The organism is Agathobaculum sp. TL06, assembly GCF_054658635.1.
The window spans coordinates 56,826-114,496 of record NZ_BAAGGY010000009.1 but is presented as its reverse complement, the minus strand read 5'-3'; the positions used below and the strand labels follow the sequence as shown (position 1 = coordinate 114,496).

Annotated in this window: 53 protein-coding genes (1 of these 53 only partly in view); 47 read left to right on the top strand and 6 right to left on the bottom strand. The window is 60.4% G+C overall.

Features of this window, described 5'->3' with window-relative positions; genetic code table 11:
• Both ACYQ3S_RS07175 and ACYQ3S_RS07170 read left to right on the top strand, forming a co-directional pair.
• Positions 1 to 866, top strand: the 3' portion of a protein-coding gene (locus ACYQ3S_RS07175; protein WP_459688149.1) for an alcohol dehydrogenase catalytic domain-containing protein. The gene continues 184 nt to the left of window position 1, outside the view; 866 of the gene's 1,050 nt are visible here — the last part of the coding sequence; its start codon lies beyond the left edge, outside the window; it ends in the stop codon at positions 864 to 866.
• A gap of 2 nt (positions 867 to 868) precedes the next feature.
• On the top strand, positions 869 to 1,636 hold the full coding sequence (locus ACYQ3S_RS07170; RefSeq protein ID WP_459688148.1) for an SDR family NAD(P)-dependent oxidoreductase: 768 nt from the start codon (positions 869 to 871) through the stop codon (positions 1,634 to 1,636).
• 82 nt (positions 1,637 to 1,718) lie between these two features.
• On the opposite strand, the gene ACYQ3S_RS07165 is transcribed toward ACYQ3S_RS07170, so the two are convergent.
• Entirely contained in the window at positions 1,719 to 2,654 is a 936-nt protein-coding gene (locus tag ACYQ3S_RS07165; protein ID WP_459688147.1) for a hypothetical protein, read from the bottom strand.
• 281 nt (positions 2,655 to 2,935) lie between these two features.
• On the opposite strand from ACYQ3S_RS07165, the gene rlmB reads away from it, so the two are divergent.
• The 21 genes from rlmB to rnc all read left to right on the top strand — a co-directional run bounded on the left by rlmB (position 2,936) and on the right by rnc (position 28,907).
• On the top strand, positions 2,936 to 3,712 hold the full coding sequence (rlmB, locus tag ACYQ3S_RS07160) for a 23S rRNA (guanosine(2251)-2'-O)-methyltransferase RlmB (protein ID WP_459688145.1): 777 nt from the start codon (positions 2,936 to 2,938) through the stop codon (positions 3,710 to 3,712).
• Positions 3,713 to 3,733: 21 nt separating this feature from the next.
• A complete protein-coding gene (locus tag ACYQ3S_RS07155; RefSeq protein ID WP_459688144.1) occupies positions 3,734 to 5,938 on the top strand; it encodes a hypothetical protein in 2,205 nt (734 codons plus the stop codon).
• Positions 5,939 to 6,446: 508 nt separating this feature from the next.
• On the top strand, positions 6,447 to 8,531 hold the full coding sequence (locus ACYQ3S_RS07150) for an elongation factor G (protein WP_459688143.1): 2,085 nt from the start codon (positions 6,447 to 6,449) through the stop codon (positions 8,529 to 8,531).
• 217 nt (positions 8,532 to 8,748) lie between these two features.
• Positions 8,749 to 9,951, top strand: coding sequence for an FprA family A-type flavoprotein (locus tag ACYQ3S_RS07145; protein WP_459688141.1), 1,203 nt, complete (start codon positions 8,749 to 8,751; stop codon positions 9,949 to 9,951).
• 122 nt (positions 9,952 to 10,073) lie between these two features.
• Positions 10,074 to 10,562: a DUF4830 domain-containing protein gene (locus tag ACYQ3S_RS07140; RefSeq protein WP_459688140.1), complete on the top strand. Its 489-nt coding sequence runs from the start codon at positions 10,074 to 10,076 to the stop codon at positions 10,560 to 10,562.
• Between the two features lie 186 nt (positions 10,563 to 10,748).
• Positions 10,749 to 11,486: a pseudouridine synthase gene (locus ACYQ3S_RS07135; RefSeq protein WP_459688138.1), complete on the top strand. Its 738-nt coding sequence runs from the start codon at positions 10,749 to 10,751 to the stop codon at positions 11,484 to 11,486.
• A 197-nt stretch (positions 11,487 to 11,683) separates the two neighbouring features.
• Positions 11,684 to 12,775, top strand: coding sequence for a PucR family transcriptional regulator (locus tag ACYQ3S_RS07130; protein WP_459688136.1), 1,092 nt, complete (start codon positions 11,684 to 11,686; stop codon positions 12,773 to 12,775).
• A 168-nt stretch (positions 12,776 to 12,943) separates the two neighbouring features.
• Positions 12,944 to 13,624: a cell division ATP-binding protein FtsE gene (gene ftsE / locus ACYQ3S_RS07125; RefSeq protein ID WP_054326105.1), complete on the top strand. Its 681-nt coding sequence runs from the start codon at positions 12,944 to 12,946 to the stop codon at positions 13,622 to 13,624.
• Positions 13,621 to 14,505: a permease-like cell division protein FtsX gene (gene ftsX, locus ACYQ3S_RS07120; protein WP_459688134.1), complete on the top strand. Its 885-nt coding sequence runs from the start codon at positions 13,621 to 13,623 to the stop codon at positions 14,503 to 14,505. Before ftsE ends, ftsX begins: the two co-directional genes overlap by 4 nt.
• Before the next feature lie 33 nt (positions 14,506 to 14,538).
• Positions 14,539 to 15,717, top strand: a complete 1,179-nt coding sequence (locus tag ACYQ3S_RS07115; protein WP_459688133.1) for a murein hydrolase activator EnvC family protein — start codon at positions 14,539 to 14,541, stop codon at positions 15,715 to 15,717.
• 63 nt (positions 15,718 to 15,780) lie between these two features.
• Positions 15,781 to 16,947: a S41 family peptidase gene (locus tag ACYQ3S_RS07110; protein ID WP_459688131.1), complete on the top strand. Its 1,167-nt coding sequence runs from the start codon at positions 15,781 to 15,783 to the stop codon at positions 16,945 to 16,947.
• 132 nt (positions 16,948 to 17,079) lie between these two features.
• Positions 17,080 to 17,553, top strand: a complete 474-nt coding sequence (greA, locus tag ACYQ3S_RS07105) for a transcription elongation factor GreA (protein ID WP_054326109.1) — start codon at positions 17,080 to 17,082, stop codon at positions 17,551 to 17,553.
• Between the two features lie 40 nt (positions 17,554 to 17,593).
• On the top strand, positions 17,594 to 19,105 hold the full coding sequence (gene lysS, locus ACYQ3S_RS07100; protein WP_459688130.1) for a lysine--tRNA ligase: 1,512 nt from the start codon (positions 17,594 to 17,596) through the stop codon (positions 19,103 to 19,105).
• Positions 19,106 to 19,177: 72 nt separating this feature from the next.
• On the top strand, positions 19,178 to 20,545 hold the full coding sequence (locus ACYQ3S_RS07095; RefSeq protein ID WP_459688128.1) for a TrkH family potassium uptake protein: 1,368 nt from the start codon (positions 19,178 to 19,180) through the stop codon (positions 20,543 to 20,545).
• A gap of 71 nt (positions 20,546 to 20,616) precedes the next feature.
• Positions 20,617 to 21,273 (top strand): potassium channel family protein, encoded by a 657-nt coding sequence (locus ACYQ3S_RS07090; RefSeq protein WP_459688126.1) that lies wholly within the window; start codon positions 20,617 to 20,619, stop codon positions 21,271 to 21,273.
• 2 nt (positions 21,274 to 21,275) lie between these two features.
• Positions 21,276 to 22,037 carry a TrmH family RNA methyltransferase gene (locus ACYQ3S_RS07085; protein ID WP_459688156.1) on the top strand — a complete coding sequence of 254 codons (762 nt, stop codon included), beginning with the start codon at positions 21,276 to 21,278 and terminating at the stop codon, positions 22,035 to 22,037.
• Between the two features lie 13 nt (positions 22,038 to 22,050).
• Positions 22,051 to 23,268: a DNA-processing protein DprA gene (dprA, locus tag ACYQ3S_RS07080; RefSeq protein ID WP_459688125.1), complete on the top strand. Its 1,218-nt coding sequence runs from the start codon at positions 22,051 to 22,053 to the stop codon at positions 23,266 to 23,268.
• A gap of 126 nt (positions 23,269 to 23,394) precedes the next feature.
• Positions 23,395 to 25,860, top strand: a complete 2,466-nt coding sequence (gene topA, locus ACYQ3S_RS07075; RefSeq protein WP_459688124.1) for a type I DNA topoisomerase — start codon at positions 23,395 to 23,397, stop codon at positions 25,858 to 25,860.
• Positions 25,853 to 27,157, top strand: a complete 1,305-nt coding sequence (gene trmFO, locus ACYQ3S_RS07070) for a methylenetetrahydrofolate--tRNA-(uracil(54)-C(5))-methyltransferase (FADH(2)-oxidizing) TrmFO (RefSeq protein ID WP_107630715.1) — start codon at positions 25,853 to 25,855, stop codon at positions 27,155 to 27,157. The genes topA and trmFO overlap by 8 nt, the downstream gene beginning before the upstream one ends.
• A gap of 1 nt (position 27,158) precedes the next feature.
• Complete coding sequence (gene plsX, locus ACYQ3S_RS07065) at positions 27,159 to 28,172, top strand: phosphate acyltransferase PlsX (RefSeq protein ID WP_459688122.1); 1,014 nt, start codon at positions 27,159 to 27,161, stop codon at positions 28,170 to 28,172.
• Positions 28,173 to 28,238: 66 nt separating this feature from the next.
• Positions 28,239 to 28,907 (top strand): ribonuclease III, encoded by a 669-nt coding sequence (rnc, locus tag ACYQ3S_RS07060; protein ID WP_054326115.1) that lies wholly within the window; start codon positions 28,239 to 28,241, stop codon positions 28,905 to 28,907.
• A gap of 64 nt (positions 28,908 to 28,971) precedes the next feature.
• On the opposite strand, the gene ACYQ3S_RS07055 is transcribed toward rnc, so the two are convergent.
• Positions 28,972 to 29,094: a hypothetical protein gene (locus ACYQ3S_RS07055; RefSeq protein WP_459688121.1), complete on the bottom strand. Its 123-nt coding sequence runs from the start codon at positions 29,092 to 29,094 to the stop codon at positions 28,972 to 28,974.
• Positions 29,095 to 29,217: 123 nt separating this feature from the next.
• On the opposite strand from ACYQ3S_RS07055, the gene ACYQ3S_RS07050 reads away from it, so the two are divergent.
• Positions 29,218 to 29,544 (top strand): helix-turn-helix domain-containing protein, encoded by a 327-nt coding sequence (locus ACYQ3S_RS07050; protein WP_186949810.1) that lies wholly within the window; start codon positions 29,218 to 29,220, stop codon positions 29,542 to 29,544.
• Positions 29,545 to 29,601: 57 nt separating this feature from the next.
• Here the strand turns inward: ACYQ3S_RS07050 and ACYQ3S_RS07045 are convergent, their stop codons facing one another.
• Positions 29,602 to 30,021: a nuclear transport factor 2 family protein gene (locus tag ACYQ3S_RS07045; protein ID WP_459688120.1), complete on the bottom strand. Its 420-nt coding sequence runs from the start codon at positions 30,019 to 30,021 to the stop codon at positions 29,602 to 29,604.
• Between the two features lie 151 nt (positions 30,022 to 30,172).
• On the opposite strand from ACYQ3S_RS07045, the gene smc reads away from it, so the two are divergent.
• From smc to ACYQ3S_RS06960, 17 genes are all read left to right on the top strand, one after another.
• Positions 30,173 to 33,748: a chromosome segregation protein SMC gene (gene smc / locus ACYQ3S_RS07040; RefSeq protein ID WP_459688119.1), complete on the top strand. Its 3,576-nt coding sequence runs from the start codon at positions 30,173 to 30,175 to the stop codon at positions 33,746 to 33,748.
• A gap of 15 nt (positions 33,749 to 33,763) precedes the next feature.
• Positions 33,764 to 34,003 carry a hypothetical protein gene (locus tag ACYQ3S_RS07035; protein WP_459688117.1) on the top strand — a complete coding sequence of 80 codons (240 nt, stop codon included), beginning with the start codon at positions 33,764 to 33,766 and terminating at the stop codon, positions 34,001 to 34,003.
• Between the two features lie 11 nt (positions 34,004 to 34,014).
• Positions 34,015 to 34,941 carry a signal recognition particle-docking protein FtsY gene (gene ftsY, locus ACYQ3S_RS07030; RefSeq protein ID WP_459688115.1) on the top strand — a complete coding sequence of 309 codons (927 nt, stop codon included), beginning with the start codon at positions 34,015 to 34,017 and terminating at the stop codon, positions 34,939 to 34,941.
• Complete coding sequence (gene rph / locus ACYQ3S_RS07025; protein WP_459688113.1) at positions 34,941 to 35,666, top strand: ribonuclease PH; 726 nt, start codon at positions 34,941 to 34,943, stop codon at positions 35,664 to 35,666. Before ftsY ends, rph begins: the two co-directional genes overlap by 1 nt.
• Entirely contained in the window at positions 35,666 to 36,238 is a 573-nt protein-coding gene (rdgB, locus tag ACYQ3S_RS07020; protein WP_459688111.1) for an RdgB/HAM1 family non-canonical purine NTP pyrophosphatase, read from the top strand. The genes rph and rdgB overlap by 1 nt, the downstream gene beginning before the upstream one ends.
• A 24-nt stretch (positions 36,239 to 36,262) precedes the next feature.
• Positions 36,263 to 36,562, top strand: a complete 300-nt coding sequence (locus ACYQ3S_RS07015; protein WP_054326123.1) for a YhbY family RNA-binding protein — start codon at positions 36,263 to 36,265, stop codon at positions 36,560 to 36,562.
• Complete coding sequence (nadD, locus tag ACYQ3S_RS07010) at positions 36,559 to 37,152, top strand: nicotinate (nicotinamide) nucleotide adenylyltransferase (RefSeq protein WP_459688109.1); 594 nt, start codon at positions 36,559 to 36,561, stop codon at positions 37,150 to 37,152. Before ACYQ3S_RS07015 ends, nadD begins: the two co-directional genes overlap by 4 nt.
• A gap of 44 nt (positions 37,153 to 37,196) precedes the next feature.
• Complete coding sequence (gene yqeK / locus ACYQ3S_RS07005) at positions 37,197 to 37,775, top strand: bis(5'-nucleosyl)-tetraphosphatase (symmetrical) YqeK (protein ID WP_459688107.1); 579 nt, start codon at positions 37,197 to 37,199, stop codon at positions 37,773 to 37,775.
• Between the two features lie 27 nt (positions 37,776 to 37,802).
• Positions 37,803 to 39,392: an LCP family protein gene (locus tag ACYQ3S_RS07000; protein WP_459688106.1), complete on the top strand. Its 1,590-nt coding sequence runs from the start codon at positions 37,803 to 37,805 to the stop codon at positions 39,390 to 39,392.
• A 26-nt stretch (positions 39,393 to 39,418) separates the two neighbouring features.
• Positions 39,419 to 39,784, top strand: a complete 366-nt coding sequence (gene rsfS, locus ACYQ3S_RS06995) for a ribosome silencing factor (RefSeq protein WP_459688104.1) — start codon at positions 39,419 to 39,421, stop codon at positions 39,782 to 39,784.
• Positions 39,785 to 39,866: 82 nt separating this feature from the next.
• Positions 39,867 to 42,275, top strand: a complete 2,409-nt coding sequence (gene leuS, locus ACYQ3S_RS06990; protein WP_459688103.1) for a leucine--tRNA ligase — start codon at positions 39,867 to 39,869, stop codon at positions 42,273 to 42,275.
• Between the two features lie 121 nt (positions 42,276 to 42,396).
• Positions 42,397 to 42,579: a 30S ribosomal protein S21 gene (gene rpsU / locus ACYQ3S_RS06985; RefSeq protein WP_031472056.1), complete on the top strand. Its 183-nt coding sequence runs from the start codon at positions 42,397 to 42,399 to the stop codon at positions 42,577 to 42,579.
• A 530-nt stretch (positions 42,580 to 43,109) separates the two neighbouring features.
• Complete coding sequence (locus ACYQ3S_RS06980) at positions 43,110 to 45,104, top strand: DNA gyrase/topoisomerase IV subunit B (protein ID WP_459688101.1); 1,995 nt, start codon at positions 43,110 to 43,112, stop codon at positions 45,102 to 45,104.
• Between the two features lie 185 nt (positions 45,105 to 45,289).
• Positions 45,290 to 46,165 (top strand): acyltransferase, encoded by an 876-nt coding sequence (locus ACYQ3S_RS06975; RefSeq protein WP_459688099.1) that lies wholly within the window; start codon positions 45,290 to 45,292, stop codon positions 46,163 to 46,165.
• Positions 46,149 to 48,356, top strand: coding sequence for a DNA gyrase subunit A (locus ACYQ3S_RS06970; RefSeq protein ID WP_459688097.1), 2,208 nt, complete (start codon positions 46,149 to 46,151; stop codon positions 48,354 to 48,356). Before ACYQ3S_RS06975 ends, ACYQ3S_RS06970 begins: the two co-directional genes overlap by 17 nt.
• Before the next feature lie 37 nt (positions 48,357 to 48,393).
• A complete protein-coding gene (locus ACYQ3S_RS06965; RefSeq protein WP_459688096.1) occupies positions 48,394 to 48,981 on the top strand; it encodes a sugar O-acetyltransferase in 588 nt (195 codons plus the stop codon).
• A 66-nt stretch (positions 48,982 to 49,047) separates the two neighbouring features.
• On the top strand, positions 49,048 to 50,238 hold the full coding sequence (locus tag ACYQ3S_RS06960; protein WP_459688095.1) for a pyridoxal phosphate-dependent aminotransferase: 1,191 nt from the start codon (positions 49,048 to 49,050) through the stop codon (positions 50,236 to 50,238).
• A 411-nt stretch (positions 50,239 to 50,649) separates the two neighbouring features.
• On the opposite strand, the gene ACYQ3S_RS06955 is transcribed toward ACYQ3S_RS06960, so the two are convergent.
• On the bottom strand, positions 50,650 to 50,823 hold the full coding sequence (locus ACYQ3S_RS06955; protein WP_459688093.1) for a hypothetical protein: 174 nt from the start codon (positions 50,821 to 50,823) through the stop codon (positions 50,650 to 50,652).
• A 120-nt stretch (positions 50,824 to 50,943) separates the two neighbouring features.
• Here ACYQ3S_RS06955 and ACYQ3S_RS06950 point away from each other — a divergent pair, with 120 nt between their 5' ends.
• From ACYQ3S_RS06950 to ACYQ3S_RS06930, 5 genes are all read left to right on the top strand, one after another.
• The gene (locus ACYQ3S_RS06950) at positions 50,944 to 51,876 is read left to right on the top strand and encodes a DMT family transporter (protein ID WP_459688092.1); all 933 of its coding nucleotides are present in this window, start codon (positions 50,944 to 50,946) and stop codon (positions 51,874 to 51,876) included.
• A 21-nt stretch (positions 51,877 to 51,897) separates the two neighbouring features.
• On the top strand, positions 51,898 to 53,274 hold the full coding sequence (locus ACYQ3S_RS06945) for an MBOAT family O-acyltransferase (RefSeq protein WP_459688091.1): 1,377 nt from the start codon (positions 51,898 to 51,900) through the stop codon (positions 53,272 to 53,274).
• Positions 53,275 to 53,284: 10 nt separating this feature from the next.
• Positions 53,285 to 54,364 (top strand): alginate O-acetyltransferase AlgX-related protein, encoded by a 1,080-nt coding sequence (locus tag ACYQ3S_RS06940; RefSeq protein ID WP_459688089.1) that lies wholly within the window; start codon positions 53,285 to 53,287, stop codon positions 54,362 to 54,364.
• A 28-nt stretch (positions 54,365 to 54,392) separates the two neighbouring features.
• Positions 54,393 to 54,983, top strand: a complete 591-nt coding sequence (locus ACYQ3S_RS06935) for a hypothetical protein (protein WP_459688088.1) — start codon at positions 54,393 to 54,395, stop codon at positions 54,981 to 54,983.
• Between the two features lie 128 nt (positions 54,984 to 55,111).
• On the top strand, positions 55,112 to 55,609 hold the full coding sequence (locus ACYQ3S_RS06930) for a DUF6530 family protein (RefSeq protein WP_459688087.1): 498 nt from the start codon (positions 55,112 to 55,114) through the stop codon (positions 55,607 to 55,609).
• Positions 55,610 to 55,635: 26 nt separating this feature from the next.
• On the opposite strand, the gene ACYQ3S_RS06925 is transcribed toward ACYQ3S_RS06930, so the two are convergent.
• Both ACYQ3S_RS06925 and ACYQ3S_RS06920 read right to left on the bottom strand, forming a co-directional pair.
• Positions 55,636 to 56,202, bottom strand: a complete 567-nt coding sequence (locus tag ACYQ3S_RS06925) for a sugar O-acetyltransferase (protein ID WP_459688085.1) — start codon at positions 56,200 to 56,202, stop codon at positions 55,636 to 55,638.
• A 26-nt stretch (positions 56,203 to 56,228) separates the two neighbouring features.
• Positions 56,229 to 56,402 (bottom strand): DUF6472 family protein, encoded by a 174-nt coding sequence (locus ACYQ3S_RS06920; RefSeq protein ID WP_459688084.1) that lies wholly within the window; start codon positions 56,400 to 56,402, stop codon positions 56,229 to 56,231.
• Between the two features lie 127 nt (positions 56,403 to 56,529).
• Here ACYQ3S_RS06920 and ACYQ3S_RS06915 point away from each other — a divergent pair, with 127 nt between their 5' ends.
• Positions 56,530 to 57,423: a fumarylacetoacetate hydrolase family protein gene (locus ACYQ3S_RS06915; protein WP_459688082.1), complete on the top strand. Its 894-nt coding sequence runs from the start codon at positions 56,530 to 56,532 to the stop codon at positions 57,421 to 57,423.
• The last annotated feature ends 248 nt before the right edge of the window (positions 57,424 to 57,671 follow it).

Genomic DNA, 57,671 nt, shown 5'->3' with positions numbered 1-57,671 from the left:
GACATGAGAACGCGGGCGTGGTCGAGGCGGTCGGCTCCAAGGTGACCCGCGTCAAGCCGGGCGACCATGTCGTGCTCGACCTGGTGGTTGCCTGCGGCGAGTGCTACCAGTGCAAAATCGGCCGCTATAACGTGTGCGAGCACGTCCGCGCGCGCGGTTCGAGCATCGACGGCGGCTGGCGCGAATACTTTGTCGTGCCGGAGAATCAGTGCTATGTGATCTCCCCCGAAATCCCGTGGAAGGATGCGGCGCTCGTCGAGCCGTTCGCCATCGGCGGACACTGCACGGGACGCGGCCGCGTGGTGCCGGAGGATACCGTGCTCATCCTCGGCGCGGGTACGATCGGCGCGATCATCCTGCAGACCTGCAAGGCGAAGGGCGTGAAAACCGTCATCTGCTGCGATATCAACGATTCCTCGCTCGAACGCGCGAAAACGTACGGCGCGGACTATGTGATCAACACCAAAAACGAGGATCTTGCCCTGCGTGTGCAGGATATCACGGGCGGACACGGCGTGACCTGCGCGTTTGACTCGGCATGCTTCCCGGGTTCGCTGACCAGCCTGTTCGCGCCCGGCATCATGGCGAACGCGGGCCGTGTGGTCTCGCTCGGCTTCTGTACGGCGCCGGAGCAGATCTCCTCCGCCATGCTCGACCAGCGCGAGCTTGACCTGATCGGCTCCCGCATGTCGGCGTATCAGTTCGAGCCGACCATCGAGCGCTTTGAGCAGCATGCGTTCAACCTGGAGGGTATCGCCACCCATTTTATCCCGTTCAGCCGCATCGGGGAAGTGTTCGACAAGATCGAGCATCCCGACCCGTCGGTCAAGAAAATGGTCATTTTGTTTGATGAGGAGGATATGTAATCATGGTACATCCGCTTTTTGATATCACTGGCCGCAAGGCCATCGTCACCGGCGGCACGCGCGGCCTGGGCCACGGCATGGCCGAGGGGCTGATGGAGGCGGGCTGCGAGGTCGTCATCATTGGCTCGAGCGCGCGCGTGCATACCGCTGCGGAGGAATTCCGCGCGCGCGGCTTTGCCTGCCACAGTGTGCAGGCCGACTTGGGCCGGCGCGAGGAATGCTACCGCGCGTTCGGAGAGGCGGTGGAGCAGCTGGGCGGCGATCTGGACATCATTGTGACCGCGCACGGCATCCAGCGCCGGCATCGTGCGGACCAGTTCCCGATGAGCGATTGGGACGACGTGATCCACGTCAATCTGGAGAGCCAGTTCATCCTCTGCCAGGAGGCGTCCAAGATCATGGTCAAGAAGGGCTATGGCAAGATCATCACGATTTCCTCCATGGCGTCCTTCTTCGGCGGCCAGAACGTCGTCGCGTACTCCGCGGCCAAGGGCGGCGTGGCACAGATGACCAAGTGCATGTCCAACGACCTGCTGGCGTGCGGCGTCAACGTCAATTCGATCGCGCCCGGCTATTTTGCGACCGATATGAACGAAGCCCTCCTCGATCCCTCCAATTACCGGTACAAGGAGATCTGCGACCGCATCCCAGCCCACCGCTGGGGCGAGCCGGCGGATATGAAGGGCGCGTGTCTGTTCCTGGCGTCGCATGCGAGCGACTATCTGGGCGGCGCGATCCTGCCGGTCGACGGCGGCTACCTTTGCAAGTAAGGGGCGCCTGCTCCGGCGCTTTCCGTTAACAAAAAGACCCCCGGGGCTGGCTGCCCTGGGGGTCTTTTGCCGTACCGGCGCGTCAGGCGCCGGCGACCAGTTGGTCGAGCGCCTCCCGCGCGCGCTGTTCCGCCGCGCGGCAGTCGTCCTGCATGGCGCGAAGGCGGGACAGGACATCGTCGATCTGGCTGCATGTGTCTGCAATCTGGGACTGTGCGCCGTGAATATGGTCCAGCACCATCCAGTCTGCGAAAAGGCCGTCGAAAAAGTAATCCGCAAAGCGCAGGAAGCCGTCTACCTGCGCCTGCACATCCGCCTGGATGGATACGTCGGTCAGCTCGGTCTTAAAGCGGCGGAGCTGGGTCTGCAGCGTCTCGACCTTGTCCTGCGCGTCGTCCAGATGCCCGTGCTTGACCAGGTCGGTGATCAGGCCGCCGCCGAACAGGTCGAATGTACCCCAGCCTTCCGCGCTGTCCAGGCTGGACAGGATGCTGTCCGCGGTATGGCGCGCCGCGCGGCCGGCGTCGAGCGCTTGCGCAATCTCGGTTTCCAGCGTCTGCTGCGCGGCGAGCTGCTGCTCAAGCTGCAGGATGCGCTCGGCATGCACAGAACCGCTCTGCCGCAGGAAATCCCGTTTGGCGTCCATGGCCTGCCTCCAGCGCTGCTCGCAGCCATCGAGCGTGGCGGCTTCCCACTCGTAAGAAGCGATATCCTGCCGCACCGCCTCCAGCTCGCGCCGCACGGCGTCGTGCCTGACCGCGGCGGTCCAGGCCTCCTGCTGTTCCTTGTCGAGCCGCTCCTCCCGCCTGCCGAGGAGAGCGTAAAAACAGGCGGTCAGGCTGCGGCCCTGCAGCCGGTCCACGTCCTTTTGCTCCGCAGCCCGCACTGCGGCCAGGCTTCGCTCCCGTTCCTCCAGGCGCTGCCGCTCGCGGTACAGCTCGTCCAGCATGGCCCGCAGCCGGTGAAGCCGGTCGGCCTGCTGCCTGAGGGTGCGGAGCGTTTCATCGTATGGCGTCAAATGCGATCCCTCCCGTTTGTTTTTATCATTATACCACAGCGGCCGGTACTTTTTTGCCTGAAGCGACCGCTAAGCGCCGCTGATGGTATAACAAAATATAAAATAAATGATAATAGCCGCTTTGCGGCTATTATACCATGCGGTGCGCGTTCCGGCGAGCCTTTTCGGAGGATGAGGGGCGAAAAACGTGTAAATTTTATGTTTTCCGTCGTACAGCGTTGAAAACGTGGGGGAAAGTGTGCTATACTATCCACATCTGAAAATTTTTGGAGCGTAGGAATATGGCTTATGAAAACAACAGGCGCCGCCGCCCGCCGCGGGAAGATGACGGGACCCTGATCGAAGGCAGAAACGCGGTTCTGGAAACGCTGCGCGCGGGCCGGACGGTCGATAAGGTCTTTGTGGCCGAGGGAGCCCGCATCGGGGATGTGGCTGCGGAAGCGCGGCGCTGCGGCGTGCCGGTCGTCACCTGCGACCGCCGCAAGCTCGACCATATGAGCCCGACGGGGAACCACCAGGGAGTGATCGCGCAGGCCGCCGCGCAGGAATATGTGCCGCTCGACCATATATTCCGCGTGGCGGAGGAGCGGGGCGAAGCGCCGCTGATCGTGGTCTGCGACGGTATTGAGGACCCGCACAACCTGGGCGCGATCATCCGCTCGGCAGAAACCGCGGGCGCGCACGGGGTCATTATCCCCAAGCGCCGCGCGGTCGGCCTGACTGCGGCGGTCGCGCGCGCCGCGGCGGGCGCGCTGGCCTATGTGGGCGTGCATAAGGCGAACAACCTTGCGGCGGCGCTCGACGAGCTGAAGGCGCGCGGGGTATGGCTGTTCGGCGCGGAGGCGGATGGGACGGTGGGGCTTTACCAGGCCGCGTTCGACCGCCCGTGCGCGATCGTGATTGGTTCGGAAGGGCAGGGGCTCAGCCGGCTGACGCGGGACAAGTGCGATTATATCGTCAGCATTCCGATGCGCGGGCGGGTCAACTCGCTCAACGCATCCAACGCGGCGGCCGTTCTGCTGTTCGAGGCGGTCCGCCGCCGCGCGCAGGCGGAATAAAGGAGGAAAACGGACAACGATATGGACAGAAAAGACGAAACCATGAACCTCGATGATATTCGGGCGATGCTGAACGACGTACCGGATACGGACGAGTTCGATCTGGACGCGATCATAGCCGAGGTCGAGGGACTGGCGCCGGCCACGCCCAAGGCTCAGCCGCGCCCGTCTGCCGCGCCGGCGCCGGAGGTACGGCAGCCGGAACCGCCGGCAGCCGCCCAGCCCGCCGCGCCAAAGACGCGGCCTGTCCGCGCCGCAGCGCCGACGGAACCGCGGCCGCGGGATTTGGACGATTTCCCAGAGGAGGAAGAAGAGGATCCGCGCGCGGCGCGCATCGCCGCGCGGGAGGCCAGGGCGCAGGCGAAACGGCAGAGGGAGGAGAACCGGACCGCTGCCAGGGCCGCGCGCCGTGCCGCGAAAGCGGCCGTGCAGGAGGAAGAGGAGCTGTACGAGGACATGCCGGAGCAGCCGCCCGCGCGCCGCGCCGCGCGTGGGGAGCGGATGAGCCGCAAGGAGGCGCGCGCGGCGCGTCTGGCCGCCGAACAGCAGGAGGAAGCGGAGGAGATTCGGCTGCGCGATCCGGCGCAGGCCGCCCGCTCGTTCAAGCGGCGGGCGCGGGGGCTTTCCGTGCGCTCCGTGATCGTATTGATTTTGGCGGCCGCGGCGGCTTACCTGAGCCTCGCGCCCAGCTTTGACGTGTTGCCGCTGCCGGTCGTGCTCGACGCGGTGGAGAACCCGGGCATCGGCATTGGCGTGCTTATGCTGCTGCAGTTTATCGCGCTTTTCCTGGGTGTGGATGTGTTCGGCATGGGCTTTAACAGCCTGTTCCACGGCGCGCCCGATCGGGCGTCGCTGGTTTCGTTCGCCATTGTGGCGTCGCTGCTGCACGGCGCGTCCATTATCGTTTTTGAAAACGCGCCCGGCGTGCAGGTGCCGTACCTCGCGGTCAGCATCCTGCTGCTGTACGCGGCAATGCGGGAGGAGCGCGGACGGTACGCCGCGCAGGCGCGCGCCTATCAGGCGATCTGCTCGGCGGAGCAGCCGATGGCGGTTTACAGCCATTACGACAGGGAGGATGACGCATGCAGGGCGGTCAAGGGGCCGCTGCACGATGATAAGGCCTTCCTGCTGGAGATGGAACGGCCGGATACGGTGGACCGCTTTTCCATGATCTATGTGCCGATCGCGCTGGCGGCATCCATCATCTTCGCGCTGGTGGCTTCGGTCGCGCGCGGCGAACCGGTGCGCTTTTTCTGGGCGTTTTCCGCGATTTTGTCGGTATCCGCGCCGCTCGGCCTGCTGTGCGCGTTCGGCGCGAGCTATAAGAACATCTCGCGCCGCCTGCTCGGGTCGGGCGCGGCGCTCGCAGGGGCGCGCCAGGCCAACCTTCTGCGCGGGACCGAGGAGGTCGTCCTGACCGAAAACGACCTGTTCCCCGCGGGCTCGATCAGCCTGGAGGCGCTGCAGAACGCGGGGCGGATGTCGGACGATAAGCTGCTGGGCTGCGCTGCGGCGCTCGCGGATGCGGCCGGCCTTGAGCTGGGACGTGTGCTGACCGAGGCGGTGCGGGAGCGGTACGGTGTGACGCTGGCGGCGCGCAATGTGCAGTTTGTCGAGGGCGGCCTTGCCGGAGAGATCGGCGGGAGCCGCATGGTGCTCGGCACGGCGGCGCTCATGGTCAAGCTGGGGCAGCGTATCCGGTCGGGCCAGACGGAGGATGAAACGGTCAGCGCCTATCTGGTTGTGGACAACGTGCTGGCGGGCGCGCTGCTGCTCCGTTACCAGCCGACGAAAAGCACCTACCAGGCAATGCGCCTGATGCGCCGGATGCATATGAACGCGGCGCTGGCAGTGCGGGATTTCAACATTTCGCCCGCCATGGTGGAGAGCCAGTTCGACCTGCGCCGCGGCTTTGCCGACCAGCCGGAGCCGGACAGCGTGCGCCGGCTGCTCGATCCCGCCTATGCAAAGGCGGACGCGCCCGCCGCGATCCTGGTTCGCGAGGGAGCGGGACCTTTCCTGCAGGTGCTCCGCTGCGCGGACAAGCTGGCGGGCGCGGTGCGCTCCGCCTTGACGCTGGGCGCCTTTGCCGGCATATGCGGCATGCTGATCGTATTCTATCTGGTGTTCCAGAACGCGGTGGATGCACTGCCGGTTCTGCACCTGCTGCTGTATCTGTTGATCTGGTATGTTCCGGTATTCATCATCACCCAGCAAACGCATTAAGACATGGAAATAACGAAAAGGGCCTGGAAGCATGCTTCCAGGCCCTTTTGATTTGCCCCTGCCGGGGAGCGGTCGCTTTGCAAAAGCAAAGGCGGCCGGAGCGAACCGCTCCGACCGCCCGATCGGTAAAAGAGAAGAAAAAGAGAGGTTCAGAACGGCAGGATGGACACGACGGAAAACACCGCGAGAGCCAATGCCAAAACAGCGGCGGCGGTAGCAAGATAAGCACGGGTCATGACGGAGGCTCCTTTCCATTCTGCACAGCGGGGTAAAAACCATTACACTTATATAACGTTTGAAAAGGCGATTTTGTGACAGGAAAAAAACAAAAAAATAAAAAAATTTCGGGCGGCGCGGCCCTGTCGAAAAAGGACAGAGGGGTACATTAAAATTGCACAAAAAACAGCTTGCATGAATTGGTAAAGTCGTGTATAATAACAAACAGGGAGTTTGTTCCCGCCAACTAAGCGCCCGCGTGAAGGCAAGGGCAGGGGAGTGTTTATCAAATATGGCCAATTACCCGGTTAACAAGATCCGTAACGTATGTCTGATGGGGCATGGCGGCGACGGCAAGACCTCGCTCGTCGAGAGCCTGCTCAATATCGCCGGAGTGACCGACCGTGTCGGAAAGATCACGGATGGCAACACTGTATGCGATTTCGATCCAGAGGAGATCAAACGCAAGTTTTCGATCTCAACGGCTGTGGCGCCTGTTGAATGGAACGGCTGCAAGATCAATCTGCTTGATACCCCTGGTTTCTTTGATTTTGAAAGCGAAGTAAACTGCGCGCTGCGCGTGGCCGAATCCGCTCTGATTATCGCCACCGGCAAGGCCGGCCCGGGCGTGGGGACGGAAAAGGCCTGGGAGCGCTGCGAGGCGCGTTCCATGCCGCGCATGTTCTATATCTCCAAGATCGACGAGGAGAACTCGGATTACTATACCTCGCTGCATAAGCTGCAGAAGCAGTTCGGCGTTTCGGTCTGTCCGATCGTGGTGCCGATTTTCGAGGGCAACCGCGATACGGCCGGCGTGGTCGACTGCGTCATCCGCAAAGCGTACCGCATGGAGGGCAGCAAGCGCGTCGAGATCCCGATTCCGGACGATATGAAGGACCGTATCGACCAGCATCGCGCGGCGCTGTGCGAAAATGTGGCCGAGCTGTCCGAGGAGCTGATGGAGCGCTATTTCGCGGGCGAGGAATTCTCGGACGAAGAACTGATCGCGGGCATCCGCCAGGGCGTCAAGGATCTGGTTATTGCGCCGGTGTTCTGCGGCACGGCCGTGACCGGCATCGGCTCCTACGCGCTCCTGAAGGGCATTGCGGACTACATGCCGTCGCCGGACGAAAAGCCGGTCGAGATCTGCGAGGACGAAAAGGGCGAGCTGATCGAGATCAACTGCACGCCCAACGGCTCGACCTGCGCGTTCGTGTTCAAGACGGTCGCGGACCAGTACGGACGCTTCTCGTATTTCAAGGTCATGTCTGGCGAGGTCAAGCAGGACATGGTGCTGGTCAACAAGCGCGCGGACGCAAATGAAAAAATGGGACATATTTACTCGGTCTGCGGCAAGAAGACGAGCGAGGTGCCGGTCGTCGGCTGCGGCGATATCGGCGCGGTTTCCAAGCTGGTCACCACCAAGACCAGCGACACGCTCTCCATGAGCGTGCGCAAGGTCGAGCTGGAGCCGATCGAATTCGCGCCGCCGTGCTACACGCAGGGCATCCAGCCCAAGGTCAAGGGCGCGGAGGAGAAGATATCCGCCGGCCTGGCCCGCCTGCACGACGAGGATCCGGCCTTCGAGACCGAGTTCAATCCGGAAACCAAGCAGCATACGATTTCGGGTGCGGGCGACATCCATCTGGATGTTTTGTGCTCCAAGCTCAAGGATAAATTCGGCGTGGAGGTCGTGCTGACGCCGCCGATCGTGCCGTACCGTGAAAAGATCCGCAAGACGGTCACGGTCGAGGGCAAGCATAAGAAGCAGTCCGGCGGCCACGGGCAGTACGGCCATGTCAAGATGGAGTTTGCGCCGTATCCGGAAGGCGATTATCTGTTTGAGGAGAAGATCTTCGGCGGCTCCGTGCCGAAGAACTTCCATCCTGCGGTCGACAAGGGCATCCGCGAGGCAATGGAGCATGGCGTACTGGCGGGCTATCCGCTGGTCGGCCTGCATGCCACGCTGCTGGATGGCTCCTATCATGACGTGGACTCCAACGAGCTTTCGTTCAAGATGGCGGCGCGCCTGGCCTATAAGGCGGGTATCCCGCAGGCAAGTCCGGTGCTGCTTGAGCCGGTCTGCTCGTTGCGCGTCGTCGTGCCGGATTCGTACATGGGCGATGTGATCGGCGACCTGAACAAGCGCCGCGGGCGGATCATGGGCATGAACCCGATCGAGGGCGGCAAACAGGAGATTTTGGCGGAGTGTCCGATGGCAGAGCTGTCCGACTATGCGATCACGCTGCGCTCGATGACGCAGGGCCGCGGCTCGTTCGTCTCCAAGTTTGAGCGGTATGACGATGCGCCCGCTCCGGTGCAGGAGAAGGTCATTGCGGAAAACAAGGCGAGACTGGAAGCGCTCAACAAGGAATAACACAGAAAACCGGCTGCTATGCAGCCGGTTTTTTTATCCGCCGCGCGCGGGGACATACATAGCGGTGCGGCGGGCTGGAGACGATAAAGTATGAACGACGCCAAAAGCCGCAGGTTTTTTGCCCTGTTTTTTGTGCTTTCGTTTGTTTTGGCAGGGTAGACGACTGTAAAATTATATGTTACAATTTTAACAGAAATTATTTCGGAGGTGTCGTGCGATGCACAGTACCAGAAAGATCAAGGACGATCTCATCTATGTTGGCGGCAGTGATCGCCGCCTGAGCCGGTTTGAAAATTTATTCCCGATTCCGCGCGGTGTATCCTATAACAGCTATGTGCTGCTGGACGAAAAAACCGTGCTGTTCGATACGGCGGACGATTCGATCGGCCGCCTGTTCTGTGAAAACGTGACATATGCGCTGGGCGGGCGCACGCTGGACTATCTGGTGGTTCAGCATATGGAGCCGGACCACTGCAGCCTGATCGACGAAATGCTGCGCCGCTATCCGGAGGCGAAAATCGTTTGCAGCGCGAAGGCGCTGTCCATGCTGGCGCAGTTCTACGGCCTGGATGCGAAAGACCGCGCGCTGGTCGTTGCCGAGGGGGACAAACTTTCCACCGGCCAGCATACGCTGCATTTCATCATGGCGCCCATGGTTCACTGGCCGGAGGTTATGGTCACCTATGACGAGCAGCACAAGCTCCTGTTTTCCGCGGATGCGTTCGGTACGTTCGGCGCGCTGGCGGGCAATATTTTTGACGATGAAATCAACTTCGACAGCGCGTGGATGAACGACGCGCGCCGGTATTACACCAACATTGTCGGTAAATACGGCGCGCAGGTGCAGGCGCTGCTGAAAAAGGCGGCCGCGCTGGATATCGAAACCATCTGCCCGCTGCACGGACCGGTCTGGCGCGGGAATCTGGCGCTGCTGCTGGAAAAATACCAGTTGTGGAGCACCTATCAGCCGGAGGATAAGGCGGTTTTGATCGCTTACGCCACCCTGTACGGCAATACGGAAAACGCGGCCAATGTACTGGCCGGCCTGCTGGCGGAAAAAGGCGTGCGCAACATCGCGATGTATGATGTTTCGGAAACCGATGTATCCGAGCTGGTCGCGGAGAGCTTCCGCTGCAGCCATCTGGTGCTGGCGGCGCCGACCTACAACGGGGGGCTGTATCCCCGTATGGAGGCGTATCTGGCGGACCTAAAAGCACTGAACCTGCAGAACCGCACGGTGGCGCTGCTGGAAAATGGCACATGGGCGCCGGTTTCCGCGAAGCATATGCGGACCACGCTGGAAAGCATGAAGAACATGACCGTGCTGGAAGGCGCGGTTGCGCTCAAGTCCGCTTTGGCGGAGGGTCAGCTCGCCGCACTGGAGGCGCTGGCGGAGGAGATCGCGGCGCAGGTGCAATAAACAAATTCGACAGGCTGCCGCCGGCATGCGGCAGCCTGTTTTTTTGTGCGAGACGGAGAAAAGCCTGTTCTGCTTTGCGCTCGGGATGCATAGGATAGAGCAAAAGCAGGAGGGACAATGCCATGATCGTTTATGCAACCAAGGTGTCAGTAAAGAAAGCGATAGCGGGCGTGCTGGTGATCGGCGCGGTGGTGCTGGGCGTGACCGCACTTATGCCGAAGGCGGCGGAAACGGTCGATGCGCAGGCGGCTGCCGGCGAGGTGGACCTGGACACAAAGCTGAAAAACAACGAGCAGCGTGTCGCGCTGCTGGAAAGCTACGGCTGGAAAGTGGAGCCGGAGCCGCGTAGTGAGCGCGAGGTGCAGATCCCCAAAACCTTTGACGACACATACCAGGCGTACAACGCGATTCAGCTTGGGCAGGGGCTGGACCTGACGCCCTATCAGGGGAAACGAGCGACGCTCTATACCTACGAGCTGCTCGAATACCCGACCGGACAGGAGGGGGTTGTCGCCAACCTGCTGGTCCGGCGCAACCGGCTGATCGCCGCGGATATCAGCGCGCCGGAAGCGGACGGATTCGTCCACGGTATTACCGAGATGCCGGAATAACGCGCCCGAACGCGCCCGTGCGGGCGCGTTTTTACTTGACTGTGCAATTCCACGAAAAAACACGGTAGGGTTTAGGACACCTATTGGTGACTTTCAGGGGATTGCACTTTTTTTGCATTTTCCTATTGTGCAATATGCGAAAAAGTGGTATGCTATAGCCAGTAATGGGTTGTCGGGAGGCACAAAATGGCCCAGATGCGTTTGGATAAATTGCTCACCCACCTCAATTGCGGCAGCCGGAAGGAAGTGCAGGCGCTCATCCGCGCCGGCCGTGTGTCTGTGGAAGGGCAGGTGGTCCGCGATCCGGCGGCCAAGCTCGATCCGGAGACAGCGGCAGTTTCTGTGGACGGACAGGTGCAGCGCTACCGCGCGCAGCGGTATTACATGCTCAATAAGCCCGCCGGTGTGATCACGGCGAGTCGGGACGCGCGGCACCCGACCGTGCTCGGGCTTTTTCCGGAGAACGAGCGGCGGGGCCTGTTTGCGGTCGGACGGCTGGATAAGGACACCGAGGGGCTGCTGATCGTGACGGACGACGGGGCGCTCAGCCATGCGCTGATGAGTCCGGCGCGGCATGTCTCCAAGGTGTATGAGGCCGAGATCGAGGGGGAGCTGGCCGAAGACGCGGCGCAGCGCTTCGCGCAGGGCATGACGCTGAAGGACGGTACGGTTTGCCGCCCGGCCAAGCTGGAGCACCTTCCGGCGGTGTGCGGGCAATGTGTGCGGATCACGCTGCAGGAGGGGAAATACCATCAGGTCAAGCGGATGGTTGCGGCGGCCGGCGGGGTAGTGGCGCACCTGCGCAGGGTCAGGCTGGGGGGCCTGGCGCTCGATCCGAGGCTCGCGCCGGGGGAATACCGGCTTCTGCGGGAGGAGGAGGTTGCCCTGTTGCGGCAGGAGCCGGAAGATGAACAGGGCGGCTGAAAAATTTGCCAAAAAATTTTGAAAAAATTTGTACAAAAATGTAGAACTCTGTGATATAATTACTTAAAATGCACAGAGGGAATACCGGCTTCTTGTGAAGAATGTTCAGAGCTGGGGATGCTAAGCAAGGAAATAAGCGTTTTCGGGAGAAACTATTATGACCGCCACAGGCGGAAAAGACGGGAAAGGTGATGGAAATGGCTTCGAGATTGTTCCAGTCGATTGTTTTGCAGATGAAGGACACGGTGGACCGTACCATTGGTATTGTGGACGCCAGCGGCGCGGTCGTTGCGTGTACCGACCTGCCTCGGATCGGCGAAATGCGTGAGGAAGCGATCACCGAGCTGGGGTTTGCGGGCGAGATCGTGCGCTTCGGCGGCTATACCTACCATATTACCGGAGAGCGGTCTACCCGGCTGGAATATGCCGTTTTCGTGCAGGGCGAGGATGAGCTTGCGCGTAGCATCTGTTCGCTTGTCGCGGTATCCATCAATAATATCAAAACGCTTTACGACGAAAAACATGACAAGGCGACGTTCGTAAAAAACATTATCCTGGATAATATCCTCCCGGGCGATATCTACATCAAATCCCGCGAGCTGCATTTCGGCAACGACGTGCCGCGCGTCGTATTCCTGGTGCGGCAGCAGTCCCCTGCGGATGTGGCGGCGATCGATGTCGTATCCGGCATGTTTCCGGATAAGCAGAAGGATTTCGTCCTGCACATATCCGAAAGCGATATCGTCGTCGTTAAGGAGGTCAAGTCGGGCAGCGAGGTCAGGGATCTGGCCAAGATCGCCGCAAGCATCGAGGAGACGCTCGCAAGCGAGCTTTCGGTCAAGTGCCTGATCGGCATCGGCTCGGTTTCCTCGCAGATGAAGGACATTGCGAAATCCTTTAAGGAAGCGCAGACCGCGATCGAGGTCGGCGGCGTTTTTGATACGGAAAAAAGCATTATCAGCTTTGAAAACCTGGGGATCGGCCGCCTGATCTACCAGCTGCCGATCACGCTGTGCGAGATGTTCCTGTCCGAAGTGTTCAAAAAAGGCTCGATCGACTCGCTTGACCAGGAAACGCTGTTCACCATCCAGAAGTTCTTTGAAAACAACCTCAATGTGTCGGAAACCTCCCGCAAGCTGTTCGTACACCGCAATACACTGGTGTACCGCCTGGAAAAGATCAAAAAGCTGACCGGACTCGATCTGCGGGAATTTGACCACGCGATTGTGTTCAAGGTTGCGCTGATGGTGCGCAAATATCTGGCAAGCCGTGAGGAAAACAGCCGCTGAAGGCAAAAGTTCACAAAAATTTCACGAAAAAAACCGGATCGTGTTCCGGATTGGCAGTTGTTGTCGTCTTGCGCGATCGGGGAATATCTGTTATAATAGGCAAAGGTGTATGAAGCGCATGCACCTTTGTCTTTTTTTGCAAATGCAAGGCTCCGGGGAGGACTGCCAGTGATACGGATGAACGATGTCACCATGGTGTACGATAACGGCACCCGTGCGGTGAACAAAGCAAACCTGCGCATCGACGAGGGCGAATTCGTCTTTTTGGTCGGCGCGTCCGGTTCCGGCAAAACGACGATGATCAAGCTCCTGACCGCGGAGGTGCGGCCGACCGAGGGACGGGTGCTGGTCAATAACTACAATATCGGTGAAATGAAAAAGCGCCAGATCCCATACCTGCGCCGCACGCTCGGCGTGGTGTTTCAGGATTTCCGGCTGATCAACAGCAAAACGGTGTATGAGAACGTCGCGTTCGCCATGCGTACAATCGGCGCAAAGGGGAAGGCGATCAAGGAACGCGTGCCGTATGTGCTTGATCTGGTCGGTTTGTCGGAAAAAGCGCATGAAAAACCCCTGAACCTTTCGGGCGGCGAGCAGCAGCGCGTTGCGATCGCGCGCGCGCTTGTCAATAACCCGCGGCTGATTATTGCGGACGAGCCGACCGGCAACCTCGATCCGGCGCGCTCGCTCGAACTGATGACGCTGTTTGAAAAAATCAACGAATTGGGAACCACCGTCCTGATCGTCACCCATGAGAAGGGCTTGGTGGATGAATTTGAAAAGCGTGTCGTCGTCATTGATAAGGGCGAGGTCATCAGCGACCAGACAGGTGGGTACTATCAGTTATGAGAAGTTTTGGTTACTACTGGAAGGAAGGCTTCCGCAATATTTTCAAGCACGGGTTCATGTCGATCGCGGCCGTGATTATCATGATCGCCTGCCTGCTTTTGACAGGAACCGTCACGCTGATCGCATATAATATTAACCTGAGCATTATCGACCTGCAGCAGTCGAATGAGATCGTGGTGTTCATCGACGACAGCCTGACCACGCGCGAGGCGAGGGCGCTCGCCTCGGAATTCGAGCGGATCGACAATATCGCGACGGTCGATTTTGAGGACCGCGATGAGGCGCTGGAAATCTACCGCCAGCAGCTTGGCGAGGATGCCGATATCCTGGCGGACTTTGATTCCAGCAACAATCCGCTGCGCAACAGCTATATCTTTACCCTGAAAGACCCGACGCAGGCGGAGCAGACCATCGAGGAGATCCAGCAGGTCGAGGGGACCGACCGTATCCGCGCGGATGAGAAGGTCATCTCCAAGCTGATCCAGGTGCAGCGGGTGTTCAATATCATTTCGCTGGCCATGGTCGTGGCGCTGACGCTGATCTCCATTTTCATTATCGCCAATACGGTCAAGCTGGCCATGTTCGCGCGCAGGGAGGAAATATCCATTCAGAAAATGGTGGGCGCGACAAACTGGTTTATCCGCTGGCCGTTCGTAATCGAGGGCATGGTGCTCGGCCTGCTGTCCGGCGGGCTGGCGTTTTTCGCCGAGTGGGGCCTGTATAACGAGATGGCGCAAGTCGTCGGCGATGTGATCCCCTATTTCCAGGTTGCTGCGTTTGACAGCGTCCGCATGCTGGTGCTGGGGATATATCTTGGCGCGGGCGTGCTGTTCGGCATCGGCGGCTCGGTAACGAGCATCCGCAAGTTTATGAATGTGTAACCCCCTGGTAAACAGCAAAGGAGCAGAAACATTATGATGAAGAAAAGGACCGTGCGGATCATTTCCTGCGTAATCGCCGGTATCCTGGTGGTTGCGATGCTGGTTTCCATGCTGGCCTCCAGCCTGACGTTCGCGGCCGCGGCGGAGGATGCGGATTCGCTTCGGGATAAGCTGTCGACCCTGGAGGATGAAAAGGCGGCGGTGAAGGAGCGGATCGCCGAGCTGACCCGCGAAGCGAACGACGTGCAGGCCACGCGGGACGCGCTGCAGAGCGAGATCGACCTGACAAAGGAAGAGATCACCACCGTGGAGGCGTATATCGACCGCCTGCAGGAGCAGATCGACGTCAAGACCTCGGAACTGGAAGTGGCGGAGGATGCGCTTTCCGAAAAGGAAGCGCAGTTTGCCAAGAGCGTGCGCACGACCTATGAGCTGGGCGACACGAGCTATCTGGAGGTGCTGCTCAATTCCTCCAGCTTTTCCGATATGCTCACGCGCATCGAAATGATCACCGACGTGATGGACTACAATAAAAAGGTGGTCGCGGAGTATACGGCGGCGAAAGAGGATATCGAGCAGAAGCGCGACGACCTGCAGAATACGCAGGATTCCCAGAAGGAATACCAGAAGAACCTGAGCTATAAGGTGGACGAGCTTGCGGCGAGCGAAGCCGAGCAGGCCGCCCTGCAGGAGAGCCTGGAGGCCTACAAGGCGGAGAGCGAAGCGGAATACGACCGTATTGCAAGCGAGATGCAGGACGTCAGCAATCAGATTGCCGAGCTGTCCCGCCAGTCCGCTGCAAACGGCTCGGTGCCGATGGGCGACGGCACGCTGATTTGGCCGACCCCGAGCTGCACCACGACCAATTCCGCTTACGGCTACCGCGTTCATCCGATCTATGGAACGGTCAAGTTCCACGCGGGCGAGGATATCCCCGCGGGCTACGGTGCGCAGATCCTGGCCGCGGCGTCCGGCACGGTCGTCACCGCGGGCTGGGTTTCCGGTTACGGAAACTATACGGTAATTGACCACGGCGGCGGTCTGATGACCGCCTATGGACACCAGAGCTCGTTCGCGGTGTCGGTGGGCGATGTGGTCACACAGGGCCAGGTGATCGGCTATGTCGGTTCGACCGGCAACTCGACCGGCCCGCACCTGCATTTTGAGGTTTATGTCAACGGTTCTACCGTCGACCCGAAGAGCTACTTTTAACAGTCATACATAAGGGGAGAGGGCGGCGCGTCCTCTCCTTTTTTTGGAGGGAAGCTGCGGAATATGAAAAAACTGCGGGAAACACAGATCACACTGGGAACGGCGCTGGCGCTCTGCCTGATGGCCTGCGCCGCCGGTATCGCGTGCTGCTATGCGGCGTTCGGCTGGCGCACGCAGGCGGTGCAGAACAAGCTGCGCGAGATCGACGCGATCGCCGCCGAACACTATGTCGGCGCGTTTGACGCGGAGACAGTCGCGGACTATGCGGCGGTGGGCTACATCACCGGCCTGGGCGATCAGTGGTCGGGCTACATTCCGGCCGACCAGTACGAAAGCTATCAGATGAATACGGAGGGCAAGGGCTGCGGCATCGGCGTGTCCGTGGTGACGTCGGGGCAGGGCATCCGCGTCAGCCTGGTATATGATGCGTCGCCTGCGCAGCAGGCCGGCATCCGGAAAGGCGATTGGATCGTCGGCGCAGAGGGGCTGACCGTCGAGACGGATGGCGCGGACGCCGTGATCGGAGCGATCCAGGGCGAGGAGGGAACCGAGGTCACCGTGACCGTGCGGTCGGACGAAGACGGACGGACGCGCGACGAAACCATGACCCGTGCGGTCGTGGTGCAGAAAATGGCGTGGGGAGAAATGCTTGCGGACCGGATCGGCTATATCCGCATCGAGAATTTCCATGTCGGCGCGGCGGAACAGTTCCAAAGCGCGCTGGACGAATTGATCGCGGACGGAGCGCGTGCGCTGGTGCTGGATGTGCGCCACAACGGGGGCGGCCGCGTCAAGGAAATGAGCGAAATGCTCGATCCGCTGCTGCCGGAGGGTACGATCATGACGCTGCGGACCAGGGATGGACGCGAAACCGTGTACTCATCAGACGCGGAGATGACCGACCTGCCGGTCGCGGTGCTGGTGGATGAGCAGTCGATTTCGGCGGCGGAATTCTTCGCGGCAGCGCTGCAGGAATACGGGCGCGGCCCGCTGGTCGGCGCGCACACGACCGGAAAAGGGCGGGCGCAGCAGACATTCCGCCTGTCCGACGGCTCGGCGGTCAATCTGTCGGTCGAGCAGTATTATACGCCGGAGGGCAACAGCTTGGCCGGCGTGGGGGTCGCGCCGGACGTTTCGGTGGGCCTGACGGAGGCGCAGCAGGCGGACTTCTATTTTTTGATACCGGAAAATGACCCGCAGCTTCAAAAAGCCTGTGAACTGCTTACATAAAGCGGTGCGGATGCGAGAAAAATAGGCAAAAATCTTCGGGCTCGCTTGACAGCGCGCCCATCCTTACCTATAATAAGGAGTACTGTACGGCCGCTTCGCGCCGATTATCAAGATTAAGAAGGGTTTGCAAACATGGCAAAAGAAATCAAGCTGACACAGGAAAGTCTGGATTCTTATAAAGAAGAGCTGGAATATCTGAAAACGACCCGCGCCGACGAGGTGGCGGAGCAATTGAAAGAAGCGCGTTCTTTTGGCGACCTCTCGGAGAACGCGGAGTATGATGAGGCGAAGAACGAGCAGGGCAAGCTCTATTCGCGCATCGCCGAGCTGGAAGAGATCATCAAAATGGCGGTCGTCGTTTCCGGCGACACCTACGCGGCGGACGAGGTATCGCCCGGTTGCCGCTTTGTGGTGAAAGACCTCGAACTGGACGAGGAGGAGGAATACCACTTTGTCGGCTCGCAGGAGGCCGACCCGATGGAGGGCAAGATATCGGATGAATCCCCGTTCGGCAAGGCCATGCTGGGTAAAAAGGTCGGCGCAGTGGTCGAGGTTGAAGCGCCGATCGGCATGGTAAAATATCAGATCATGGATATTAAGAAGTGATCCGGCAGGATCAAAATAGAAAAGTAAGGTGAAAAAAGACATGGCAGAACAGCATCAGGCACAGGAGCAGCACGAGCAGACTGCAGAGGAGCTGCATGAGCTGAAGCGCATCCGCCGCGAAAAGCTGGCGGAGCTGCAGGCCGCGGACGCGGACCCGTATCAGCAGGTGCGCTTTGAACGCGACCATCATACCAATGAGATCCACGCGCGTTTCGAGGAGCTGGAGGGCAAAACCGTGCGCCTTGCCGGCCGCATGATGAGCAAGCGCATCATGGGCAAGGCATCGTTCTCCGACCTGTCCGACCGGTATGGCCGCCTGCAGCTCTACATCAAGCGGGATAACGTGGGCGATGAGGTCTACAAGGGCTATAAAAAATTCGATATCGGCGATATCATCGGCGTGGAGGGCGAGGTGTTCCGCACCCAGAAGGGCGAGGTTTCGGTTGCTGTGCATGAGCTGACGCTGCTCTCCAAAAACCTGGCGCCGCTGCCTGAAAAGTGGCACGGCCTCAAGGATACCGATATGCGCTACCGCCAGCGCTATGTTGACCTGATCGTCAATCCGGAGGTGCGTGATACCTTTGAAAAGCGCTCGGCTATTGTGCGCGAGATCCGCAATTTTATGGACTCCCGCGGCTTTATGGAGGTCGAGACGCCCTGCCTGAACACCATCCCGGGCGGTGCGGCGGCGCGTCCGTTCGTCACGCACCATAATGCGCTCGATATCGATATGTATATGCGCATCGCGACGGAGTTGCACCTCAAGCGCCTGATTGTGGGCGGCTTTGAGCAGGTATACGAGATCGGCCGCATCTTCCGCAACGAGGGGATGGACACCAAGCACAATCCGGAGTTCACCACCATCGAACTGTATCAGGCGTTTACCGATTACCACGGAATGATGGACATTACCGAGGATATGGTTGTCCATGTGTGCGAAAAGGTGCTGGGTACGACCAAGGTCACTTATCAGGGGACGGAGATCGATTTCGCTAAAGGCTGGAAACGCATGACCATGGCCGACGCGGTCAAGGAATACGCCGGCTTGGACTTTATGGCGATGGACGCGGAAGAAGCCCTTGCCGCGGTCAAGGCTAAGGGCGTGGAGACAGAAAAGGGCAAGGAAAGCTGGGGCGACCTGCTTGCGCTGTGCTACGACGAATTTGTCGAAGCCAACCTCACCCAGCCGACCTTTATTATGGATTACCCAGTCGAGGTTTCGCCGCTGGCCAAGAGGAAGGCCGCCGACCCGCGCCTGACCGAGCGCTTCGAGTGCTTTGTCGTCGGCAGGGAGCTGTGCAACGCGTTCTCCGAGCTGAACGACCCGATCGACCAGCGCGAGCGCTTCGAGCGCCAGGCCGCGCTGCGCGCCGCGGGCGACGACGAGGCCAATATGATGGATGATGATTTCGTCAATGCTTTGGAATACGGCATGCCGCCGACGGGCGGCATGGGCATGGGCATCGACCGCCTGGTCATGCTGCTGACCGACTCCGCTTCCATCCGCGACGTGCTTCTGTTCCCCACGATGAAGCCCATCGGCATGGAGTAAAAAAACGCTTTGCAAAGCCTGGACGGAACCGTTCAGGCTTTCGGTATATTGGTATCTAAAGGGGATTCGGGAATGAACCGCCTGCATTTGCATAACCGCCGTATGCGCCGCATGCGACCGACAACGGTCATGGCGCTGGGCTTCCTCGCCATTATCCTGACGGGGGCCGTGCTGCTCGCCCTGCCGGTCTCGGCGCGCAGCGGGGAGGCCACGCCGTTTTTGGACGCGCTGTTCACAGCTACCTCCGCCACCTGCGTGACCGGCCTGATACGGGTCGGCACGGCGACGCATTGGTCCGGCTTTGGCCAGGCGGTCATCCTGCTGCTGATTCAGATCGGCGGCCTGGGATTTATGACGCTGGCCTCCATCGCGTCGTTTCTGACGCACCGCACCATTACGCTGCGCGAGCGCATGGTGATGAGCGCGGGCCTGAACCTGACGGACAACGCAGGCATCGTCCGGCTGACGCGGCGCGTGCTGTACGGAACCTTTGCGTTTGAGGCGGCGGGCGCAGTCATTCTGTCCTGCCGCTTTATTCCGCAGTTCGGCTTTTTCAAAGGGTTTTTGATGGGCGTTTTCCATTCGGTGTCCGCGTTCTGCAACGCCGGCTTTGACCTGCTGGGAACGCCGGACGCGCCGTTTTTATCGCTGGTCGATTATGTGGGGGATCCGCTGGTCAACCTGACGATCATGGCGCTGATCGTGATCGGCGGCCTGGGTTTTTTTGTCTGGGGCGATATCTGGGATAAACGCAGCTTCCGGCATTTCCGCCTGCATACCAAGCTGGTGCTGGTGACAACGGCGGCGCTGCTGCTGCTGGGCTTCGGGCTGACGCTGCTGTTTGAATGGAACAACCCGCGGACGCTGGGCGCACTTTCCGGACCGGAAAAGGTGCTCGCCGCGGCGTTCCAATCGGTCACGCTGCGCACGGCGGGGTATAATACGATCGACCAGGCCGCGCTCAGCGGGCCGGCACAGGCGGTTTCCTGCCTGCTTATGCTGATCGGCGGTTCGCCGGGCTCCACGGCGGGCGGCATTAAGACGGTCGCGGCGGCGGTGCTGCTGCTGTCTACGATTTCCGCGCTGCGCGGGCGGATCACGGTGTCGGCGTTCGGGCGCACGATCACACCGCGCAGCATCATGAACGCGGTCACCATGCTGATCGTCGGCGTAGTGGTCAGTCTGAGCGGCGCCTGTGCGATCGCCTATATCGAAGGCGCGCCGCTGCATCAGTGCCTGTTTGAGGCGGTGTCCGCGTTTGGTACGGTCGGCCTGACCATGGGGCTGACGCCGGCGCTGCACACGCCCTCCTGCCTGATTTTAATTGTGCTGATGTATTTGGGCCGCGTGGGTGTGCTTACGCTCGGTGTGACTGTGTTGATGCGGCACAGGGAGCCGCCCAAGCTGCAGTATCCAGAGGGCAATGTGATGGTGGGATAAAGCCAGGGTTTTATGGAATTGACGCCGCGCAGTGCGCGGTGGGAAGATATCGATGGATAAGGGGCTTTGTGATGAAATCTTTTTTGGTAATTGGGCTGGGCCGCTTTGGCGCGTCGGTCGCGCAGGAATTGTCAGCACTCGGGCAGGAGGTGCTTGCACTCGATATCGACGCGGAAAACGTCCAGAATATTTCGGATCAGGTCACGCAGGCCATACAGGGTGATGCACAGGACGAAGCGGTGCTGCGCTCGGTGGGCGCGCGCAATTTTGACTGCTGTGTGGTCGCCGTGGGCGCGGATATGGAGGCCAGCATTCTGATCACGGTGATGCTCAAGGAGCTGGGTGCGCGGTATATCGTTGCCAAGGCGATAGCGCCCATCCATGCGCGCGTACTCGAGCGCGTCGGCGCGGACCGCGTGGTGCTGCCCGAGATCGAAATGGGGCAGCGGCTGGCGCAGCGCCTCGCGCGCACCAATGTTGTGGACTATATCGGCGTTTCGGATGATTTCTCCATTCTGGAGATACACACCCCCAAAAGCTGGATCGGGCATTCGCTTGGCGAGCTGAATGTGCGGGCGCGGTATCTGATTAACGTGCTGGCGATCCGGCACGGCGAGGGCGGCCGTGTGAACGTATCGCCTGCGGCCGATCAGATCATAGGGCCGGACGACGTCCTGATCGTGATTGGAACGAATGACAATGTCAACAAGGTGGTGGAAATGAATTGACCGTGATTCAGAGCCGCCAGAACGCCGCGCTCCGCCATCTGGCGCGGCTGGGACGGGAAAAGAAGTACCGCAGGAGCACGGGGGAAATGCTGTGCGAGGGAGAGAAAATGCTTCGGGAAGCACTGGCCTCCGGCGCGCGGGTGAAAACCCTTCTGGCGCGGGAGGGCTGGCAGGACGCCCTGCTTGACCAGGCGGCGGAACAGGGGGCCGCGCTGTACTGCGCGGCGGACGCTCTGTTCGGACTGGCAAGTGATGTGGAAACGCCGCAGAACGTGGTGTTTTCATGCCGCCAGCCGCAGTGGGGGGCGCACGACCTGCAGGGAAAACGGCAGGTGCTGCTGCTGGACGGGCTGCAGGACCCGGGCAACCTTGGCACGATCTTACGAACCGCCGAAGCGTTCGCGCTCGGCGCCGTCGTGTTGTGCGAGGGCTGTGCCGATCCCTTTTCCCCCAAGGTTGTGCGCTCGACCATGGGCGCGGTGTTCCGCCTGCCGTGCGTGCAGCTGCCGCTCGCAGATGCGGTGGAGCAGTTGAGGGAAGCGGGGCTTGCGGTCTATGCGACCGCGCTGCATGCGGACAGCGTGCCGCTGGACACCGTGCCGCTCGAACGGGCGGCGGTCATCATCGGCAGCGAGGGCAGGGGCGTTTCGCAGAACGCGCTCAACCTGTCCGACAAACGGGTGATTATTCCGATGGCGGGCCGCGCCGAGTCGCTCAATGCAGGCGTGGCGGCGGCTATCGTGATTTATGAAATGACAAAATGAGGAGGCGTGCAGTATGCCGTCACGTCTGAGTTATGTATGGCTTTCCCTGCGGCGCGGGCTGGGTCCGCGCGCGGCTGCGGAGGCCCTGCGCGCGTTCGGCTCGCCGGACGCGCTGTATGCCGCGGATCGGAAAACGCTGGCAGCCGCGCCCTGCGGACTGTGCAAGGCGCAGGTCGACGCATTATGCGATAAGGACACCTCGGAAGCGGAACAGATCATCGGGGAATGCGCGGAACGGGGGATCCAGATTATCACGGCCGGCGACAGCGCCTATCCTGACCGGCTGCGTGCGATCGCAGACCCGCCTGTGGTGCTGTATGTGCGCGGCAGGTGGCCGGATTTTGACGTTACGCCCGGCATCGCCGTGGTCGGCACGCGGGAAGCGACCGCGTATGGCTTGCAGACTGCGGAAAGCATCGGCGCGGCGCTGGCGCGCGCGGGATTTATCACGGTCAGCGGGATGGCGCTGGGAAATGATGGAGCCGCGCACCGCGGCGCGCTCCGCGCAGGCGGGCTGACGGTCGCCGTGCTGGCGGGCGGCGTGGATGTGTGCTACCCGCCCCGCCACAGGGGGCTGATGGGGGATATCCTGCTGTCCGGCGCGGTCGTCAGCGAATACCCGCCTGGCACCGAGCCGAAAGGCGCGCATTACCATGACCGCAACCGCATCATCAGCGGTCTTTCGGTCGCGTCGGTGATCGTGGAGGCAGCGGATTACCGCTCGGGCGCACTGATTACCGCACGGCACGCGCTCGATCAGGGGCGCGACGTATACGCGGTACCCGGCGCTTTGGACGCGCCGCAGTCCAAGGCGTGCAATGAACTGATCGAGAAAGGCGAAGCCGCACTGCTGCGCAGCCCGCAGGCGCTGGTCCGCGCCTATAACGGATTGCTGCGTGTGCCTCCGGCGGTACGCCGTGCCGAGCAGACGCCCCGACGGCAGGCCGGCATGCGTCCGGCGGCGCCAGAGCGGGCGGCTGAATCGGGCGGCAATAAACAGGAGCCGCAGGCAAAGACCGGTCAGAAGCAGGCGCCGGCAGCCCTGCCGGAAACGCTGCGCGGCGACGAGCGCCGCATCGCGGAGCTGGTGCAGCAGGGCGTATCGACGCCGGAGGAGCTGATCGAACGCTGCGGCCTGCCCGCGCCGCGCGTGATGGCGCTGGTCACCATGCTGGAGGTGGACGGCGTCCTGCGCCGCGAAAAGGGCAGGCTGGTAATGGGCGGCAGGTGAAAGCCGCCGCATTGCCCAGGGATCGCATCAAACGCGCCGTCAGGCGCGCAGAAATAGCCGCCTTGCGAGCGGCCTTGGAAAACCGGACGCCGACCGGCTTTCCAAAACCATGCTTTGGAGGTTTTTATGTCAAAATTAGTCATCGTGGAGTCCCCCGCCAAGGCCAAGACCATTGGCAAATACCTCGGTTCGGACTATGTGGTCAAGGCGTCGATGGGGCATCTGCGCGATCTGCCGAAAAAGAAAATGAGCGTCGATTTTGAGCACGATTTCAAGCCGGAATATGTGCCGATCGAGGGAAAGGATAAAATTATCAAGGAAATCCGCAGCGAGATCCGCAAAAGCGATTTCGTGTACCTCGCGACCGACCCGGACCGCGAGGGCGAGGCGATCTCCTGGCATATCAAGGAGCTGTTCAAGCTCAAGGAAAAGGATTCCAAGCGCGTGACCTTTAATGAGATCACCAAGCCTGCGGTCAAGTACGGCATCGAGCATCCGCGCGATATCGACATCGATCTGGTCAACGCCCAGCAGGCACGCCGCATTTTGGACCGCATCGTGGGCTACGAGCTGTCGCCCTTCCTGTGGCGCAAGGTCAAGCGCGGCCTGTCCGCGGGGCGCGTGCAAAGCGTGGCCACCCGCCTGGTGGTCGACCGCGAGAACGAGATCCGCGCGTTCGTACCCGAGGAATACTGGACCATCGAGGCGTTGCTGCAAACTGCGGACGGCGGCCGCTTCACCGCGCGCTACTACGGCGACCAGACCGGCAAGGCCGAGCTGAAAAACGAGTCCGAAGCGCAGGCGGTCGTGGACGCGGTATCCGGCAAGCCCTTTACCGTGGGTGAGATCAAGCGCGGCAAGAAAAAGCGCACGCCCGCGCCGCCGTTCATCACCTCCACCTTACAGCAGGAGGCCAGCCGCAAGCTCAACATGACCCCGCGCCGCACCATGAGCATCGCGCAGGAGCTGTACGAGGGCATCGAGCTGGGCGAGTTCGGACTGACCGGTTTGATCACTTATATGCGTACCGACTCGCTGCGCCTGGCCGACGAGGCCACCGCTGCCGCCGCCGGCTTTATCCGCGGCCGCTATGGGGACGAGTACTACCCCGGCAAGCCGCGCGTGTTCAAGACCAAGGGGAACGCGCAGGACGCGCACGAAGCCATCCGCCCGTCCGACGTCAAGCTCCTGCCGGACGAGATCCGTCAGTACCTCTCGCCCGACCAGTACAAGCTGTATAAGCTCATCTGGTCGCGCTTTGTCGCCTGCCAGATGGCGGACGCGATTCTGGACACGGTTTCCGCGGATATTGTGTGCGAGGGGCAGGTGTTCCGCGCCTCCGGCCACACGGTAGCCTTTCCCGGCTTTACCGCGGTTTACGAGGAAGGCACGGACGACGAGAAGAAGGGCGAGGCGGGCAAGCCCCTGCCGCGCTTTGCGGAGGGCGACACCCTCTCGGTCGAAAAGCTCGACCCGTCGCAGCACTTCACCCAGCCGCCCGCACGCTATACCGAGGCCTCGCTCATCCGTGCGATGGAGGAGCGCGGCATCGGCCGCCCGTCCACCTATGCGCCGACTATCTCCACCATCCTCGACCGCGACTATGTGACCAAGGAGAACAAGGCGCTGCGTCCTACGCCGCTCGGCGAGGGCGTAACCGGCCTGTTGGTGGACGAGTTCAAGTCGGTCGCGGATTATGAGTTTACCGCCAATATGGAGGAGCAGCTCGACGAAGTAGAGGCGGGAAAGCTCAACTATATCCAGCTCCTGCACAATTTCTATGACGACTTTGAAAAGGCGCTGGGGCAGGCCGAGATCGATCTGGAGGGCCAACGCATCAAGATCAAGGACGAGGTCACGGATGTGATCTGCGAAAAGTGCGGCCGCAATATGGTTATCAAGTCCGGCCGTTTCGGCAAGTTCCTGGCCTGCCCGGGCTTCCCAGAGTGTACCAATACCAAGCCCATCACCGAGGACACCGGCGCGGCCTGCCCGGTGTGCGGGGCCAAGGTGGTCAAAAAGAAATCCGCGCGCGGCTATGTGTATTACAGTTGCGAAAAATATCCGGAGTGCCAGTTCATGACCTGGGATAAGCCGCTGGGAAGCAAATGCCCGAACTGCGACTCCTCGCTGTTCCGCCACACCGACCGCGACTCCAAGGAGGTCACGGACGTGTGTCTGCGCGAGGGCTGCGGTTATACCGAGCTGGTTAAGGAGGGCCTGCCGCCCGAGGAGGCGGAAAAGAACCGCCAGCGCCGCGAAGCGCGCGCCGCGAAAGCAGCCGAACGCGCGGCGGCCAAGGCAGCGGCGGAAGCCGCGGGCGAGGGCGGAGAGACATCGAAAAAAGCCGCGCCAGCCCAAAAGCCCGCCGCGGCGAAAAAGCCTGCGGCAAAAAAGCAGGTGCCGTGGATGACCAAGACCACGAACCGCTTCAAAAAGCTGAAGGACGAGGATGTGCAGGCGCTGACCAAGGCCCAGCAGGCGCAGTACGCCAAGGCACTGGAGAAATACGAGGCAGAAAAAGCCGCAGAGAAAGCGGCAAAGGCAAAGGCCCGTAAGTCTATCAAGGCAAAGGAGGCCGCCGGTGAGTGAGTTTGTAACGGTGATCGGCGCGGGGCTGGCGGGTTGCGAAGCGGCCTGGCAGCTTGCGCAGCGCGGCGTTAACGTGCGCCTGCATGAGATGAAGCCAGAAAAACGCTCGGAGGCGCATCACGCGGACGATTTCGCCGAGCTGGTTTGCTCGAATTCGCTGCGGTCAGACGAACTGACCAACGCCGCAGGCCTGCTCAAGGAGGAGCTGCGGCGGCTGGACAGCCTGATCCTCGCCTGCGCGGACGCGCACCGCGTGGAAGCGGGCGGCGCGCTCGCAGTTGACCGCGAGGCGTTCGCCCGCGCGGTGACCGGGAAGATCAAGTCCCATCCGAACATTGCGATTATATCCGGCGAAGTGACCGAGATACCGGAGGGCAGAGTAATCGTCGCCTCCGGCCCGCTGACCTCGGACGCGCTGTTTGAGGCCATCCACCGCAAGGTGGGCGGGGACTTCCTGCACTTTTTCGACGCGGCCGCGCCCATTGTGACCGCGGAGAGCATCGACATGGATTCCGCTTACGCGGCCTCGCGCTACGGCAAGGGTACGGCGGACTATATCAACTGCCCGCTGAACCGCGAGGAGTACGACGCGTTCTGGAACGCACTGACCACGGCCGAGGAAGCGCCGGTTCACGGGTTTGAGGATTCCAAGGTGTTCGAGGGCTGTATGCCCATCGAGGTCAACGCCCGCCGCGGGTATGATACGCTGCGCTTCGGCATCCTGAAGCCCATCGGCCTGCCCGACCCCAGGACGGGCAGGGATCCGTATGCGGTGCTTCAGCTTCGGCGCGACAACGCGCAGGGTACGCTGTACAACCTGGTCGGCTGCCAGACCCACCTCAAATGGGGCGAGCAAAAGCGCGTGTTCTCCATGATCCCAGCGCTCCAAAACGCCGAATTCATGCGCTACGGCGTGATGCACCGCAACACGTTCCTGGATTCGCCGCGCCTGCTGGACGCGACCTACGCGCTGAGGGCAGATCCGCGTATCCGCTTTGCCGGGCAGATGACCGGCGTGGAGGGCTATATCGAGTCCACCGCCTCGGGATGGGCGGCGGGGGTGGCCGCCGCATGCGAAACACAGGGCAGGCCCATGCCTGCGCTGGACCGGCAGACTGCGGTCGGTGCGCTGGCATGCTACATCTCGGATCATACGGTAACAAAATTCCAGCCCATGAACATCAATTTCGGCATCATTGAGCCGCTGGGTTATAAAATCAAGGGCAAGCGGGAAAAAAACCTGAAGATTTCCGAGCGGGCGCTTGCAAAAATCGACAGTCTGAAAGGGGAGCTTTGACATGAAAATCATCGTGGATGCAATGGGCGGCGACAACGCGCCGGAGTCCGCCGTTTGGGGCGGCGCGCTGGCTGCGCGGGAATATGGCGAGGAAGTGCTGCTGGTCGGCCGGTCGGAAACGGTCGAGGCGGTCCTGAAGGAGAAGGGGCTGCAGGATACGCAGGGCGTGACTATCATGCCTGCCTCCGACTTGGTGGATATGCACGACGATCCGGCGACTGTGCTGCGCAAAAAGCCGGATTCCTCGATGGCGGTGGCGTTCAAGCTGCTCAAAGCGGGTGAGGGCGACGCGCTTGTTTCCGCGGGCAACACGGGAGCCCTGCTCACGGGCGCGACCCTGTTCGGCGGCCGGATCAAGGGCATCCGGCGCGGCGCGCTCGCGCCCGTCATGCCCTGCAAGGGAGGCCAGGTCATGCTGTGCGACGCGGGCGCGAACACCGAATGCACGGCTGAGATGCTGCTGCAGTTCGCGTTTCTCGGCTCGCTGTATGCGGAGAAGATAGGTGGGGTCAACCGCCCGCGCGTCGGCCTAGTGAACAACGGCACGGAGGACACCAAGGGCGATCCGCTGCGTAAGGAGGCGTACACCCTGCTCAAAAAGGCGGGCGACGAGGGCCGGCTCAACTTTGTCGGCAACGTGGAGGGAAGCATGGTGCCGCTCGGCGCGTGCGACGTGGCGGTGTGCGACGGGTATTCGGGCAACGTGATGCTTAAGACCATCGAGGGCGTGGCCAAGTTTATGGCGGGCGAGATCAAAACCGTGTTCATGCGCAATTTGGCGACCAAGCTGGGCTATTTGGCCTGTAAAAAGGGTATGGACGATTTCCGCGAGCTGTTCAATCAGGACAAGGTCGGCGGCGCGCCGTTCCTGGGGATCGCCAAGCCGGTTATCAAGGCGCACGGCTCCTCCAATGAGATCGCGGTGATGAACGCCGTTCGGCAGGCGATCACCTATACAAAATCGGGTATGATCGACGCGGTTTCGGAAAACATAGCATATATGACCGTCGAATGAGCGGCTGTACGCTGCCCGCCGGCTTGCCGGCCGGAGGGGACGGTTTGGAAAGCGAGGTGAAAGAAATTGGAGCTGAATTATAAGTTTAAGGATGTAACGCTGTTCCAAACAGCGATGACACATACCTCCTATGCGAACGAGCATAGGGGCAGTCATCTCCACCATAACGAGCGGCTGGAGTTTCTTGGCGATTCCGTACTGGGCTTCGTTACAGCGGACTACCTGTTCACGCATTATCCGGATCTGCCGGAGGGTGAACTGACCAAGCTGCGCGCGGCGGTCGTATGCGAGGGCGCCTTGTGCGAGATCGCGAGGGAACTCGGTATTCCGGAACAGATCAGGCTGGGTCATGGGGAAGAAACGGGCGGCGGCCGCGGGCGGCCGTCCATTCTGGCGGATGCGACCGAGGCGCTGCTGGGTGCCATTTTCCTGGATGGCGGTATCGAGCCCGCGCGCGCGTTCGTGCTGCGCTTTATCCCGAAAAAGGTGGAGCTCGCGCTGGCAGGCGGCGCGTTCAAGGATTATAAGACCATCCTGCAGGAGATCGTGCAGAAGAACAAGCAGGAAACGCTGGAATACCGTTTGGCCGGCCAGTCCGGACCGGATCACGATAAGCGCTTTACGATGGAGCTGCTGCTCAATTCCAATGTGTTCGCGTCCGGTACCGGACGGAGCAAAAAGGAGGCCGAGCAGATGGCGGCTAAAAAAGCCCTGGAAATGATGGGGGAAGCGTGACGGCCGCCAGTGTAAGGGAATAGAGTACAAAAGCGCCCCGATCGCTCGGGGCGCTTTTGCGGCTTTATTCCGGCTTTTTTCCCGTTCCGCCGATCAGACGGGTCACGGTCGCGATCACCGCCGCGAGCGCGCGGAGGTCCTGTTCGGCGGTTTCGGCCCTGGGTTTTTCTGCGCTGCTGTCTTTCATGGGGCATCTCCTTGCACAGAGGCAATCCAAAGAAACAATAGATAACATAAAAAGATATCTTATAACATATTCTAACATAAGGGCATCTGTTTTACAATAACAAAAAAGAGGTGCTGAAAAATAATGCAGAAACAGCAGTTGATCGATATGGGCCACCGCCTGCGCCAGCGCAGGACCGAGCTGGGGCTGACGAGGGAGAAAATGTCGGAGCTGGCGGATATCGGGATGGGCTATTACGGCCAGCTTGAGGTTGGCACGTCGCAAATGTCACTGGATACGCTGATCAAGCTGTCGCGCGCCATGCACCTGCCGATGGAGTACATCGTGCTGGGTGAGGGCGAGCCGCGCGGGGATGCGTCGGCGGTGCGGGATATGCTTGACCGCTGCTCCGCGCGCGAGCTTAAGCTGGCGGAAGAGGTGCTCAAGCTGTTTTTAATGAAACAAAACTGATCTCGGAAAGGGTGGACGCCTGGTTCCGAGATCAGTTTTTGTTTGGACAGAACGGGGTTAAAACCAGCGCGCGCCTTCCTGCCGGAAGCGAGGCGCAGGGCCGTCCGCATATGGGTCATAGGTGTGGATATTGCAGCCAAACTCCTTGAGCGAAGCGATTTTGCCGTCCGCCGTCCAGCGGATGAGCGAAAAACCGTCGAATTCCTCCGCCCGTCCGTCCAGCATCTGATTTTTGAAGCGCCATTCGACTGCGGTATGGCTTTCCGTATGGAAAAACCGGAGGATATCCCAGACCAGCACCCGACCCCGCGCGTTCCATTCCTCGAACCAGTGCTTGACCTGTGCCGCGCCGTGGTACTCCGGCCCCCAGCTTTCCGTGTATATGCAGTCCGGCGCAAAAATAGACATAATGCCGCGATCCTCTGCCTGCAGCCACATATCAAACCACAGGCGGACCGTTTGCTCCCTTTCATTCATGTGCTTCGCCTCCTGCCTACCAGCATAGCATGGCGGAACGCGTCTGTCCAGTGCGGGCGATTTATGGCTAAGCTGTAAATTATCGCGCTGCGCATTGAAAAAAAAGCCGCGCGGTGGTAAAATAATACCATATATATCTTTGAGGTGCTACATGGTTCTGAAGAGCCTGGTTTTACAGGGCTTTAAGTCTTTTCCGGACAAAACCGAGATCAATTTCCTCGGCGGCGTAACGGCGATCGTCGGACCGAACGGTTCGGGAAAATCAAATATTTCGGATGCGATCCGCTGGGTGCTGGGCGAGCAGTCCTCCCGTTCCCTGCGCGGCGCCAAGATGGAGGACGTTATTTTCGGCGGAACGGCCAGGCGCGGACCGGTCGGCTTTGCCGAGGTTTCGCTCATCCTGGATAATTCCGAGGGTATATTCCGGTCGGAATTCACCGAGATCATGGTCACCCGACGCTATTACCGTTCGGGGGAAAGCGAATATTTTCTGAACAAAAAGCACTGCCGCCTGCGCGATATCCATGAGCTGTTTATGGATACCGGACTGGGGCGCGATGGCTATTCCATCATCGGGCAGGGCCGCATCGACGAGATCCTGTCGCTCAAGAGCGAGGACCGGCGCGAGATATTTGAGGAAGCCGCGGGCATCACCAAATTCCGCTACCGCAAGGAGGAGGCCGAACGCAAACTCGCCGCTACGGAGGATAACCTGACCCGTATCCGCGACCTGTACGATGAATTGGAGCGCCAGGTCGGGCCGCTGGAAAAACAGGCGGAAAAGGCAAAGCAGTATTTGCTGCTGCGTGACGAGCTGCGTGTGCTGGAGATTTCGCTCTGGCTGCTGTCGCTCGACCGCATCAAGGAGGATACCGCAAAGCTTGCGCAGGACGCAGCGGCTTGCGCCGCGCAGCTTGCGGAGGAGAAAAAAGCACAGGAAGCGCTTTACGCACGGTCGGAGCGGCTTTCTGAGGAAATGCGTGGCATCGACCGCGCTTCCGACCGCCTGCGCCAGCAGCTCCGCGAGGCGGAGCAGCGCGCCGCCGAGCAGGCGAGCCGCGCGGCGGTGCTCAAAGCGAACATCCAGAACAATCGGGATAACATCGACCGCGCCGAGCGGGAGAGCGCCCAGCGCGCCGAGCAGGCCGCAGGGCTTGGCGCGCAGCTTGCCGAACGGCGCGCGCGTATCGAGCTGTTGGATGCCCAGCGGGCGGGTCTGGCCGCGCGCCTGGATGATTTGAAGCGGCAGGGAGACGAGCAGGCCGCCCAGCGGGAGCAGGCTGAGCGCGCGCTGCACCGCGCGGAACAGGAGCGTGCGGCGCGTCAGGACGCGCTGCATGCGCTGGAGATCGACCGCACGGCGGCGGAAACCGGTCTGGCCGGCATGGACGGACGGCGCGGGACGATCGTGTCCGACATTGAAGCCGCGGGCAGGCGTCTGGAAGCGGAACGGGACGCGCATGACGAGCTGGAAGAGCGCATGCGCGGCTGCCTGGATACCCTTGCGGGGGCGAAAAATAAGGTGCAGGGCGTGGCGCTGAAAGCGGAAAGCCGCCGCAAAAAGGTGGAGGCCCTGCGGGAAACGCTGGAAAAGGCGGCGGCGGCGCTGACCGAGGTGCAGGGCCGCGTGAAGATGCTGTCCGACATGCAGCGCGATTACGAAGGTTTTTCGCGCTCCGTCAAGGCGATCATGCAGCAGGTGGAGCGCGGCGCGATGCGCGGGGTGCATGGGCCGGTTTCCGCGCTGCTTTCGGCGGAGGAACGGTTTGTCACCGCGATCGATACGGCGCTTGGCGCGTCCGCGTCCTCCATTGTGGTGGATACGGCGTCGGATGGCAAACGGTGCATCGAATACCTGAAGCGCACGGACGGCGGGCGCGCAACCTTTCTGCCGCTCGACACAATCCGGCCGAATTTGTTGCGGGAAAACGGCTTGGAGACGCAGAAAGGCTGTTTTGGAACCGCTGATCGTCTGGTCGTTTTTGATGGGCGCTATGCGGCCATCGTACAAAACCTGCTTGCGCGCACGGTGGTGTGCGAAAATATGGATACCGCCCTGGCGCTCGCCAGGACGTATGGCCACCGCTTCCGCATCGTGACGCTGGACGGCCAGGTAATCCAGGCCGGCGGCGCGATGACGGGCGGCTCGGCCTCCCGCGGTACGGGCGCGCTTGCGCGCGCGGGCAGGCTGCGCGCCGCGCAGGAGCAGGCAAAGGCGCTCGAAAAGCAGAAGCAGGAGGCGGAACGCGCGTTCCATGCGGCAAAGGAAGAGCTGGCGGCGCTGGATTACGACCTGAAGGCGATTGAGGCGGAGCGCGCCCGCGCCGCGCAGGAGGAAGCGGGGCTGCGCGCGTCGGTTTCCCAGCACGGGGCGCTGCTGGAAAGCCTGCAGTCGCAGTACGACGGGCTGGTGCTCGAACGGGATAACCTTGCCGCGGCAAGGCAGCGATATCAGGAAACAATCGCTCAGTGCGGACAGAAGCAGGACGAGGCGCGGCAGGCGCTCGCGAACGCAGAGGCGGCGGTGGAACAATGCCGCGCCGCGCAGGAAGCGCTGGACACGCAGGCGGCCGGCCATACGGCGCAGACCGCGTCGGTGCAGACCGAGTTGGCGGAGAACCGCTCGGAGGCCGCGAGCGAAGCGCGCGCGCTGGCTGACCTGGAGCGGCTCAAGTCCGAGCTGGACGCAGGGGTTTCGGGCTCCGCGGAAACCATCGCCGGCTTTGAGGAGGAAATCGCCCGCCTGACCGAAGCGCTGTCCCGCGCGCAGGACGCGGAAGAGGAGAACCGTGCGGCGGCCGCACAACTGAACGGGCAGATCGCCGCGCAGATGCAGCAGCGCGAACGGGTCGAGGGCGAACGCGCGCAGGTCGACCGCGAGGCGCAGGGGAAAAATGAAGAGATACTGGGCCTTGAGCGGGAATCCGCGCGGCTGGAGAACCGTTCGGTGCAGCTGAAAAACGAGGAAGCGCAGATTTTGGATAAAATGTGGGAAAGCTATGAGCTGACGCCCACGCCCGCGCGGGAGGCCGCGCGCCCGCTGGAGGACGTACCCGCGGCGAAAGAGCAGGTGCAGTCCCTGCGGGGCAGGATGCGCGCGCTCGGCAACGTCAATCTGGACGCGGTGGAGGAATACCGGCAGGCGCTCGAACGGTATACTTTTATGGGCGGGCAGAAGGACGACCTGGAAAAAGCGCAGAAAGAGCTTTACAAGGTCATTGAACAGCTGACCGTCAATATGAAAGAAATTTTCGCTTCGGAATTCGCCAAGCTCAACGCTTATTTCGGGCAGACGTTCCGCGAGATATTCGGCGGCGGTCATGCGGAGCTGCAGCTTGCGGATACCTCGGATATCCTGAACTGTGGGATCGATATTCGGGTTTCCCCGCCGGGCAAGGCGGTCAAGACGCTGACGCTGCTTTCGGGCGGCGAAAAAGCGTTCGTTGCGATTGCGCTGTATTTCGCGATCCTCAAGCTGCGGCCCACACCGTTCTGCGTGCTGGACGAGATCGAGGCCGCGCTGGACGATGTGAACGTCGCGCGGTTCGCGCAGTACATCCGCCGGCTGGCCGGCGCGACGCAGTTCATCGTGATTACGCACCGCCGCGGCACCATGGAAGAGGCCGATATGCTGTACGGCGTCACCATGCAGGAGCAGGGTGTTTCCAAGATGTTGATGCTCAATCTGGCGGAAGCGGAAAAGCATGTGGGTAAGACGCTGCGATGAGAGGAGATGGAGAATATGCTGTATGATCTTTTGCGTGATCTTTATTCAATTCTTCGTGGAACAGGGGCAGTTTTATGGTTCGTGTGGCCGTTTATGTTCGTGTGCGGGCTGGGCAGCATCGTCTGGTACGCGCATCCGCAGTCGGGGGAAAGCGAGGCGGACAGCGAACGGCGGCGCAGCCGGTTTATTGCGGCAGAGATCGCGGCGGGCTTTGCGCTGCTGATGATGTTCTGTGCGGTGGGAAGTAACATTTAGGAGCTGAAACAATGGGATTATTCGATAAAATTAAAAAAGGGCTGCAGAAGACGAGCGATGCGGTCAGCCGCTCGCTCGACGCGGTGTTCGCGGGGTTTGTCACGATAGATGACGACCTGCTGGAAGAACTGGAGGAAGCGCTCATCCTGTCCGACGTAGGCGCGGCAAACGCCGCCAAAATCGTGGCGGAGGTGGAAAAGCGCGCGCAGAGGCAGAACGTCACCTCGGCGCTCGAGCTGCGCTACGTTCTCAAGGACACGCTGCTCGATATGATGCTGGATAACCAGCCGCTGGACGTTTCGGGCAAGCCTGCGGTTGTGCTGGTGATCGGCGTTAACGGCGTGGGCAAGACCACGTCGATCGGCAAGCTGGCCGCCCGCTATGTGGGCGAGGGCAAAAAGGTCATGCTGGCCGCCGCGGATACGTTCCGCGCCGCCGCCGCCGACCAGCTTGAGATTTGGGCGAAGCGCGCGGGCGCGGACATCGTGCGCCACGGCGAGGGCGCGGATCCGGCCGCGGTCGTATTCGATTCGATCTCCGCGGCCAAGGCGCGCGGCAGCGATGTAATCATCATCGACACCGCGGGACGCCTGCACAACAAGGCTAACCTGATGAATGAGCTGGCCAAGATCGACCGTGTGATCACGCGCGAGCTGCCGGACGCTTCGCGCGAGACCCTGCTCGTGCTGGACGCGACTACCGGACAGAACGCTGTGCATCAGGCGGAGGAATTCAATAAGGTCGCAGCGCTTACCGGCATTGTGCTGACCAAGCTGGACGGGACGGCGAAGGGCGGCATCGTTATCGCGATTTCGGCCGGACTCGGCGTGCCGGTCAAGCTGGTCGGCGTGGGCGAGGGCCTGGACGACCTGGTCGATTTCGACCGTTCCGCATTTTTGGAGGCGGTCCTGCCGCCGCTTGAGGGAGGGATTTCCTGATGCAGAGACCGGACGGAAGGACAGCCGGCGCGCTGCGGCCGGTAAAGCTTATCACGGATTTCACCATGTACGCCGAAGGCTCGGTGCTGGTCGAGATGGGCAACACCCGCGTGATCTGCACCGCCTCGGTAGAGGATAAGGTGCCGCCGTTCCTGGAGGGCAAGGGCCTCGGCTGGGTAACGGCCGAATACGCCATGCTGCCGCGCGCAACCAATACGCGCAAGAAGCGCGATATCAAAAGCCTGAAGCTGGACGGGCGCTCAAGCGAGATCCAGCGGCTGATCGGCCGCTCGCTGCGCGCGGTGGTCGACCGCGAAGCGCTGGGCGAGCGCCAGATCACGATCGACTGCGACGTGATCCAGGCGGACGGAGGCACGCGCTGCGCGTCCATCACGGGCGGGTTTGTGGCGCTGTGGCTGGCCTGTAAGCGCCTGCTGGACGCGGGCGTAATTGATAAGATGCCGCTCACCGCGCAGGTTGCGGCGGTTTCGGTCGGTATTTTTGAGGACGAGGCCGTGCTGGACCTGAATTACGCGGAGGACAGCCACGCAATCGTGGACTGCAACGTCGTGATGACCTCCAAAGGCGAGTTTATCGAGGTGCAGGGTACGGGCGAGGGGCGCCCGTTCACGGACGGGGAGCTGAAAAAGCTGCTCGGTCTTGGAAAACGCGGCTGTGCGCGCCTGTGCCGGGCGCAGAGCAAGGTCATGGGGGAGAGCCTGTGATGAAATTCGTGCTTGCATCCCACAACAAAAAGAAGATAGCGGAAATGGCGGCGATTCTGGGGGAGCTGGGCGTCGAGGTCGTCCCGCTGCCCGAGGATGCGCCCGAGCCGGCGGAGGATGGCGCCACGTTTGAGGAAAACGCGCGCATCAAGGCGGCGAGCGCGGCGGGCTTCACCGGCCTGCCCGCCATCGCGGACGACTCCGGCCTTTGCGTGGACGCGCTGGGCGGCGCGCCGGGCATCTACTCCGCGCGCTACTGCGAGGGGACCGATCAGGCGCGCAACGACCTGCTGCTGCGCAATATGGAGGATCAGGACGACCGCGCCTGCCGTTTCGTGTGCGCGATCGCGTGCATCCTGCCGGATGGGGAAACGCTGACCGTGCGCGGCGAGTGCGAGGGAGAACTGCTCCGTGAAAGCCATGGCGCGGGCGGATTTGGATATGACCCGCTGTTCTATGTGCCGGCCTGCGGCTGCACATTCGGCGAACTGCCGCCGGAAACCAAAAATGAGATTTCCCACCGCGGCCGCGCCCTGAGAAAGCTCAAAGAGGCGCTGCAAGGCCGCCTTTAACCGATCAAGACAGGAGAATCATCTATGCTGACTACCAAACAGCGCGCACAGCTGCGCGCGCTTGCCAATCCGCTTGCCGATACGCTGATCATTGGCAAGGAGGGTGTGACCGATGCGGTCGAGCGCCAGCTCGACCAACTGCTCGAAGCGCACGAGCTGGTCAAGGGCAAGGTGCTGGAAAGCGCCATGCTCACCCCGCGCACAGTGTCCGAAGCGCTGTGCGAGGCGGCCGGCGCCGAACCGGTGCAGTGCATCGGCTCGAAATTTATCCTCTACCGCCAGGCGCGGGACAAGGATAAGCGGAAGATCGTGCTGGTCAAATGAGAACGGGCATACTCGGCGGGACATTCAACCCGCCGCACCTGGGGCATCTGCACGCCGCGTGCCTTGCCAGGGAAGCGCTGGGGCTGGATAAGGTGCTGTTCATCCCGACCAATATCCCGCCGCACAAAGCGCTGCCGGAGGACACCGCGACCGTGGCCGACCGCTGCGAAATGGTGCGCCTGCTGCTGGCGGATACCCCTTGGGCGCGGCTGGACACGCTGGAGGTGGAGCGCGGCGGCGCGAGCTATACGGTCGATACGCTGCGCGCGCTGCATGCGCGGGGCGAGCATGCGCTTTACCTGATCGTCGGCACGGATATGCTGCTGTCGTTCGACCGGATCTGGCGCGCGCCCGAGGAGATCGCACGCCTGTCCACGCTCGCCGTGTGCGCGCGGGACGGGGACGACTGGGACGCGCTGGCCGACAAGGCGGCGCGCCTGCGCCAAACCATGAACGCCAAAATCGAGATGGTCCGAGGGGAAAGCCTGACCATCTCTTCGACCGAGCTGCGGCAGGGCGGCGCGCTGCGCCGCTATACCCCGCCCGCAGTCGCGGATTATATCGAGCGAAATCACCTGTATGGGTATTGACAAGATAAAAAAATCGATATAAAAAAGAAAGGCGGGTAAAAGTTATGTTGTGTAACGACGAAATGCGGAAGGGGATCCTGTCGAGGCTGCACGGATACCGGTATGAGCATACGCTCGGCTGCGAGCGGGCGGCCAGGATGCTGGCGGAGCGCTTCGGCGGGGACGTGGAAAAGGCGGGCTTCGCTGCCATATTGCACGACATAACAAAACATCTTTCTCCGCAAGAACAGTTGAATTTATGTGCGAAATACGGTATAATACCCTGTAACGTCGAAAAAAGCGAGCCGAAAATGCTGCACGGGAAAACCGCTGCGGCGATCGCGCGCGTGGAATACGGCGCGCCGGAGGATGTGTGCGAGGCCATCGCCTGCCACACCACCGGAAAACACGGCATGACGCTGCTGGATAAAATCCTTTATCTGGCGGATTACATTGAGGAAACCCGCGATTTTCCCGGGGTCGAAAAAGCAAGGGAGCTTGCCCGGCTCAGCCTGGACCGCGCGCTGCTTTACTGCTACGACCAGACGCTGACCGAGCTGATCGCGCGGGGCAAGCTGATCCACAGCGATACCATCGGCGCCTACAACGATATGATCTACCATGGTATCCGCTGGCGGGAGTGACAGGAGTAAACTGGAGGCAGGAATCGTTTGAAACTTTTTGGAGGAAGCGGCGGCCACAGCGGTAAACCCAGCCGCGCGAAAAAGAAAAAGACGGCGCAGTATGCGGCGCCTATCGCGGACGAAAAGCCGCAGGCCGCCAAAACCGCGCCCAAACCGACGGGCAAAAAAGGCGGCAGGACCAAAAAGCCGCTCACCAAAGGGCAGAAGCGGAAGCGGGTCATCATCGCGGTGGCGGTGGTGCTTGCGCTGCTGGCCAGCGCGGCCGCGGCCGCGGCGCTCCTTATCCGTCCGCCGGAGGGCAACGACCCCACGATCAAGGACAAGGAAAACGGCGATAAGATCGACGTCAACAGCCTGCTCAATTCGGGTACGCGCATTGACGATGTGTTCACTTTTGTGGTCGGCGCGGTGGACGAGGACGAAACACGGACCGACGCGCTCATGGTCGTCACCATGGATACCAATAAAAAGACGATCAACGTCATGAATATCCCGCGCGACACCATGTGCAACAACAGCGCCACGGGTGCGAGCCGCAAGATCAACGCGGCCTATGCTATCGGCGGCATCGAGCAGACCAAGAAAGAGATCGAACGGCTGATGGGCTTCCGGCCGGACTATTATGTGATCGTCAACTTTGACGGCATCGCGGCCATTGTGGACGCGATCGACGGCGTTGAGTATGAGGTGCCGTTCCGCATGGAGTACGACGACCCCTCGCAGGACCTCCACATTGACCTGTATGCAGGCAACCAGACGCTCAACGGCGATCAGGTCGTGCAGTTCCTGCGCTGGCGCCATAATAACGACTACTCCGTACAATACCCCAACGGCGACGAGGGCCGCGTGGAAAACCAGCAGAAATTCCTCAAGGAGCTGGCCAACCAGGTACTCCAGCTGAAAAATATCACCAAGATTCCGAGTATCGCGGATGCGGTGTTCCAGAACGTCAAAACCGACCTGACCGCGGGCAACCTGCTCTGGATGGGCATGCAGGCGCTCAAGATCAAAAACGACAGCATCCAGTTCTTCACCCTGCCCGGCTATGGGCAGATGAGCACGGCGGGAAGCTCGACCGCGTTTTCGTTCTTCTTCCCGTATTATCAGGAGACGCTCGACCTGGTCAACCAGTATTTCAACCCATATGAAGAGGATATCACGGCGCTCGACATGGTGAGCGGTCCGGAAAGCTATTCGGGCGGCGGCTATGACGATACGGACCCATATGAAAATTACGTCTGGGGCGATACGGCCTCCAGCGATGAGCCAAGCGACGATTCCTCCGGCGGCGACGTGTCGGTCGATCCTGAGGCCGGCGGCACGGAGGGAGACAACAGCGGCGCCGGCGGCGGCACGACCACGGGACCGGATACCGGCGGCACAACGACTGACCCGAACGCTGGCGGTACCGGCGGCGGCACGACCGGTCCGAACGGCGGCAACGGTGGCACGACGACCGACCCGAACACTGGCGGCTCCGGTGACGGAAGCGGCGGCACGACGACCGACCCGAACGGCGGTACCGGCGGCGGCACGACCGACCCGGGCGGCTCCTCCGGCGGGGGAGAATCTTCGGGCGGCGAAACGACGCCCCTGCCGGGCGATCCTGAGGCATAATTTATTGAGTAAAAGGAGTTTGCAAATTGACTGCACAACAGACGGTAAAGGCGATCTGCGAGGCCCTGATCGAGAAAAAAGGGCAGGATATTCAGGTGCTCCAGGTAGAGCGCCTGACCGAGCTGACCGAGTACTTTGTCATTTGCTCGGCAAGCTCGACCACACAGGTCAAAGCCCTGGCGGACAACGTGGAGTGGCGCCTGAAATACGACCACGAGACTTTGGTCCACCATACGGAAGGCTATGAATCCGCGCAGTGGATGCTGCTGGATTACGGCTGCGTGGTCCTGCATGTGTTCATGCCGGAGGCGCGCAAGTTCTATAATCTGGAGAACCTGTGGAAGGACGGAACGCCGGTGCCGCTGGCCGACCTTGGCGTGGAAGAAAAGTAAAAACGGGATGCGGCGGGTGCAGAACGGTGTCCGCCGCGTTGCCGCGTCTAAAATAAATCATTCACTTTAGGGGGAGAATCCGTTGAAGTACGAGCATAAGCAAGTGGAAAAGAAGTGGCAGGATATCTGGGATGAGGCGCACTGCTTCGAAGCGGAAAACGGCAGCGCAAAGGAAAAGTTCTACGCGCTCGTCGAGTTTCCGTACCCGTCGGGACAGGGGCTGCATGTAGGCCATCCGCGTTCCTATACCGCGCTGGATATCGTCGCGCGCAAAAAGCGCATGCAGGGATACAACGTCCTTTACCCGATGGGATGGGATGCGTTCGGCCTGCCGACCGAGAATTACGCGATCAAAAACCACGTCCATCCGGCTGAGGTGACCAAAAACAACATCGCCCGCTTTAAGGGACAGCTCAAGGCGCTCGGCCTGTCGTTCGACTGGTCGCGCGAGATCAATACCACCGACCCGAATTACTACAAGTGGACCCAGTGGATCTTCCTGCAGCTCTTCAAGAAGGGCCTGGCATACAAGAAGGAAATGAGCGTCAACTGGTGTACCTCCTGCAAGTGCGTGCTGGCAAACGAGGAGGTCGTCAACGGCGTGTGCGAGCGCTGCGGCAGCGAGGTCGTCCATAAGACCAAGAGCCAGTGGATGCTCGCCATCACCAAGTACGCGCAGCGCCTGATCGACGATCTGGACGACGTGGACTTCATCGAGCGCGTCAAGGTGCAGCAGAAAAATTGGATCGGCCGTTCGACCGGCGCGGAGGTCGATTTCAAGACCACCGAAGGCGACACGCTGACCGTTTATACCACCCGTCCGGACACTCTGTTCGGCGCGACCTATATGGTTATCTCGCCCGAGCATCCGGCGGTCGAAAAGTGGGCGGGCAAGCTGGCCAATATCGACGAGATCCATGCCTACCGCGAGGAGGCCGCCCGCAAGTCGGACTTTGAGCGCACCGAGCTGAACAAGGACAAGACCGGCGTCAAGCTCGACGGCGTGGCGGCGGTCAATCCGGTGAACGGCCGCGAGATCCCGATCTTCGTGTCGGATTACGTCCTGATGGGCTACGGCACGGGCGCGATCATGGCTGTGCCGGCGCATGACGACCGCGACTGGGAATTTGCCAAAAAGTTCGGCTGTGAGATCATCGAGGTGGTTTCCGGCGGCGAGGATGTGCAGAAGGCCGCTTTCACCGCCAAGGACGAAACCGGTATCCTGGTCAATTCGGAGTTCCTCAACGGCAAGACGGTTAAGGACGCCATTCCGGCGATGATCGCCTGGCTGGAGGAAAAGGGCATCGGCCGCGCCAAGGTGCAGTACAAGCTGCGCGACTGGGTGTTCTCCCGCCAGCGCTACTGGGGCGAGCCTATCCCGCTGGTACACTGTGACAAGTGCGGCTGGGTGGCGATTCCAGAGGAGCAGCTGCCGCTTGAGCTGCCCAACGTACACACCTATGAGCCGACCGACAACGGCGAATCCCCGCTCGCGCACATGACCGACTGGGTCAACACCACCTGCCCGTGCTGCGGCGGCCCCGCCAAGCGCGAGACCGACACCATGCCCCAGTGGGCGGGGTCGTCCTGGTACTTCCTGCGCTATATGGACCCGCACAACGACAAGGCGCTCGCGTCTAAGGAAGCGCTCGAATACTGGTCTCCGGTGGACTGGTACAACGGCGGCATGGAGCACACCACACTCCACCTGCTGTACAGCCGCTTCTGGCACAAGTTCCTGTATGACATCGGCGTGGTGCCGACCAAGGAGCCGTATGCCAAGCGCACCAGCCATGGCATGATCCTGGGCGAGAACGGCGAGAAGATGTCCAAGAGCCGCGGCAACGTCGTCAATCCGGACGAAATTGTAGAAACCTACGGCGCGGACACCATGCGCCTGTACGAAATGTTTATCGGCGACTTTGAGAAGGCCGCGCCGTGGAGCCCGAAGTCGATCAAGGGCTGCCGCCGCTTCCTCGAGCGCGTATGGGCGCTGGCGGAAAAGGTGCAGGAGGGCGAGGCCTACTCCAAGCAGCACGAGGTGCTCATGCACCGCACGATCAAAAAGGTCGGCGATGACGCGGACAACCTCAAGGCCAATACCGCGATCGCGGCGCTGATGACCATGCTCAACGAATTCTACGACAAAGGCGTCAATAAGGCGGAGTATATGACGTTCCTGACCCTGCTCAACCCCTTTGCGCCGCATATTACCGAGGAGCTGTGGCAGCAGATGGGCGGCGAGGGCCTGCTCTCCGTTGCGCCGTGGCCGCAGTACGACGAGGCCAAGACGGTCGAGGACACGGTCGAAATGGCGGTGCAGATCAACGGCAAGCTCAAGTGTACCATCAAGCTGCCGGCGGACTGCGACAAGCAGGCGGCGATCGACGCCGCGCTGGCCGAGGAAAAGGTGCAGCATGCGGTTGAGGGCAAGCAGATGGTCAAGCAGATCGTCGTGCCGGGTAAAATCGTCAATCTGGTTGTCCGCTGAACTTTGCTGTTGACACGGACGGTAAAAACAGATATAATATTCTTACGGTTTTTTGTGCTCTGGCATAGGAGGCCGTGCAAAGTGTCCCTCCATAGGGGGACGCGCGGAGGGAGGGAAAACTGTGTCGGAGATCCGCATTAAGGAAAACGAGTCTATTGACAGCGCGCTGCGCCGTTTTAAGCGTTCGTGCGCCAAAGCGGGTACGCTTTCCGAGCTCCGCAAGCGTGAGCATTATGAAAGCCCGAGCGTCAAGCGCCGCAAGAAGTCTGAGGCCGCGCGCGCGAAGAAGAAAAAGTTCAGATAAGATCGCTTAAAGCGCGTTTTCGATCGAACAAAACGTTCCTGAGGGCTTCGGCCGAGGGACGTTCGCGGAAAGATGCCGCAGGGGGTTATACCCCCTGCGGCATCTTTCTGTCTGTAACCGCTGGGCGAAGTTTACAGTTCTTTCAAAGATTCTACAAACTTTAGACATATCGATCGGGTATTCTATTATCAGAGCAAGGGAAACACCCCTTTTGACATATACTTCTTCATGGGAAGATAATAAAAATCTGTTCGGCCCTGTGGGACGGAATACCGCGCAGGCTCCCGAACAGTCCACAAACAAGAGGCGGTACCGCCCATTATTATAAAAACGCGCTTTGCAGAGGCAAAGCGCGTTTTTGCGTGACAGAGCAGGGGGGCTTGCGAGGAAGGTTGTGGGACAATAAGTTATATCCATTTTCCGCGAAAGGAAAGGATCATGCAGGAAACAATTGAAAAAATCCTGAAAAAAGCGTATACTATATTAGTTATGGAATTTAATGAGCCTTAATACAGGAGTTAGGAACGTATATGAGCAAAGCAAAACCGTCTTACGGTAATGAAAGCATTTCCTCGCTCAAGGGCGCGGACCGCGTCCGTAAGCGCCCAGGCGTAATTTTCGGGTCGGATGGGCTGGAGGGCTGTGAGCACGCGGTGTTCGAGATTCTCTCCAACTCGATTGACGAAGCGCGCGAGGGCTATGGCAGCGAGATCGTCACCACCCGATACGCGGATGGCTCGATCGAGGTCGCGGACCACGGCCGCGGCATTCCGGTGGAGTGGAATGAAAGCGAGCAGCGGTATAACTGGGAGCTGGTGTTCTGCGAGCTGTACGCGGGCGGCAAATACAAGAACGACACCGGGGAGAACTATGAGTTTTCGCTCGGCCTTAACGGCCTGGGTACCTGCGCGACCCAGTACTCCTCGGAATATATGGATGTGACGGTCGTCCGCGACGGGTTCGAGTACACCCTGCACTTTGAAAAGGGCGAAAACAAAACCGGCACCAGGGAGGGCTTTGTCAAAGCGCCCACGACCAGCAAAAAGACCGGCACCACCATCCGCTGGAAGCCCGACCTCGAGGTGTTCACGGATATCAACATTCCGGTGGAGTATTATCTGGATACGCTCAAGCGGCAGGCGGTGGTCAACAGCCATGTGAAATTTGTGCTGAAAAACCAGTCCGGCGGCAAATTTGAAACCACCGAGTTTTTGTACCAGAACGGCATTGTGGATTATGTGACCGAGCTTGCGGGCGAGAACCCGCTGACCTCGGTGCAGTTCCTCGAAAGCGAGCGCCGCGGCCGTGACCGTGCGGACAAGTCGGAATACAAGGTCAAGCTGTCGTGCGCATTCTGCTTCTCGTCCGCGGTGTCGCAGATCGAGTATTACCACAATTCGTCCTGGCTGGAGCACGGCGGCGCGCCGGACAAGGCGGTGCGCTCGGCGTTTGTCTCCGCAATCGACGCCTATCTCAAGCAGAACGGCAAATATAACAAATCCGAAAGCAAGGTCACGTTTCAGGACGTGATGGACAGCTTGGTGCTGGTGACCAACTGCTTTTCCACCCAGACCTCGTACGAGAACCAGACCAAAAAGGCCATTACCAACAAGTTCATCCAGGAGGCGATGACCGACTTCCTCAAGCAGGGACTGGAAATCTACTTCATCGAGAACAAGGCCGAGGCGGACAAGATCGCCGAGCAGATCCTGATTAACAAGCGCAGCCGCGAGCAGGCGGAAAAGGCGCGCCTGAACATCAAAAAGAAGCTGTCCGGCAATATCGATCTCGCTAACCGCGTGCAGAAATTCGTGGACTGCCGCACCAAGGACGTGACGCGCCGCGAGCTGTACATCGTGGAGGGCGATTCCGCGCTCGGTTCGGTCAAGCAGGGGCGGGACAGCGAGTTCCAGGCCATCATGCCCGTGCGCGGCAAAATCTTAAACTGCCTGAAGGCGGATTACGACAAGATCTTCAAAAACGATATCATCACCGACCTTTTGAAGGTGCTCGGCTGCGGTGTGGAGGTGCGCGGCAAGGCCAGCCGCGACCTGTCCGCGTTCGATCTGGACGCGCTGCGCTGGCGGCGTATCATCATCTGCACGGATGCGGATGTGGACGGCTTCCAGATCCGCACGTTGATCCTGACCATGCTGTACCGGCTGGTGCCGACGCTGATCGAGCAGGGGTATGTGTATATCGCGGAGTCCCCGCTGTACGAGATCACGCACAGGGACAAGAGCTATTTCGCGTTCGACGAGAGCGAAAAGGCCGCGATCCTCAAAAAGCTGGAGGGTAAAAAGGTGCTTATCCAGCGCTCCAAGGGCCTGGGCGAGAACGAGGCCGACATGATGTGGGAAACCACCATGAACCCCGAAACCCGCCGCCTGATCCGCATTACGCCGGACGAAGCGCAGGCGACCAGCGAGATGTTCGACCTGCTGCTGGGCGATAACCTGTCCGGCCGCAAGGAGTATATCGCGGAGAACGGGGCGCAGTATTTGGAGCTGGCGGATATTTCGTAACAAAAGGGGAAATAGGGGGATAGTGATGAGGCGATTTCCGCAGATGGATGGGCTGCGCGCGGCCGCGGCCATGGCTGTTGTGATGATCCATACAACAGCGGGGGCGGCCGGATGGCCGGCGGTTTGCTGCAATCAGCTTGCGCGGTTTTCCGTGCCGCTTTTTCTGATGCTTTCCGGCTTCGGACATGCACAGGTGTACGCACAGAGCGGACAAATGTATACGGGGGGGGGTACACTCTGCTTGGAGACGGCTGAAGCGGGTTCTGCCCGCGTACCTCGTCTGGTCGGCGGCTTATCTGCTGCTGGAAGCGGCTTCCGGCGCGCCGCACGCGCATCCGGTACGGGATATCCTGACCGGAAAAGCCTATATGCACTTGTATTATATCCCTGTGCTGGTGCAGTTCATTGTGCTGAGCGGTCCGCTGCAGCGGGCCGCGCGGCGCTTCCCGCGGAGAACGCTCGTCATAGCGGCGGCGGTGAGCCTTGCGGCGCAGGCGGTTCTGTGCGCACAGACGATGGGGCTGCTGCGGCTGCCGGCGTTTCCCCTCTCGCCGACAGTATGCTTCCTCCCGTGGACGGTGTTCTATGTGGGCGGGGCGCTGCTCCGGCGGCAGGTGGAGCGGGGGATGCCGCGGCTTTCCCTTTGTGTATGGCTGTGGGCGGCGAGCGCTGCCGCCGTACTGGGTACGGCAAAGCTGCTGCCCGCTGTGCGTGCGCTTTCGCTCCGGCCGGATATCACGGCATACGCCTTTACCTCTTTTCTGCTGCTGTGGGCGCTGTGCAGCCTGCCGCAGGATGTCCCGCGGCCCGTCCGCGCAGTCAGCCGGCTATCCTTTGGGCTTTATCTGTCGCATCCGCTGGTAATGCGCCTGTGGATAGAATGGACGACGCGCCAGCCAAAGGTGGTGTACCTACGGTTCTGGCAGCTTTGGCTACTGGCGTTCGCCGGCGGGCTGCTGATCGCATCCGTGCTGGCCGTTTTGCCGCACGGCAGTCTGCTAGGCGGCGCGCCGCGTAAAAATACGAAACAAACGGAGGGCCAGAATGGCGAAAAAACCTGAGATAAAACAATATAAAGAGCATCCCTCGGTGGACCAGCGCATCACGGACACGCTGCGCGAAAACTACATGCCGTATGCGATGAGCGTTATCGTCTCGCGCGCAATACCGGAAATCGACGGCTTCAAGCCCTCGCACCGCAAGCTGCTGTACACCATGTACAAGATGGGGCTGCTGAACGGTAACCGCACCAAGTCGGCCAATATCGTCGGCTCGACCATGAAGCTCAACCCGCACGGCGACGCGGCGATCTACGAAACCATGGTGCGTCTGACGCGCGGCAACGAGGCGCTGCTGACCCCGTTCGTGGACAGCAAGGGCAATTTCGGCAAGGTGTATTCGCGCGATATGGCCTACGCCGCGCCGCGTTATACCGAGGCCAAGCTGGACGCATTCTGCGCCGAGCTGTTCCGCGACATTGACACGGACGCGGTCGATTTCATGGATAACTATGACGGTACGATGCAGGAGCCGACGCTGCTGCCGACCACCTTCCCCAATATCCTGGTGTCGGCCAACACGGGCATCGCGGTCGGTATGGCTTCGAATTTCTGCGGCTTTAACCTGGGCGAGGTGTGCCGCACCACGATCGCGTATATCAAGGACTCCGCGCACGACCTGCTTTCCACCCTGCCCGCGCCCGACTTTTCAACCGGCGGCGAGCTGATCTACGATGAAGCCGAGATGCGCGCGATCTATGAGACCGGCCGCGGCTCGTTCAAGGTGCGCGCCAGGTGGACGTATAACAAAAAGGAAAACCTGATCGAGATCACCGAGATCCCCTATACGACGACCATCGAGGCGATCATCGATAAGATTGCCGAGCTGGTCAAATCCGGCAAGGTGCGCGAGATCGCGGACGTGCGCGATGAGACCGACCTTTCCGGCTTAAAGATCGCCATTGACCTCAAGCGCGGCACCGATCCGGACAAGCTGATGGCGCGGCTGATGAAAATGACCCCGCTGATGGACAGCTTTTCCTGCAACTTCAACGTGCTGATCGGCGGCATGCCGCGCGTGCTGGGTGTGCGCGAACTGCTGGACGAGTGGACGGCCTGGCGCACCGAATGCGTGCGCCGCCGCGTGTTCTTCGACCTGAATAAGAAAAAGGACAAGCTGCACCTGCTGCACGGCCTGCAGAAGATCCTGCTCGATATCGACAAGGCGATCCAGATCATCCGCGAGACCGAGGAGGACGCCGAGGTCATTCCCAATCTGATGATCGGCTTTGGCATCGACCAGATCCAGGCCGAGTTCATCGCGGATATCCGCCTGCGCAACATCAACAAGGAATATATCCTCAAACGCACGCAGGAGACCGAGGCGCTCGAAAAAGAAATCGCCAGACTTGAGGAGATCGTAGGCTCCAAGGCCAAGATTCGGAATATTATCGTCAAGGAACTGGAGCAGGTCATCAAGAAATATCCCTCCGAGCGGAAGACCAGCCTTGTGACCGCAGGGGCGGTGCAGGAGTTCGATGCGGAGGACCATATCGAGGACTACCCCGTGCTGCTGTTCCTGACGCGCGAAGGGTATTTCAAGAAGATCACGCCGCAGTCCTGGCGCATGTCGCAGGAGCATAAGCTCAAGGAGGGCGACGAGGTGGCCTGGCAGGCCGAGGCGACCAACAAGGCGGAGATTATCTTCTTCACCAATTTGCAGCAGGCGTATAAGGCGCGGCTGTATGACTTTGACGACTGCAAGGCCTCCGTGCTGGGCGACTATCTGGCCGCCAAGCTGGGCATGGAGGAGGGCGAAGCGCCGGTGTACGCCCTGTTGCCGGGCGACTACAAGGGCAGCATGGCCGTCGTGTTCCAGAACGGCAAGGCCGCGCGTTTCTCGCTCGAGTCGTTCGAAACCAAGACCAACCGCCGCCGCCTGACAGGCGCGTATTCGGGCAAGTCGCCCGCGGTGGCGTTCTTCCATCCGATCGACGAGGAAACCGAAATCACCATGTTTTCCACCGCGAACCGCGCGCTGACGTTCCGCGCGGGCATGCTGGACATCAAGACCAGCCGCTCGACGCAGGGCGTGCAGGCGATGGTGCTGCGCGGCAAGCACACCATCACGCGCGCCTGCCGCATGGAGGAGGCGGGCCTGACCGACAACGGCCGCTACCGCTGCCGCAGCATCCCGTCCATCGGCGCGCTGCTGACCGACGAGGACCTGCCGGAGCAACAGCTCAAGCTGTAAGACTTTATCGTCCGTGGAACCGGACAGAGGGAGAGCTATGAATATTTTAGACGTGATGACCGCGAACGAAGGCTACTGCGCGCGGCATACCGATACGCCGCTTGCGCTGCAGGACCGCGCCAAGCTGCTTTGCTGGCAGTACAACCAGACGCGGCCGGACGAGGGGGAGCGCCGTGCGGCGCTGCTGCGCGAGCTGTTCGGGGACTGCCATCCGCTGACGTTTATCGAACCGTCGTTCCGCTGCGATTATGGCTTTAATATCCATACCCACGGTTTGACCGTCATCAACTATAACTGTGTTATTTTAGACACCTCGCCCGTACACATCGGCGAAAATGCGTTTATTGCGCCCGGGGTCTGCATCGCCTGCGCGGGGCATGCGGTGGACGCGGCGCAGCGCGCGGCTGGTATCGGCACCTCGCGCCCCATCACGATCGGGCCGGACGTGTGGATCGGCGCGAACGCCACGATCTGCGGCGGTGTGACGATTGGCGCGGGCAGCGTGATCGGCGCGGGCAGCGTGGTGACGCGCGACGTACCGGCGGGCGTGGTTGCGGCGGGCAGTCCATGCCGTGTGCTGCGGCCGGTCACCGAGGCGGATCGGGTGGAACCGCTTCAACTGTGAGCGGCGCTTGCGTTTTGCTTTCGCACTGTGCTATAATAAACTTCATAAGAAAGGGGAGGTTTCCTGATGATCAATCAGAGCATGGCCGCGCTGGGCAACAACCGTTCGACCATCCGCGAGCTTTTTGAATATGGAAACAGCCGCGCCGCGGTCGTGGGGCGGGAAAACGTATTTGATTTTTCAATCGGCAACCCGAATGTACCTGCGCCCGACGCGGTGCGCCGGGCGATCCTGGAGGAGACGGCGGGGGATCCGGTCGCCTTGCATGGGTATACCTCCGCGCAGGGCGCGGCGGATGTGCGCAGGACGCTGGCCGACGACCTGAACCGCCGGTTTGGCACCGACTATACGGGCGACTGCCTGTATCTGACCGCGGGGGCGGCGGCGGCGCTGTCGTGCGCGTTCCAGGCGATTGCCTGCCCGGGGGATGAGTTTATCGTGATGGCGCCGTATTTTCCGGAATATAAAATGTTTATTGAAAGCGGCGCGGGGGCGAAATGTGTGGTCGTCCCGCCGTCTGTTCAGGATTTCCAGATCGATTTTGACGCGCTTGCGCAGGCGCTGCATGCGCGCACCAAAGCGGTCGTAATCAACTCGCCCAATAATCCGTCAGGCGCGGTGTATTCCGAGCAGACCATTCGGCGGCTGGCCGGCCTGCTGGCGGAAAAGGAGGAGCAATACGGACATCCGATCTATTTGGTGTCGGACGAGCCCTATCGGGAGATTATTTATGATGGGATCGAAGCGCCGTTCGTCCCGCGGTACTATGAGAATACGATCGTCTGCTATTCCTACTCCAAGTCGCTTTCCCTGCCGGGCGAGCGCATCGGCTATGTGCTGGTTCCGCCGCAGGCGGCGGACAGCGTCGACCTGTATGCGGCTGTATGCGGCGCGGGACGCGCACTGGGCTATGTGTGCGCGCCCAGTCTGTTCCAGCGTGTAGCGGCGCGCTGTGCGGGCCAGACAAGCGATATTACGGTCTACCAAACCAACCGCGATCTGCTTTATAACGGCCTTACGGAAATGGGCTACCGCTGTGTCAAGCCGCAGGGGGCGTTTTACCTGTTCCCGCAGACCCTGGAGCCGGATGACCGTGCGTTCTGCGAGCGGGCGAAGAAATATGACCTGCTGGTTGTGCCGGGGACGGATTTCGGCGCGCCGGGGCATATGCGTATCTCTTACTGCGTGCAGACCGAGACGATCCGCCGCGCGCTTCCGCTGTTCAAAAAACTGGCGGAAGAGTATGGATGCAAATGAGTTATGTAAATTCTACAATATAAAATTACTTGTATTGTGTAAAATGCGAATATTATTTGTATAATTAGCACAAAAATATGTTTTATATATTGTATATTATTCATAAAAACTGACGCTTGTTTTTTGCCGCCACTCCCTGTATGATAATAGCGGAGGCCGGAAGAGGGCCGCCGATATTGACAGGAGAGGAGTGACCCGCAGGATGAAATGCTTTTTTAATAATCTGGTAGCAGTCCGCACGATGGAACTGGATACCAACCGGATGAAGCCGGCTGCCCGTCAGGCGCGCCGCACTGCCAAGTAATCGCAATGAAAAATGGCAGTGAGACTGCCGGGGAGCTTGGAAATGAAAAGGAAAGACAGCAGGTAAAAGGCCTTCCGCATGGTTGACGGAAGGCCTTTTTTGTGCCGCTATCCGGAGCGTTTGCCGGCAGGAAGAAACTCCGTGCGGAGACGGAAAAATTCCGTGCGTTCGCCGCGCGTCGCCGGCCGGATTTGCTTTTTGCCGCAGTCAGGGCAGGCGGTTTCCCGCTGACTGCCGCAGAACAGATAGTGGCAGCACTTGGTTTGACAGGCATAAATCATAGCGCTCACCTCTCCTTGTGTATAGGATAGCAGTAAGACTGTCCCATAAAACTCCCTTGCTTGCGGGAACTTGAAAAGAATGCTATACTGTGCTTACGACAATGAGGAGGAAAGACAGAAATGACGGAACAAAAAGGTTCGCTGGTGCGTCAACTATACATGCCTGCAGTATTGTGTACCGCACTCTGGGGCAGCGCGGCGCCGTGCATCAAGGCTGGCTATGGATTGTTCGGCATTCAGACCGGTCAGTCGTTTTCCCAGCTTGTGTTTGCCGGCTGGCGGTTTGCGCTGGCGGGCCTGCTAGTGTTGCTGGTTGCGAAGTGCAAAAAGCACCGGATCATTCCGCGCAGGGAGGAATGGCAGCCGATCCTGTGGATCAGCCTGTTCCAGAGCATGATCCAATACACCTGCTATTATATCGGCCTGTCGATGACGACCGGACTGAAAGGTTCGGTGTTATCCGGCACGCAGACTTTTTTTGCGCTCATTTTTGCGCATCTGTTCCTGCAGAACGATAAGCTGAACCGGCAGAAGTCGATCGGCTGCCTGTGTGGTCTGGCGGGGGTGCTGGTGCTCGGCATGGGAGGCTTGAACGGCTTTAACCTGTCGGGGGACGGGCTGGTGCTGCTGTCCGCGGTTTCGTCGGGCGCGGGCGCGCTGGTGTCCCGCATGTTCACGCCCGGCCGCGACCCCATGCTGCTGACCGGCTGGCAGTTGTTCCTCGGCGGATTGGTGCTGTACGGTATCGGCGCTGCCGGCGGCGGCCGGCTGGGAACGGTCAGCCTGCCGGGCGTTTTGCTGCTAGGATATATGGTGGTGCTGTCCGCAGCTGCGTTTACGATCTGGACCGCCCTGCTGGGCAAATTCCCCATCGGCAAGGTCAGTCTGTTCGGGTTCCTGATTCCGGTGTTCGGCGCGCTGTTTTCGGCGGTTGTGCTGGCGGAGGATGTGTTTACGCTGCGCAATCTCGCGGCGCTGGCGCTGGTCAGCGGCGGCATTGCGATCGCAAACTATGTGCGGACGGATAAAACGGGCGCGGGGCAGGCAGAATAAAGAGAAAAAGGGATTTTCAACATGGTTTTTAGCTCGGCGGTCTTTTTGTTCATCTTTCTGCCCGTTGTATTTTTGCTCGACCGTCTGTTCCGCGGCACAAAAGCGAAAAACGCGCTTTTGCTGGCTGCAAGCCTGATTTTCTATGCGTTCGGACAACTGGGATATCTGCCGCTGCTGTTGTTGTCGGTCGCGCTCAATTACGGCTGCGGCCTGCTCGCTGCGGGAAAACGGCCGCGGTTAGGCGTGTGGCTCGCGGTCGTCGGCGGGATCGGCATGCTGGCGGTGTTCAAGTACGCGGACTTTTTGATCGGGACCGGTAACCGCCTGCTGGGGCTGTCCCTCCCGTTGACAGGGATTGCGCTGCCAATCGGGATTTCGTTTTTTACCTTCCAGGGGCTTTCCTATGTGATCGATGTGTATCGCGACCGGACGGCCGTCTCCCGATCCTTTGTGAAGGTTCTGCTCTATATTTCGTTTTTTCCGCAGCTGATCGCCGGTCCGATCGTCAAGTATCACGATATTGAAAAAGAGATCGACGAGCGCCGCACAACGCCGGAAGAGACCGCGCTCGGCATCCGGCGTTTTATTTGCGGCCTGGCCAAAAAGCTGCTGGTTGCCAACACCATGGGACGGATGGCGGACGCGGTGTTTGCCCTGCCGGCGGGGGAGATCGGCATGCTTGCCGCCTGGATGGGAGCGCTCTGCTATACGCTGCAGATCTATTTTGACTTTTCCGGCTACAGCGATATGGCGATCGGCATGGGCCGGATGTTCGGGTTTCACTTTCAGGAAAACTTTCAGTATCCGTATGCCGCTACCACAGTTAAGGAATTCTGGCGCCGGTGGCACATCTCGTTGTCCACCTGGTTCCGCGACTATTTGTATATCCCGCTGGGAGGGAATCGGAAAGGGCGGGGACGCACCTGGGCCAACCGTTTCCTCGTTTTTTTCGCGACAGGGTTGTGGCATGGCGCGAGCTGGAATTTCGTATTGTGGGGGCTGTGGCACGGCTGCTTTTCCGTGCTGGAGGACAGCGGCGCGCTGCCGGTCGGCCGGCTGCGCGGCAGGTTCCTCGGGCGAGTGTATACCCTGCTGGTCGTGGTGCTGGGCTTTACTCTGTTTCGTGCGGATACGCTGGGGCAGGCGGGCGCGATGCTCGCGGCCATGTTTACAGGAGCTGGCCTGGGCTGGGCGGGAACCGCAACTGTGTGCTCATTATTGGATCCGGCGTTCCTGTTGACCTTGGTTGTGGCGGTGTTTCTGTCGTTTCCGGCAGCAAAATGTATCAAAATGAAATGGGAAGCGCCGGCCTTTGCCGGGGCGATCGTATTGCTGGTGCTGTGCATGTTTGACCTTTCGGCGGGTACGTTCAACCCGTTCATCTATTTCCGCTTTTGAGGAGGCTGGCATGAAATACCGGATTTTTACAGCGGCGTTCCTGCTGCTCTGTCTGCTCCCGTCGGCCGGCATGCTGTTTTTGCCGCCAACCCAGGCGGCGGGGAATGAAAGGCTGGCGCCGGCGCCGCACCTGAAACGGGAGGATGGGAGCTGGAACGCGGAGTTCCTGAGCGACGTGACCGATTATGTGGCCGATCACTTTGCCTTGCGTCAGGAACTGGTGACCGCGAACGCGTTGCTGCGTACCGAACTGTTGGCCAGCTCTCCGGCGGAGGATGTCATTTATGGCAGCGACGGCTGGCTGTATTATGCACAGACGCTGGACGATTACCAGAACCATGCGACGCTGAGCGTGCAGGAGCTTGAACAGATCGCGCGGACCATTGCGGAGATGCAGGCGTTTTGTCAGGCGCGCGGCGCGCGGTTTTTGTTTACCATTGCGCCCAATAAGAATTCACTGTATCCCGCGCATATGCCTTCGCGCTATTTGGTGAGCGATTCCCAGGGAAATTATGAGCGGCTCCGGCCGCTGCTGGAAGAATACGGCGTGCAGTACGCCGATTTGTTTGCGTTTTTTGCAGAACAGGAGGAGGTCCTGTATTTGCGGACGGATTCCCACTGGAGCAATCGCGGCGCGGCGCTTGCGCATGATTTTTTGATGCAGTCGCTCGGCCTGCCGTATACCTGCTTTGGGCAGGCGGCGTACCGCACGGAAAACACTCATCGCGGCGACTTATATGACATGCTGTATCCCAAGGGGACCGTCCTGGAAGAGCAGCAGCAGTATCAAACGACGTTTTCCTATGTCAATGAGCCGCGCACAGCGGAGGATATTTTGATACAAACGACAAGCGGGAACGCACCAAACGGGCGTCTGCTGCTGTGCCGCGATTCGTTTGGCAACGCGCTGCACCCGTTCCTGGCCGAGGATTTTTCCGAAGCGGTCATCACACGGCAGATGCCGTACCCGTTGACGCAGGTGCAGGCAGGCGACACGGTGATTGTGGAGATTGTGGAGCGCAATTTACCCAACCTGCTCAAATACCCGCCCGATTTAGGGAACAACCAGGCGGCGGATTCCGTCGAATGAAATAAAGAAACCGTAGGAGGACCCTGACATGAAACAGAGAATAACAGCGATGCTTCTGGCGCTCGCCCTGTGCGGCAGCCTGGCAGCCTGTGGCAATGCGGAAGATACCGGCCGCGCGGAACAGCAGGAAGAGAACCAGACAGTGGATACCATGAAGCCGGACACAGATGCCCAGCCGGAGACGGAGCAGCAGGCGGACGAGGACAAGCCCGCTGCAGATGCGCCGCAGACAGAGGAAGCGCCGGAAAAGCAGCCGGCTGCGCCCAGCGGCGGCGCTTCGTCCGGCGGCGGAAGCAATATGTCTAATCCGCCGGCGGCCAGCGGAAGCGCGGGCGGAAGCACGCCGGCCACACCGCCGGCTTCGACCCCGTCTCCTGCGCCGCAGCCTAAGCCGGAGCCGGAGCCGGCGCCCGAGCCCTCCAAACCGACTGCCGCGCAGGCGTCGGGCTATGTAGGCTCGTCTGCTTCCGCATTGGAAAGCGCCCTCGGCTCGCCCAGCGCCAAGACCTATTCGCCGAGCTGCATGGGCGAGGGGGAAGACGGTATTTGGACCTATGACGGGTTCACGGTCTATACCTACCGCGAAAACGGTTCGGAAACCGTCGAGGCGGTACAGTAAAACAGTAAGCCCCGTTCCGTGGTATCCCACGGAACGGGGCTTTTGTAAAATGGTTGACAACGGTGGAGCGTGTGGATTATAATATAGATACTAAATTACTAATTTACTAAATATTAAGGGGGTACAATATGAAAATACCAACGACGCTGAAGCATAAGCCGGTCGTTACCGTGGAGAATTATGAAAATGTAGATGGCCGCGCGGCCTATCACAGCGATGCAAAGGGGCTGTCCCTTGGGCTGGCGCAGTGGAACGATCGCGGCCGTGTGGATATTTCGGCCAAGGTTTGGCGTTATACCGGGGAAAAATGGTCGCGCCAGTCCGAGGAACTCCCGCTGCACCGCGTACTCGATCTGGCCATCCTGATCTGCCGTACGCGCGGCTATTTTGCGGACGCCTACCGCTTTCCCAAGCTGTATGATGAAGCCGCGCCGCAGATTGATCGGATTGGTGTGCAGGGCGATGCGATGACCGTTTCGGTCTGCACAGAAAACCCCATGATAGACGAGGATATCAGGCTGTTCTCAGAAGCCCTTTCGCGTGATGATGAAATGCTTGCGGAGCGGCTCCATCTTCTGAGCAATCTGCTGCAGGAAATGGGATATGGGCGGCGCAGTCGGGAATAAAAAGAGGGGAATGAAAGCGACGGCTTTCATTCCCCTCTTTCCTGCAGGCTGCGCACCGGACGGCAGGGGTTGCCGACCGCCAGCACACCGGCAGGGATATCTCGATTAACGACGCTGCCCGCGCCGATTACCGTGTTATCGCCGATCGTCACGCCGGGGAGGACGCAGACGTTCCCGCCGATCCAGACGTTGCTGCCGACTCGGATGGGCTTGGCATATTCAAGCTCCGCGTTGCGCTGGGCGACGTCAAAGGGATGCGCCGCGGTATAAAAGCCGCAGTTGGGGGCGACAAAAACATGCTCGCCAAAAACGACGGGCGCGGCGTCCAGGATTACAAGGTTGTGGTTGGCATAGAAGTGTTCCCCCACATGGATATGAAAGCCGTAATCACAGAAAAAGGATGGCTCGATCAGGACGTGCGCGCCGCAGGAGCCGAGCAAACCGCGCAGCAGCGCGTCGCGCTGGTCGGCCGCAGAGGGCGGCAGGGAATTGTACTGGAAGCACTGCTCCTTGGCAGCGTTCCGCGCGGCAAGGAGCGCCGCCTCGCTGGGGTCATACAAAGCGCCGGAAATCATTTTTTCCCGCTCAGTCATATAGGGGTTCCTCCTGTTTTGATAGGCTAATTCTGGTGGCGTACCAGTTCGTAGTCGTCTCCGGAACGGTAATAGGGACAGGCGCGCCCTTCGCGCATGACATGGTAGAATTCATCCTCGTCCAGATACGCTTCGCAGATATATTCCTCCAGTTCATCGTCATACACGTTGTACGCGCAGTCGTCGCAGCGTCCGGTCATAGCAGCTCACCTCTTTTTTCTGTTAACAGGATATCATAAATGGGATAAAAGTTCAAATGGGTGCTTTTTATTTTGGGAGCGATATGCTATGATGGAACAGGAAAACTATTTGGGAGCGTGAATCTCTATGAAGCTGTATACCTATCAAAAAGACAACGACGGCGTTGACCGCATCGGCGTGGGCTGCACCGGCTGGCCGGGGCTGCTTTGGCCGGTCGAAGCGTTCGGCCTGTCGTTTGCGGATATGAACGACCTGATCCGGCGCGCAACACCGGCGCAGCTTTCCCGCATGGCGGATGCGGAACAGGCGACCGAGGGGGCGGCGGTGCGGCTGGACAGCGTGCGGCTGCGCGCGCCGATACCGCATCCGGAGCAGGACGTACTGTGCCTGGGCATCAATTATGCGGACCATGCGGTCGAATCGGCGCGGTTCCATGAGGATGCTTTTCTGGTCAACCGCAAAAAAGCGGTCTATTTCAGCAAGCGCACTTATGAGGCGACCGGCTGCGGCGACCCGATCCCCGCATATGAGGGGCTGGTGGACAGTCTGGACTACGAGGCCGAGCTGGGCGTCATCATCGGCAGGGACTGCAAAAACGTCAGCGAGGCGGAGGCCGCACAGTATATCTTCGGCTATACGGTAGTAAACGACGTATCCGCGCGCAACCTGCAGACCGCGCATAACCAGTGGTATTTCGGCAAGTCGCTGGACGGCTTCACGCCGATGGGGCCGTGCATCCTGACCGCGGACGAGGTGGCGTTCCCGCCCGCGCTGGCAATCTCCTCGACCGTCAACGGTGAGAAGCGGCAGAGCAGCAATACGGACCATCTGATCCACTCGGTCGCGGAGATCATCGCTGAGCTGACGCGCGGCATCACGCTGCGCGCGGGTACGATCATTGCCACCGGCACGCCGGCCGGCGTTGGCATGGGCTTCACGCCGCCGCAGTTTTTGAAGAAAGGCGACGTCGTCACCTGTGAGATCGAGGGCATCGGCGCGCTCACCAATACGGTGGAATAAAAACGGACATACACAAAGGGACCTTCCCAGGCGGGAAGGTCCCTTTTGCTTTGCGCCAAACGCCGGAAACCGCGGGGGGAATTTTGTGGAAAGCGGACAGGCAATAGAAAAAGCAGAGGCTTTTTAGCGGTTATGGCAAAGGAGAAACTGCTAAAACAGCAAAATATTTTGCTAAGCCGAAACGGATAAGAACAAATTGATAGAAATACCGACAATACGCTGTGGTGAAAAAGCAGGGGTTACGGTTC

Coding starts and splice junctions, on each gene's coding strand:
- ACYQ3S_RS07170 (WP_459688148.1), top strand. CDS start 869: ATGGTACATCCGCTTTTTGATATCACTGGCCGCAAGGCCATCGTCACC.
- rlmB (WP_459688145.1), top strand. CDS start 2,936: ATGGCTTATGAAAACAACAGGCGCCGCCGCCCGCCGCGGGAAGATGAC.
- ACYQ3S_RS07155 (WP_459688144.1), top strand. CDS start 3,734: ATGGACAGAAAAGACGAAACCATGAACCTCGATGATATTCGGGCGATG.
- ACYQ3S_RS07150 (WP_459688143.1), top strand. CDS start 6,447: ATGGCCAATTACCCGGTTAACAAGATCCGTAACGTATGTCTGATGGGG.
- ACYQ3S_RS07145 (WP_459688141.1), top strand. CDS start 8,749: ATGCACAGTACCAGAAAGATCAAGGACGATCTCATCTATGTTGGCGGC.
- ACYQ3S_RS07140 (WP_459688140.1), top strand. CDS start 10,074: ATGATCGTTTATGCAACCAAGGTGTCAGTAAAGAAAGCGATAGCGGGC.
- ACYQ3S_RS07135 (WP_459688138.1), top strand. CDS start 10,749: ATGGCCCAGATGCGTTTGGATAAATTGCTCACCCACCTCAATTGCGGC.
- ACYQ3S_RS07130 (WP_459688136.1), top strand. CDS start 11,684: ATGGCTTCGAGATTGTTCCAGTCGATTGTTTTGCAGATGAAGGACACG.
- ftsX (WP_459688134.1), top strand. CDS start 13,621: ATGAGAAGTTTTGGTTACTACTGGAAGGAAGGCTTCCGCAATATTTTC.
- ACYQ3S_RS07115 (WP_459688133.1), top strand. CDS start 14,539: ATGATGAAGAAAAGGACCGTGCGGATCATTTCCTGCGTAATCGCCGGT.
- ACYQ3S_RS07110 (WP_459688131.1), top strand. CDS start 15,781: ATGAAAAAACTGCGGGAAACACAGATCACACTGGGAACGGCGCTGGCG.
- greA (WP_054326109.1), top strand. CDS start 17,080: ATGGCAAAAGAAATCAAGCTGACACAGGAAAGTCTGGATTCTTATAAA.
- lysS (WP_459688130.1), top strand. CDS start 17,594: ATGGCAGAACAGCATCAGGCACAGGAGCAGCACGAGCAGACTGCAGAG.
- ACYQ3S_RS07095 (WP_459688128.1), top strand. CDS start 19,178: ATGAACCGCCTGCATTTGCATAACCGCCGTATGCGCCGCATGCGACCG.
- ACYQ3S_RS07090 (WP_459688126.1), top strand. CDS start 20,617: ATGAAATCTTTTTTGGTAATTGGGCTGGGCCGCTTTGGCGCGTCGGTC.
- dprA (WP_459688125.1), top strand. CDS start 22,051: ATGCCGTCACGTCTGAGTTATGTATGGCTTTCCCTGCGGCGCGGGCTG.
- topA (WP_459688124.1), top strand. CDS start 23,395: ATGTCAAAATTAGTCATCGTGGAGTCCCCCGCCAAGGCCAAGACCATT.
- plsX (WP_459688122.1), top strand. CDS start 27,159: ATGAAAATCATCGTGGATGCAATGGGCGGCGACAACGCGCCGGAGTCC.
- ACYQ3S_RS07055 (WP_459688121.1), bottom strand. CDS start 29,094: ATGAAAGACAGCAGCGCAGAAAAACCCAGGGCCGAAACCGCCGAACAG.
- ACYQ3S_RS07050 (WP_186949810.1), top strand. CDS start 29,218: ATGCAGAAACAGCAGTTGATCGATATGGGCCACCGCCTGCGCCAGCGC.
- ACYQ3S_RS07045 (WP_459688120.1), bottom strand. CDS start 30,021: ATGAATGAAAGGGAGCAAACGGTCCGCCTGTGGTTTGATATGTGGCTG.
- smc (WP_459688119.1), top strand. CDS start 30,173: ATGGTTCTGAAGAGCCTGGTTTTACAGGGCTTTAAGTCTTTTCCGGAC.
- ACYQ3S_RS07035 (WP_459688117.1), top strand. CDS start 33,764: ATGCTGTATGATCTTTTGCGTGATCTTTATTCAATTCTTCGTGGAACA.
- ftsY (WP_459688115.1), top strand. CDS start 34,015: ATGGGATTATTCGATAAAATTAAAAAAGGGCTGCAGAAGACGAGCGAT.
- rph (WP_459688113.1), top strand. CDS start 34,941: ATGCAGAGACCGGACGGAAGGACAGCCGGCGCGCTGCGGCCGGTAAAG.
- rdgB (WP_459688111.1), top strand. CDS start 35,666: ATGAAATTCGTGCTTGCATCCCACAACAAAAAGAAGATAGCGGAAATG.
- ACYQ3S_RS07015 (WP_054326123.1), top strand. CDS start 36,263: ATGCTGACTACCAAACAGCGCGCACAGCTGCGCGCGCTTGCCAATCCG.
- nadD (WP_459688109.1), top strand. CDS start 36,559: ATGAGAACGGGCATACTCGGCGGGACATTCAACCCGCCGCACCTGGGG.
- yqeK (WP_459688107.1), top strand. CDS start 37,197: ATGTTGTGTAACGACGAAATGCGGAAGGGGATCCTGTCGAGGCTGCAC.
- ACYQ3S_RS06980 (WP_459688101.1), top strand. CDS start 43,110: ATGAGCAAAGCAAAACCGTCTTACGGTAATGAAAGCATTTCCTCGCTC.
- ACYQ3S_RS06975 (WP_459688099.1), top strand. CDS start 45,290: ATGCACAGGTGTACGCACAGAGCGGACAAATGTATACGGGGGGGGGTA.
- ACYQ3S_RS06970 (WP_459688097.1), top strand. CDS start 46,149: ATGGCGAAAAAACCTGAGATAAAACAATATAAAGAGCATCCCTCGGTG.
- ACYQ3S_RS06965 (WP_459688096.1), top strand. CDS start 48,394: ATGAATATTTTAGACGTGATGACCGCGAACGAAGGCTACTGCGCGCGG.
- ACYQ3S_RS06960 (WP_459688095.1), top strand. CDS start 49,048: ATGATCAATCAGAGCATGGCCGCGCTGGGCAACAACCGTTCGACCATC.
- ACYQ3S_RS06955 (WP_459688093.1), bottom strand. CDS start 50,823: ATGATTTATGCCTGTCAAACCAAGTGCTGCCACTATCTGTTCTGCGGC.
- ACYQ3S_RS06950 (WP_459688092.1), top strand. CDS start 50,944: ATGACGGAACAAAAAGGTTCGCTGGTGCGTCAACTATACATGCCTGCA.
- ACYQ3S_RS06945 (WP_459688091.1), top strand. CDS start 51,898: ATGGTTTTTAGCTCGGCGGTCTTTTTGTTCATCTTTCTGCCCGTTGTA.
- ACYQ3S_RS06940 (WP_459688089.1), top strand. CDS start 53,285: ATGAAATACCGGATTTTTACAGCGGCGTTCCTGCTGCTCTGTCTGCTC.
- ACYQ3S_RS06935 (WP_459688088.1), top strand. CDS start 54,393: ATGAAACAGAGAATAACAGCGATGCTTCTGGCGCTCGCCCTGTGCGGC.
- ACYQ3S_RS06930 (WP_459688087.1), top strand. CDS start 55,112: ATGAAAATACCAACGACGCTGAAGCATAAGCCGGTCGTTACCGTGGAG.
- ACYQ3S_RS06925 (WP_459688085.1), bottom strand. CDS start 56,202: ATGACTGAGCGGGAAAAAATGATTTCCGGCGCTTTGTATGACCCCAGC.
- ACYQ3S_RS06920 (WP_459688084.1), bottom strand. CDS start 56,402: ATGACCGGACGCTGCGACGACTGCGCGTACAACGTGTATGACGATGAA.
- ACYQ3S_RS06915 (WP_459688082.1), top strand. CDS start 56,530: ATGAAGCTGTATACCTATCAAAAAGACAACGACGGCGTTGACCGCATC.